This window comes from Nocardia sp. NPDC019323 (assembly GCF_044389845.1).
Classification (GTDB): Bacteria; Actinomycetota; Actinomycetes; order Mycobacteriales; family Mycobacteriaceae; genus Nocardia; species Nocardia implantans.
Window position 1 is genome coordinate 544,705 of the sequence record NZ_JBIRYN010000001.1, and the last position, 56,047, is coordinate 600,751.

The 56,047-nt window shown below is 68.9% G+C and carries 55 protein-coding genes and 1 pseudogene; 24 read left to right on the forward strand and 32 right to left on the reverse strand.

The features are described from left to right. Positions 1-129: 129 nt before the first annotated feature. From ACH49X_RS02495 to ACH49X_RS02505, 3 genes are all read right to left on the reverse strand, one after another. On the reverse strand, positions 130-1,695 hold the full coding sequence (locus tag ACH49X_RS02495; RefSeq protein ID WP_357209246.1) for an FAD-dependent oxidoreductase: 1,566 nt from the start codon (positions 1,693-1,695) through the stop codon (positions 130-132). Positions 1,696-1,781: 86 nt separating this feature from the next. Then, positions 1,782-2,195, reverse strand: coding sequence for a VOC family protein (locus ACH49X_RS02500; RefSeq protein WP_195080268.1), 414 nt, complete (start codon positions 2,193-2,195; stop codon positions 1,782-1,784). Beyond that, on the reverse strand, positions 2,192-2,950 hold the full coding sequence (locus tag ACH49X_RS02505) for an SDR family NAD(P)-dependent oxidoreductase (RefSeq protein WP_195080269.1): 759 nt from the start codon (positions 2,948-2,950) through the stop codon (positions 2,192-2,194). Before ACH49X_RS02505 ends, ACH49X_RS02500 begins: the two co-directional genes overlap by 4 nt. 133 nt (positions 2,951-3,083) lie before the next feature. Between ACH49X_RS02505 and ACH49X_RS02510 the strand changes: the two genes are divergently transcribed. From ACH49X_RS02510 to ACH49X_RS02535, 6 genes are read left to right on the forward strand one after another with little or no spacing between them, the layout of a single operon-like run. Further along, positions 3,084-3,884, forward strand: coding sequence for an enoyl-CoA hydratase-related protein (locus ACH49X_RS02510; RefSeq protein ID WP_195080270.1), 801 nt, complete (start codon positions 3,084-3,086; stop codon positions 3,882-3,884). Continuing rightward, positions 3,881-5,047, forward strand: a complete 1,167-nt coding sequence (locus tag ACH49X_RS02515) for an acyl-CoA dehydrogenase family protein (RefSeq protein ID WP_357111579.1) — start codon at positions 3,881-3,883, stop codon at positions 5,045-5,047. Before ACH49X_RS02510 ends, ACH49X_RS02515 begins: the two co-directional genes overlap by 4 nt. Continuing rightward, entirely contained in the window at positions 5,044-6,129 is a 1,086-nt protein-coding gene (locus ACH49X_RS02520; protein WP_357209244.1) for an acyl-CoA dehydrogenase family protein, read from the forward strand. The genes ACH49X_RS02515 and ACH49X_RS02520 overlap by 4 nt, the downstream gene beginning before the upstream one ends. After that, positions 6,126-7,385, forward strand: a complete 1,260-nt coding sequence (locus ACH49X_RS02525; RefSeq protein WP_357111515.1) for a CaiB/BaiF CoA-transferase family protein — start codon at positions 6,126-6,128, stop codon at positions 7,383-7,385. The genes ACH49X_RS02520 and ACH49X_RS02525 overlap by 4 nt, the downstream gene beginning before the upstream one ends. Then, positions 7,382-8,110 (forward strand): GntR family transcriptional regulator, encoded by a 729-nt coding sequence (locus ACH49X_RS02530; protein WP_195080273.1) that lies wholly within the window; start codon positions 7,382-7,384, stop codon positions 8,108-8,110. Before ACH49X_RS02525 ends, ACH49X_RS02530 begins: the two co-directional genes overlap by 4 nt. A gap of 4 nt (positions 8,111-8,114) precedes the next feature. Further along, positions 8,115-9,083 (forward strand): alpha/beta hydrolase, encoded by a 969-nt coding sequence (locus ACH49X_RS02535; protein WP_357209243.1) that lies wholly within the window; start codon positions 8,115-8,117, stop codon positions 9,081-9,083. A gap of 67 nt (positions 9,084-9,150) precedes the next feature. On the opposite strand, the gene ACH49X_RS02540 is transcribed toward ACH49X_RS02535, so the two are convergent. From ACH49X_RS02540 to ACH49X_RS02560, 5 genes are read right to left on the reverse strand one after another with little or no spacing between them, the layout of a single operon-like run. Beyond that, entirely contained in the window at positions 9,151-10,434 is a 1,284-nt protein-coding gene (locus ACH49X_RS02540; RefSeq protein ID WP_195080274.1) for an NAD(P)/FAD-dependent oxidoreductase, read from the reverse strand. Positions 10,435-10,437: 3 nt separating this feature from the next. After that, positions 10,438-10,758 carry a 2Fe-2S iron-sulfur cluster-binding protein gene (locus ACH49X_RS02545; protein WP_195080275.1) on the reverse strand — a complete coding sequence of 107 codons (321 nt, stop codon included), beginning with the start codon at positions 10,756-10,758 and terminating at the stop codon, positions 10,438-10,440. Between the two features lie 8 nt (positions 10,759-10,766). Beyond that, positions 10,767-11,996 (reverse strand): cytochrome P450, encoded by a 1,230-nt coding sequence (locus ACH49X_RS02550; RefSeq protein ID WP_357111508.1) that lies wholly within the window; start codon positions 11,994-11,996, stop codon positions 10,767-10,769. Between the two features lie 29 nt (positions 11,997-12,025). Next, positions 12,026-12,931 (reverse strand): SDR family NAD(P)-dependent oxidoreductase, encoded by a 906-nt coding sequence (locus ACH49X_RS02555; RefSeq protein WP_195080277.1) that lies wholly within the window; start codon positions 12,929-12,931, stop codon positions 12,026-12,028. Between the two features lie 36 nt (positions 12,932-12,967). Beyond that, positions 12,968-13,915 carry an SMP-30/gluconolactonase/LRE family protein gene (locus tag ACH49X_RS02560; protein ID WP_357111504.1) on the reverse strand — a complete coding sequence of 316 codons (948 nt, stop codon included), beginning with the start codon at positions 13,913-13,915 and terminating at the stop codon, positions 12,968-12,970. 294 nt (positions 13,916-14,209) lie between these two features. Here ACH49X_RS02560 and ACH49X_RS02565 point away from each other — a divergent pair, with 294 nt between their 5' ends. Then, positions 14,210-14,461, forward strand: coding sequence for a nuclear transport factor 2 family protein (locus ACH49X_RS02565; protein ID WP_357209242.1), 252 nt, complete (start codon positions 14,210-14,212; stop codon positions 14,459-14,461). Between the two features lie 170 nt (positions 14,462-14,631). Here ACH49X_RS02565 and ACH49X_RS02570 read toward each other — a convergent pair whose 3' ends face one another. Next, positions 14,632-16,092: an FAD-binding protein gene (locus ACH49X_RS02570; protein WP_357209240.1), complete on the reverse strand. Its 1,461-nt coding sequence runs from the start codon at positions 16,090-16,092 to the stop codon at positions 14,632-14,634. Positions 16,093-16,230: 138 nt separating this feature from the next. On the opposite strand from ACH49X_RS02570, the gene ACH49X_RS02575 reads away from it, so the two are divergent. Next, positions 16,231-16,608, forward strand: coding sequence for a nuclear transport factor 2 family protein (locus tag ACH49X_RS02575; RefSeq protein WP_357111497.1), 378 nt, complete (start codon positions 16,231-16,233; stop codon positions 16,606-16,608). A 9-nt stretch (positions 16,609-16,617) separates the two neighbouring features. On the opposite strand, the gene ACH49X_RS02580 is transcribed toward ACH49X_RS02575, so the two are convergent. Both ACH49X_RS02580 and ACH49X_RS02585 read right to left on the reverse strand, forming a co-directional pair. Further along, entirely contained in the window at positions 16,618-17,151 is a 534-nt protein-coding gene (locus ACH49X_RS02580; protein WP_357209238.1) for a VOC family protein, read from the reverse strand. A gap of 41 nt (positions 17,152-17,192) precedes the next feature. Then, positions 17,193-17,993: an SDR family NAD(P)-dependent oxidoreductase gene (locus ACH49X_RS02585; RefSeq protein WP_357209237.1), complete on the reverse strand. Its 801-nt coding sequence runs from the start codon at positions 17,991-17,993 to the stop codon at positions 17,193-17,195. A gap of 432 nt (positions 17,994-18,425) precedes the next feature. Here ACH49X_RS02585 and ACH49X_RS02590 point away from each other — a divergent pair, with 432 nt between their 5' ends. Then, positions 18,426-18,677: a hypothetical protein gene (locus ACH49X_RS02590; RefSeq protein ID WP_357209235.1), complete on the forward strand. Its 252-nt coding sequence runs from the start codon at positions 18,426-18,428 to the stop codon at positions 18,675-18,677. 433 nt (positions 18,678-19,110) lie between these two features. On the opposite strand, the gene ACH49X_RS02595 is transcribed toward ACH49X_RS02590, so the two are convergent. Genes ACH49X_RS02595 through ACH49X_RS02625 form a run of 7 tightly spaced genes read right to left on the reverse strand, consistent with a single transcriptional unit; the run spans position 19,111 to position 27,900 of the window. Further along, on the reverse strand, positions 19,111-20,100 hold the full coding sequence (locus ACH49X_RS02595; protein WP_357209272.1) for a LacI family DNA-binding transcriptional regulator: 990 nt from the start codon (positions 20,098-20,100) through the stop codon (positions 19,111-19,113). Positions 20,101-20,152: 52 nt separating this feature from the next. Further along, entirely contained in the window at positions 20,153-21,403 is a 1,251-nt protein-coding gene (locus ACH49X_RS02600; RefSeq protein WP_357209234.1) for an alpha-hydroxy acid oxidase, read from the reverse strand. Beyond that, a complete protein-coding gene (locus ACH49X_RS02605; protein ID WP_357209233.1) occupies positions 21,403-22,854 on the reverse strand; it encodes a rhamnulokinase family protein in 1,452 nt (483 codons plus the stop codon). Before ACH49X_RS02605 ends, ACH49X_RS02600 begins: the two co-directional genes overlap by 1 nt. Next, on the reverse strand, positions 22,851-24,887 hold the full coding sequence (locus ACH49X_RS02610; RefSeq protein WP_357209231.1) for a bifunctional aldolase/short-chain dehydrogenase: 2,037 nt from the start codon (positions 24,885-24,887) through the stop codon (positions 22,851-22,853). The genes ACH49X_RS02605 and ACH49X_RS02610 overlap by 4 nt, the downstream gene beginning before the upstream one ends. Before the next feature lie 36 nt (positions 24,888-24,923). After that, a complete protein-coding gene (gene rhaI, locus ACH49X_RS02615) occupies positions 24,924-26,123 on the reverse strand; it encodes an L-rhamnose isomerase (RefSeq protein ID WP_357209229.1) in 1,200 nt (399 codons plus the stop codon). A gap of 1 nt (position 26,124) precedes the next feature. Further along, entirely contained in the window at positions 26,125-27,495 is a 1,371-nt protein-coding gene (locus ACH49X_RS02620) for an MFS transporter (protein WP_323124408.1), read from the reverse strand. Positions 27,496-27,546: 51 nt separating this feature from the next. Beyond that, on the reverse strand, positions 27,547-27,900 hold the full coding sequence (locus tag ACH49X_RS02625; RefSeq protein ID WP_357209227.1) for an L-rhamnose mutarotase: 354 nt from the start codon (positions 27,898-27,900) through the stop codon (positions 27,547-27,549). 419 nt (positions 27,901-28,319) lie between these two features. On the opposite strand from ACH49X_RS02625, the pseudogene ACH49X_RS02630 reads away from it, so the two are divergent. Then, positions 28,320-28,639: pseudogene (locus ACH49X_RS02630) on the forward strand (Mur ligase family protein); the annotation flags it as partial. Positions 28,640-29,022: 383 nt separating this feature from the next. Then, complete coding sequence (locus ACH49X_RS02635) at positions 29,023-29,397, forward strand: MerR family transcriptional regulator (protein WP_323124014.1); 375 nt, start codon at positions 29,023-29,025, stop codon at positions 29,395-29,397. A 54-nt stretch (positions 29,398-29,451) separates the two neighbouring features. On the opposite strand, the gene ACH49X_RS02640 is transcribed toward ACH49X_RS02635, so the two are convergent. From ACH49X_RS02640 to ACH49X_RS02650, 3 genes are all read right to left on the reverse strand, one after another. After that, positions 29,452-30,366, reverse strand: coding sequence for a serine hydrolase (locus ACH49X_RS02640; RefSeq protein ID WP_357110426.1), 915 nt, complete (start codon positions 30,364-30,366; stop codon positions 29,452-29,454). 343 nt (positions 30,367-30,709) lie between these two features. Beyond that, positions 30,710-30,886, reverse strand: a complete 177-nt coding sequence (locus tag ACH49X_RS02645; RefSeq protein WP_195082380.1) for a hypothetical protein — start codon at positions 30,884-30,886, stop codon at positions 30,710-30,712. A gap of 48 nt (positions 30,887-30,934) precedes the next feature. Next, complete coding sequence (locus tag ACH49X_RS02650) at positions 30,935-31,909, reverse strand: WYL domain-containing protein (protein WP_357206666.1); 975 nt, start codon at positions 31,907-31,909, stop codon at positions 30,935-30,937. A 92-nt stretch (positions 31,910-32,001) separates the two neighbouring features. Between ACH49X_RS02650 and ACH49X_RS02655 the strand changes: the two genes are divergently transcribed. The 6 genes from ACH49X_RS02655 (at position 32,002) to ACH49X_RS02680 (ending at position 36,113) form a co-directional block, all read left to right on the forward strand. Beyond that, positions 32,002-32,424 carry a VOC family protein gene (locus tag ACH49X_RS02655; protein WP_195082378.1) on the forward strand — a complete coding sequence of 141 codons (423 nt, stop codon included), beginning with the start codon at positions 32,002-32,004 and terminating at the stop codon, positions 32,422-32,424. Positions 32,425-32,521: 97 nt separating this feature from the next. Continuing rightward, a complete protein-coding gene (locus ACH49X_RS02660) occupies positions 32,522-33,196 on the forward strand; it encodes a hypothetical protein (RefSeq protein WP_195082377.1) in 675 nt (224 codons plus the stop codon). Positions 33,197-33,399: 203 nt separating this feature from the next. Next, a complete protein-coding gene (locus ACH49X_RS02665; protein WP_357206668.1) occupies positions 33,400-33,546 on the forward strand; it encodes a hypothetical protein in 147 nt (48 codons plus the stop codon). Between the two features lie 39 nt (positions 33,547-33,585). After that, a complete protein-coding gene (locus ACH49X_RS02670; protein ID WP_357206670.1) occupies positions 33,586-34,563 on the forward strand; it encodes an NAD-dependent epimerase/dehydratase family protein in 978 nt (325 codons plus the stop codon). A gap of 127 nt (positions 34,564-34,690) precedes the next feature. Beyond that, entirely contained in the window at positions 34,691-35,020 is a 330-nt protein-coding gene (locus tag ACH49X_RS02675; RefSeq protein WP_357206672.1) for a hypothetical protein, read from the forward strand. A 226-nt stretch (positions 35,021-35,246) separates the two neighbouring features. Next, positions 35,247-36,113 (forward strand): TIGR03619 family F420-dependent LLM class oxidoreductase, encoded by an 867-nt coding sequence (locus ACH49X_RS02680; RefSeq protein WP_397068675.1) that lies wholly within the window; start codon positions 35,247-35,249, stop codon positions 36,111-36,113. 107 nt (positions 36,114-36,220) lie between these two features. Here the strand turns inward: ACH49X_RS02680 and ACH49X_RS02685 are convergent, their stop codons facing one another. Continuing rightward, the gene (locus ACH49X_RS02685) at positions 36,221-36,694 is read right to left on the reverse strand and encodes an RICIN domain-containing protein (protein ID WP_357206676.1); all 474 of its coding nucleotides are present in this window, start codon (positions 36,692-36,694) and stop codon (positions 36,221-36,223) included. A gap of 215 nt (positions 36,695-36,909) precedes the next feature. Here ACH49X_RS02685 and ACH49X_RS02690 point away from each other — a divergent pair, with 215 nt between their 5' ends. The 3 genes from ACH49X_RS02690 (at position 36,910) to ACH49X_RS02700 (ending at position 40,675) form a co-directional block, all read left to right on the forward strand. After that, positions 36,910-37,266, forward strand: coding sequence for a hypothetical protein (locus tag ACH49X_RS02690; RefSeq protein WP_195082371.1), 357 nt, complete (start codon positions 36,910-36,912; stop codon positions 37,264-37,266). Positions 37,267-37,427: 161 nt separating this feature from the next. Further along, positions 37,428-38,885 (forward strand): NAD(P)/FAD-dependent oxidoreductase, encoded by a 1,458-nt coding sequence (locus ACH49X_RS02695; RefSeq protein WP_195082370.1) that lies wholly within the window; start codon positions 37,428-37,430, stop codon positions 38,883-38,885. 47 nt (positions 38,886-38,932) lie between these two features. After that, entirely contained in the window at positions 38,933-40,675 is a 1,743-nt protein-coding gene (locus ACH49X_RS02700) for an FAD-dependent oxidoreductase (RefSeq protein ID WP_195082369.1), read from the forward strand. Positions 40,676-40,796: 121 nt separating this feature from the next. Here ACH49X_RS02700 and ACH49X_RS02705 read toward each other — a convergent pair whose 3' ends face one another. Both ACH49X_RS02705 and hpnE read right to left on the reverse strand, forming a co-directional pair. Beyond that, a complete protein-coding gene (locus tag ACH49X_RS02705; RefSeq protein ID WP_323124411.1) occupies positions 40,797-41,735 on the reverse strand; it encodes a DUF1206 domain-containing protein in 939 nt (312 codons plus the stop codon). A gap of 55 nt (positions 41,736-41,790) precedes the next feature. Then, complete coding sequence (gene hpnE / locus ACH49X_RS02710; RefSeq protein WP_357206678.1) at positions 41,791-43,212, reverse strand: hydroxysqualene dehydroxylase HpnE; 1,422 nt, start codon at positions 43,210-43,212, stop codon at positions 41,791-41,793. A 210-nt stretch (positions 43,213-43,422) separates the two neighbouring features. Here hpnE and ACH49X_RS02715 point away from each other — a divergent pair, with 210 nt between their 5' ends. After that, positions 43,423-44,955 (forward strand): acyl-CoA synthetase, encoded by a 1,533-nt coding sequence (locus tag ACH49X_RS02715; RefSeq protein ID WP_357206820.1) that lies wholly within the window; start codon positions 43,423-43,425, stop codon positions 44,953-44,955. Positions 44,956-44,967: 12 nt separating this feature from the next. Here the strand turns inward: ACH49X_RS02715 and ACH49X_RS02720 are convergent, their stop codons facing one another. Next, on the reverse strand, positions 44,968-45,909 hold the full coding sequence (locus ACH49X_RS02720) for an alpha/beta hydrolase (RefSeq protein ID WP_357206680.1): 942 nt from the start codon (positions 45,907-45,909) through the stop codon (positions 44,968-44,970). Between the two features lie 184 nt (positions 45,910-46,093). After that, entirely contained in the window at positions 46,094-46,954 is an 861-nt protein-coding gene (locus tag ACH49X_RS02725) for a TetR family transcriptional regulator (RefSeq protein ID WP_357110396.1), read from the reverse strand. 159 nt (positions 46,955-47,113) lie between these two features. Here ACH49X_RS02725 and ACH49X_RS02730 point away from each other — a divergent pair, with 159 nt between their 5' ends. Then, the gene (locus tag ACH49X_RS02730; protein WP_195082365.1) at positions 47,114-48,328 is read left to right on the forward strand and encodes an acyl-CoA dehydrogenase family protein; all 1,215 of its coding nucleotides are present in this window, start codon (positions 47,114-47,116) and stop codon (positions 48,326-48,328) included. A gap of 132 nt (positions 48,329-48,460) precedes the next feature. Here the strand turns inward: ACH49X_RS02730 and ACH49X_RS02735 are convergent, their stop codons facing one another. Together ACH49X_RS02735 and ACH49X_RS02740 are read right to left on the reverse strand one after the other, a co-directional pair. Continuing rightward, complete coding sequence (locus ACH49X_RS02735; RefSeq protein WP_067802064.1) at positions 48,461-48,706, reverse strand: CsbD family protein; 246 nt, start codon at positions 48,704-48,706, stop codon at positions 48,461-48,463. A 122-nt stretch (positions 48,707-48,828) separates the two neighbouring features. Further along, positions 48,829-49,752, reverse strand: a complete 924-nt coding sequence (locus tag ACH49X_RS02740) for a hypothetical protein (protein WP_195082364.1) — start codon at positions 49,750-49,752, stop codon at positions 48,829-48,831. 426 nt (positions 49,753-50,178) lie between these two features. On the opposite strand from ACH49X_RS02740, the gene ACH49X_RS02745 reads away from it, so the two are divergent. After that, positions 50,179-51,597, forward strand: a complete 1,419-nt coding sequence (locus tag ACH49X_RS02745) for a hypothetical protein (protein ID WP_357206682.1) — start codon at positions 50,179-50,181, stop codon at positions 51,595-51,597. Beyond that, positions 51,598-52,245: a DUF5134 domain-containing protein gene (locus ACH49X_RS02750; RefSeq protein ID WP_357206684.1), complete on the forward strand. Its 648-nt coding sequence runs from the start codon at positions 51,598-51,600 to the stop codon at positions 52,243-52,245. It begins immediately after the preceding gene. 12 nt (positions 52,246-52,257) lie between these two features. Here the strand turns inward: ACH49X_RS02750 and ACH49X_RS02755 are convergent, their stop codons facing one another. The 4 genes from ACH49X_RS02755 to ACH49X_RS02770 all read right to left on the reverse strand — a co-directional run bounded on the left by ACH49X_RS02755 (position 52,258) and on the right by ACH49X_RS02770 (position 56,009). After that, positions 52,258-53,475, reverse strand: a complete 1,218-nt coding sequence (locus ACH49X_RS02755) for an NADH:flavin oxidoreductase (protein WP_357110383.1) — start codon at positions 53,473-53,475, stop codon at positions 52,258-52,260. Then, positions 53,472-54,053 (reverse strand): TetR/AcrR family transcriptional regulator, encoded by a 582-nt coding sequence (locus ACH49X_RS02760; protein ID WP_195082360.1) that lies wholly within the window; start codon positions 54,051-54,053, stop codon positions 53,472-53,474. The genes ACH49X_RS02755 and ACH49X_RS02760 overlap by 4 nt, the downstream gene beginning before the upstream one ends. Before the next feature lie 234 nt (positions 54,054-54,287). Further along, complete coding sequence (locus tag ACH49X_RS02765; protein WP_195082359.1) at positions 54,288-55,295, reverse strand: triacylglycerol lipase; 1,008 nt, start codon at positions 55,293-55,295, stop codon at positions 54,288-54,290. A 60-nt stretch (positions 55,296-55,355) separates the two neighbouring features. Continuing rightward, the gene (locus ACH49X_RS02770) at positions 55,356-56,009 is read right to left on the reverse strand and encodes a PadR family transcriptional regulator (RefSeq protein WP_195082358.1); all 654 of its coding nucleotides are present in this window, start codon (positions 56,007-56,009) and stop codon (positions 55,356-55,358) included. Positions 56,010-56,047: the final 38 nt, after the last annotated feature.

The following is a 56,047-nucleotide window of genomic DNA, read 5'->3' on the forward strand; positions in this document are numbered from 1 at the left end:
ATGGGGGGGGGGCCCCCCCCCGCCCCCCCCCCCGGCCCGGGGGGCGGGGGGGGGGGGGGGGCGGGGGGGGGGGGGGCGGGCGGCGGGGGGGGGGGGGGGGGGGGGGCCCCCCCCCCGCCCCGCGGCCGGTCAGGATGCGGCGGCGTCAGCTCCGCTGAGCCGACCGGCCATGTCGGCCACGGCGCGGTAGGCCATCACCATGCCGGAGCCCAGCGGCACGCCGGGGCCTGGATAGACCGGCCCCGCTACCGAGGCCGCGGAGTTGCCCGCGGCGTAGAGGCCGGCAATCACCGAGCCGTCGCCCCGCTCGACCGCGCCTTCGGGGCCGATCACCGCGCCGCCCTTGGTGCCGAGATCGCCGAGGACCAGCCGGACCGCGTGGAAACGGGAGCCGTCGAGCGGGCGCAGGCACGGCTGCGCCGAGGTCGCACCCACGAAGAAGCGGCCGAACGGGTCCTCGCCGCGGTCGAAGTCCGCGTCCCGGCCGCGCTCGGCGAACTCGTTGAACCGGCGCACCGTCGCGACCAGTCGCTGGGGATCGACGCCGATCGCGCCGGCGAGTTCGGCGATGTCGCCTGCGGTGTGCCACAACCCGGCCGCCGAGAGTTCCTCGCGGTCGGGCGAGGGGACGCAGATGGCGGGCAGATCGTCACCGGATCGGTCGTCGAAAACGAACCAGAACGCGTCGCCGTGGCCGAGCCGCATCCGTTCGCGCATCGCGCGGCCCATCCGGTCGTAAGGAAGCATTTCGTTCGCGAAGCGCTGCCCGGTGCCGTCGACGAAGATTCCGGCCCGCACGCCGAGCGTGAACGCGGCATGGCCGTTGGGGAACAGGGTGGCCGGACACCACCACGACTGGTCCAGAAGGTCCAGTTCGGCGCCCGCCGACTGCGCCAAGGCGACGGCGTCGCCGGAGCCGGTGTCGGGGTGCGACGAACTCCAGTCGGCGGTCGGCATGTCCTGCCACTTCGCGCGCAGTTCCGCCGAACGCTCGAAACCGCCCGCGGCAAGCAATACTCCCGCGCGCGCCCGGATGCGGGTCTGCGTGCCGTCCGGTCCGGTGACGACGACGCCGGTGACCCGCCCCTCCTCGTCCTGCACCAGGCCGGTGGCCGGGGTGGACAGTTTCAGCTCGGCGCGACCCGAGGCGTCCAGAGCGAGGATCATCCGGGCGATCCAGGCCTGGCCGCCGTCGAGCATCGACCGGTCCATTTCGATCCCGAACTGGTCGACCGGCACGACCGGCCGGATGTCGCCCAGCCGGTCACCGACCTCCTCCGCCGAGATCGGGCGGGCGAAGATGCTGCGCCCGTTGGCGCTTCGTCCCGGCGCGTCGAAATAGTCCGGGAAAGGCCGGTGCTCGAGTGGGATGCCGATCGTGTTCTCCAGGAAGTCGGCGACGACCGGACCGGTCTCCAGGTAGGCACGCTGCACCTCGGGGCGGGTGCGGTCACCGACGAGCGCGGAGAAGTAGGCGAGTCCCTTCTCGACGGAATCGTCGACACCGTCCCGCTTCAGCACGTGATTGCCGGGCAACCAGACGCTGCCACCGGAATAGGCCGACGTGCCGCCGAAACGATCCGTCTTCTCGATCACGCAGGTCGACAGACCCCGGTGGGTCGCTGCCAGCGCTCCCGCCAGGGCCGCGCCACCCGAGCCCACCACTACAACGTCAAAGGTACTGCCCCAGCTCATCGTCGACTGCACTCCATCTCTCCGGTCCGGGTGTGAACGGCGTCACGCTAGACCTCGCGCGGCACCGTCACGCCCGGTCATCCCGCTCAGCGGTCGTTCGGCTGCGCGGTGGAGCTCACGACCTCGATCAAATAGCCGTCGGGGTCACGCACCTTGCCGATGGTGCGGCCGCCGAACCGGGCCAGCGTGGTCGCGGGCATTTCCCCGGTGCCGCCGTGCGCGCAAGCAGTGTCCAGCAGCCCGGCCACGTCCTCGGTGTTCAGGACCAATTTCACGAGCATGGTGCCGTGGTCGGGTGCCGCGGGAGCGCCATGCGGTGCGATGAGTTCCACTCCGGCCGTTCCGGCCCGCAGGATCACCGCGTCGAAGGTGTCGGTGGTGAAGGACCGCTCTTCGGAGAATCCGCATCCTGCGGTGTAGAACTTGGCCGACCGCGCCAGGTCGGTGACGCGGATCGCGGTGAGCGAGAGACTCACTCCCGGCGTCGGGGTCCCGCTCATCGGGTCTGCGACCCGCCGTTGAAGTCGAGCGTCTGTCCGGTCATTCCCCCGGCTTCGTTCGAGGCCAGGTACGCGCAGAACGCGCCGACCTCGATCGGGTCGCCCAAGCGCCCGATCGGGATACCGGCGATCAGCCGCTCGATCTGTTCCGGCGGCATCTTGTGCACCAGGTTGGCCTGCAGGCCGAGAGCGACGATATTGGCGGTCACGCCGTACTGCCCGGTTTCGGCGGCGAGATGACGGATGAAGCCTTCGATGCCGCTCTTGCCGGTGGCGTACATGGAGACATTGATGTTCTGGCCGGTGCGCGCCGACCCCGACGAGATCTGCACGACACGGCCCCAGCCGTTGTCGCACATGCCGTCGATGACCGCCTTGATGCAGTTCATCGCGCCGTAGATGTTGAGGTCGATCGACGGCGGCCACTGCTCGGGCGTCAGCTCCCGGAACGGCTTGCTGACCCGATCCTCGGCTACGCCGGCGTTGTTCACCAGGATGTTCACGTGGCCCCCCAGCTCGGCCTCGGCCGAGCGAACCGCGTCGACCGTCGCCTGGTAGTCCGTGACGTCGAACGCCCTGGCGATGGCCTTGTTGCCCTCGGCGACGATGTCCGTCGCCACCCGCTCCGCGCGATCGGCGAACAAATCGTTCACCACGACTGTCGCCCCTTGACGCGCCAGCACCGTCGCGATGCCCTCCCCCACGCTCTGGCCCGCACCGGTGACCAGGGCGATTCGCCCATTCAATTCGAACACGAGTTCACCTTTCGTCGATTCGTCACCAGATCGCAGGGGTGACGTCCTGCCTCTGCACACTCTCCGAGCCGGACGTCAGGATTGTCAATCATCATTGGATTTTATTTTGGATCCAATCTGCTACCGTGGCCCCATGACGCCTGACAATCCGGTCGGCGCCCCGTCCGAGCCGCCGGTCCTGACCGACTTCACGGACGGTGTCGCGCAATTGACACTCAACAATCCGCGCCGCAAGAACGCGATCACCTTGGAGATGGCCGCGCTGATCGGTGACTTCTGCACCCGGGTGGAGACCGACCCCGGCATCGGCGCGGTGGTGGTGCGCGCGGCGGGCTCCTACTTCTGCAGCGGCGCCGACACCCGCGACCTGGCGACATCCTCGGCCGACCCCGCCTCCCCCGAAGCGGTGAGCCGCACGTCAGCGGTCTACGGCGCCTTCGTCCGGGTCGGCATGCTGCCCGTTCCCACCATCTCACGAGTGGTCGGCGGCGCGGTCGGCGCCGGACTCAACCTCGCCATGGCCACCGACCTCTTGGTGGTCACGCCCGAGGCGCGGCTGGAGAGCGGATTCCTCGCTCGCGGCATCCACCCCGGCGGCGGGCACCTGGCACTGCTCGGCCGTGCCGTCGGCTGGTCGAGCACCATCGCGCTTGCCGCCTGCGGTCTGTCGCTGACCGGTACCGACGCGGTCGCCCGCGGCCTGGCACACCTGGCCGCCGCGGAGTCCGACCTCGACGCGCGCATCGCGGAGCTCACCGCCCCGGCCGCCGCCGATCCCGAACTCACCCGCCGCATCATGAACAGCGCCCGGCTCGAACTGGGCCCGCCCGCGGTGAGCTGGTCGTCGGCCCTCGAGATCGAGCGCGGTGTGCAGATGTGGTCGATGTCGCGCAAGGGCGAGAGTTCCTGGTCGTCGCGGGGGCCCGGACGATGACCGCCGTGTCCACTGCGCCCGGCGGCTCCCCCGCCGCGGACGCCGAGCTGCGGCGGGTCCGCGGCGAGGTGCGCGCCTTCTTGCGCGCGGAACTCGACGCCGGTTCCTTCTCCCCCGCGCCGGACAACTGGATGAGCGGGTTCGATCCGGCGTTCAGCGCCCGGCTGGGGGCGCGCGGTTGGCTCGGCATGACGCTGCCGAAACGCTATGGCGGGCACGAGCGTCCCCTCCTCGAACGCTTCGTGGTCACCGAGGAACTTCTCGCTCACGGTGCACCGGTCGCCGCGCACTGGATCGCCGACCGGCAGATGGCGCCGAGCATCTCGGCCAACGGCACGGAGCAGCAGAAGCAGCGCTACCTGCCCGGCATCGCGGCCGGTGAGCTGTTCTTCGCCATCGGGATGAGCGAGCCCGACGCCGGCTCCGACCTCGCCGCGGTGCGCACGAAGGCGGTGGAGCGCTCCGACGGCTCGTGGACGATCAGCGGCACCAAGGTCTGGACCACCGGAGCGCACGTGGCACACGCCATGGTGTTGCTGGCCCGCACCGACGGCGGTCCTGGTGACCGGCACACCGGGCTGTCGCAGTTCGTGGTCGACCTGTCGCACGCGGATATCGAGGTACGCCCGCTGCGCAGCATCGACGGCGGCGCGCACTTCAACGAGGTCGTCTTCCACGACGCGCACGTCGGCGCCGACGCCCTGCTCGGTCGGCGCGGTGCGGGCTGGACTCAGGTGATGAGCGAGCTCGCCTTCGAACGGTCCGGCCCCGAGCGCTACCTGTCGACCATGCCGCTGCTGCACGCGTGGGCCGAGCGGCTGCGCCGCACCGGCGCCACCGAGCAGCAGCGCGTCACACTCGGTTCGCTGACCGCGCACGCCTGGGCGCTGCGCCGGATGTCACTCGCGGTCACCGCCGAACTCGCCGCGGGCCGCAAGCCCGACGTCCTCGCGGCGATGGTGAAAGATCTCGGCTCCACCTTCGAGGGCGACCTCGTGGAGGCCATTCGCGCCTGCGCCGAGACCGAGCCCCGGCGCCATGGCGGCGATGCGTTCGCCCGCCTGCTCGCCGCCGGGGTACTGCACACACCGGCGTTCACCCTGCGGGGCGGCACGAACGAGATCTTGCGCGGAATCGTCGCGCGCGGAATGGGATTGCGATGAGCTACCTCAACCTCGAGTTGATCTCGGCGGTCGCCTCGATGGCCGAGCGCGTCGGGATCGACACCACTACGCCCGCCGGGGGAACCGACGGCGCGCTGTGGGCCGCGCTCACCGAGGCAGGCTTCACCGAGATCGGGATCCCGGAGGCGCAGGGCGGCAGCGGCGGAAGCACGGCCGACGCGCTGTCGGTGCTGCACGCGGTCGCCCGGCACGGCGCTCTCACCATGCTGCTCGAGCACACCGTGCTGGCGAGCCGTCTGGTCGCCGAGTGCACCGGCAACCCGGCGAATCAGCCCGCCACCCTCGCCATCGCTCGCGAGGGCTGCACTGCACGCGACACCGGCGACGGTGTCGTGCTCGACGGCATCGTCACCGGTGTCGTCCACGGGTCCGACGCCCAACTGCTGGTCGTGTTGTTGCCCGCGTCCGGCGCGGGTGAGCGACCATCGGTCGCGATCGTGGCGGCCGACGCGGCCGGCATCAGCTCGGAGAGAGGCAGCGACCTGCTGGGTGCCGCACTCGACGACTACCGCTTCGACGGCACGCCCGTCCGGCTGTACCGATCCCCAGTGGACACAACCGAAGTCGAGGAACGCGGAGCACTCGCGTACGCGGTGGCGCTGACCGCGGCAGCGGGTGCGGTCCGCGATCGGACGCTGCGCTATGCCGCCGAGCGAGTCCAGTTCGGTCGCCCCCTCGCCAAGTTCCAGGCCATCCAGCAACGACTCGCCGGCCTCGCCGCGTCGACCGCGTTGATGGAGACGGCGACCGAGGCCGCCGCGACCGCCGACCACACGGCTCGCCGCACCGCGATCGCGGCCGCCAAGGTGGTGACCTCCGCGTCGGCCCGGGAGGTGGCCGCCGCCGGGCACCAGATCCACGGCGCCATCGGATTCACCTCCGAGCACATGCTCGGGCGCTCGACCACCGCGCTGTGGAGCTGGCGCAACCGCTACGGCTCGGAGCGGTACTGGTCGGAGGTCCTGGCCGGGCAAATCCTGGACGAGGGCGCCGATCCATGGGATCTGATCATCGGTGCGGAGTCAACCGACGCTGTTGCCGCAGAAAGGTATTCGCGATGACTATCGTCACCACCGACGAGACGGGCGTCGACGGCCGCGCCGCCTGGCGCGCCGCGGACACCGCGACCGGCGCCGGCGTATTGAGCGGGCTGCGCGTGCTGGATCTGAGCCGTGTGCTGGCCGGCCCGTACACCGCGCAGATGCTGGCCGATCAGGGCGCCGAGGTCATCAAGGTGGAGGGGCCAGGCGGTGATGAAACCCGCGGCTGGGGCCCGCCGTTCGTGGACGAGGGCGCCAGCAGCGCGTACTACGCCAGTCTCAACCACAGCAAGGAGAACATCGGTCTCGACCTGCGCACCGACGAGGGCCGCGAGATCCTCGCACACCTGCTCGCCGGCGCCGACGTCGTGATCGAGAACTTCAAGGCGGGCACCATGGCGCGCTGGGGATTCGATTTCGAGACGGTGCTGGCGCAGCGGCATCCGCGCCTGATCTACTGCCGCATCACCGGTTTCGGCGTGGACGGGCCGATGGGCGGGCTGCCCGGTTACGACGCGGTGCTGCAGTCCTTCGGCGGGCTGATGAGCATCAACGGCTACCCGGACGGGAACCCACTGCGGGTCGGAGTGCCGATCGTCGACATCGTCACGGCCAACTTCGCGGTCAACGGAATCCTGCTGGCGCTGTTCGAGCGCGAGCGCAGCGGCCGGGGGCAGTTGGTCGACCTGGCGCTGCTGGACTCGGTCATCTCCCTCCTGCATCCGCACGCGGCCAACTGGGTCGCCAGCGGCAAGGTGCCGCAGCGGACCGGGGACTTCCATCCGACGGTGGTGCCCTACCAGGTATTCCGTGCCGCCGACGGCGACTTCTTCGTCAGCGCGGCCAACGACCGACAGTTCCGTTCGCTCGCCGAGACTCTCGGGGTGCCCGAACTCGCCGACGACGCACGCTTCACCACCAACGGCCGGCGCCACGCCCACCGTGAAGAGCTCGTCGCGATCCTCGCCGAGCGGATCGCGCCGTGGTCGCGGCAGGAGCTGGCGCTGCGCCTGGAACAGGTCGGAGTGGCCGCCGCACCGGTCAACACCGTGGACGAGGCGTTGCGGGCCGCGCAGACGCGGCATCGCGGCCTGTTTCTCGAGACGGAGGACTATCGGGGCGTCGGGGTGCCGATCAAGCTGAGTCGGTCCCCGTACCGCACCCCGCGCCCTGCGGTGCCGCGTGGCGCCGACACCGCAGCCGTGCTGAGCGCCATGGGCTACAGCGCCGAGCGGATCGCGGCGCTGCGGGCGGCTGGTATCTTCGGGAATCCGTGAGCAAGCGAACCGGCAGTGCAGCGGCGGCGGAGGGCGGTCGCGACGTCGGCCGGGCCACCGGACGGGTGGTCGAGGAGATCGAGCGGCTGATCGTGAGCGGTGAACTGCTGCCGGGTCAGCCGATCCGCCAGGTCCTGATGGCTGAGCGACTCGGCGTCAGCCGACTGCCGATCCGCGAAGCCTTGCGCCACCTCACCGCCGAAGGCCTGGTCGAGCACGAGCCCAATGTCGGCTATACGGTAGCCCGTCTGCAACAGTCCGACTTCGACCAGATCTACCTCATGCGCGCCGCGCTCGAGCCCGAGGTGCTGCGGTCGCTTCCGCTGTTTCCCGAAGACGCCCTCGCCGAGGTCACCCGGGCCGCCGAACTGGTGGTCGCCGCCGCTGAGCACGGTGACGTACTCGCCATGCGGCTGCACAACCACGCCTTCCACTTCGCGATCTTCGACCGATCACCACTGAACCTGGTGGTCGCCGAAGTGCGCCGGCTGTGGACGCTGGCCATGCCGTACCACGCCGCCTATCTCTACGACCCGGCCGCCCGTGCGCGCGTGGTGGCCGAACACGACCAGATGATCGAAGCGCTCGCCCGCCACGACAACGAGCGGCTCGTCGAGTTGATGAACGAGCACCGCCGGGGTGGGGAGACGAGCACCGGGATCATGTTGCGCGCCACGCGCACAGCCGCGGATCACCCGGCAGTTCCCGCCGTTCCCCAGGAGTAGACCAGTGACCGTTCCGACCGGGCATCCGCCGTACCGTTTCGTCTGGGATCCCGATGTCGCCGTGCTCGTCGAGCGGATGGCGAGCATCGGAGCGGCCCCTCTGCGGACCGTCGGCGTCGAGGCGGCCCGCCGTTCGCTCGAGTCCATCGTCCGCCCGCCCGGCCCTGAGATGGCGGCGGTACGCGACGCGACGATCGCCGGCCCGCACGGCACGATCCCGCTGCGCGTCTACCGGCCGCACGCGGCACCGGAGACGAGCGCGCCCGCACTCGTCTGGTTCCACGGCGGCGGCATGATCATGGGCACGCTGCAGTCGTTCGACCGGCTGGCCCGTGATGTCGCCCACGCCACCGGTGCGGTGGTGTTCAACGTCGAGTACCGGCTCGCACCCGAGCACCGCTACCCCGTCGCCAACGACGAGGCGTACGCGGCCCTGTGCTGGGTGAGCGAGAACGCCGCGGCATGGGGCGTCGACGCTGCCCGCATCGGCGTGGGCGGAGACAGCGCGGGCGGCAGTCTGGCCGCGGCGACCGCGCTGCGCGGCCGGGACCTGGCCGGGCCCGCCATCGCCCAGCAGGTGCTGTTCTATCCCGGGATCGAACGGCGCACAGATAGGCCGTCGATGCGCGAGTTCGGCGATTCCCCTTTTCTCACCGCCCCGGATATCGACTGGATGAAGGGCTTGTACCTCGGTGAGGATCCGGCCGTCGACGACGCCTACGGCGTTCCGGCGCTGGCGGATTCACTCGCGGGTCTGCCGCAGGCCGTCATCGCCGTCGGCTACGGCGATCCCCTCCGCGACGCCGTCGAGGCCTACGGCGACCGGATGCGGGACGCCGGCGTACCCACCGCACAGCTGCGCTACCCGGGCGTCGGCCACGGCTTCGCCATGCAGACCGCCTCGGTCGCCCGCGCTCGGGCGGCGATGGCCGAGGTCGGCGCCTTGGTGGCGGCGCGTTTCCGGCAGGCGTAGCCGCGCGAACACACGACACGGGCCCCGGAGCCGATGCTCGGAGGCCCGGGTTCGTGCGGCTCGATGCTCAGCCGCGCCCCGGCGCCAGCAGCTTCTTGAGCGGGACCGCGTTGTCGGACAGAACTTCTGGACCTGGACGATGGCCCTTGCCGAGCGCCGACCGCAACGCCACGAAGTCGGCCGGCGAATTCAGGCACTCGGCGGCGACCAGCGCGTCGTCGGTGAAGTAGAGGGCGACCCGCCGGCGCGGGCGCTGCGGATCGACCCGCACGAGCATCGCGGTGTGGCCACCGATGAGACCCGTGATTTGCAGCTTCTGATCGCCCTGATCGGACCAGAACCACGGGGCGGCCCGATCGGGGACCGGTCGCCCCAGCAGCACCGCGGCAGCGGTATCGGCCTGTTCCACCGCGTTGTCCACCGACTCGAGCCGGTAGCGGCTGCCGGTGCTCGACACGTGGGTGGTGCAGTCGCCGACCGCCAGTGTCCACCCGTCGGAGGCCAGGCACCGCTCATCGACGACGATTCCGCCGTCGCACTCCAGCCCGAACTGCTCGGCCAGCTCGGTGCGCGCTTCGGCTCCGATACCGACCAGCACCGTCGCCGCCGGTATCTCGCGGCCGTCATCGAGCCGCACCGCCCGGACTCCGTCGCCGTCGTGCAGTATTTCCACCGGCGCCGCGCCGAGCACGACCTCGGTTCCCATCGCACGATGGGCGACGAGCAGGGCGGTGGCGGTGTCCGCGCCCACCGCGCGGGCGAGCAATCGCTCGCCCGCCTCGATCACGGTTACCTCGGCCCCGAGTGCACGCGCGGTGGCGGCGACCTCCAGGCCGACGAACCCGCCGCCGATCACCACCAGGGGGCCGGCCTGCACCCGGGCGGCGAGCGACCGGGCGTGGTCCAGATCGCGCAACACGAGCACGTCGGAGTGGTCCGCGCCCGGCAGCGTCAACCGCCGCGCCCGCGCTCCGGTCGCCAGCACCAGCCGGTCGAACCGTCGCACGAGGCGCTCGCCGTCCCGCGAGAACCGCACCTCGACTCCCGCCGAGGTCCGCTCGAGCTCCTCCACGCGCGCCCCGGTGAGCAGTTCGATCTTCTGGTTCTCGTAGTGGGCGGGACCGCGCAACAGCACCGAGTCGCTACTGGCTTCGCCTTTGAGCCATGCCTTGGACAGCGGTGGCCGCTGGTACGGAAGGTGTGGTTCGTGGGAGATCAGTGTGATCTCTCCGGTGTAGCCCTCGGTACGGAGGCGATCGGCGAGTTGTACACCGGCGTGCGAGGCCCCGACGACCACGACGCTGTGCGGCATCGACACCTCCGGGCCAAGCGTGTCCTGCGCTCCGGTCATCGGTCAGACCTGTTCGTCGGGGACGGTCACGTGCAGGTCGATTCCGTCCGACAAGGTCAGCTGGCAGGACAGGCGTGAGTTGTCCTGCCGGTCCGATGCGGTGCAGTCCAGCATGTCGTCCTCGTCCTCGGTGGGCTCCGGAAAGAACCCCAGCTCCTTTTGATCGAGGTAGACGTGGCAGGTGGCACATGACAACGTGCCACCGCACTGGCCCACGATGCCGTTCACGCCGTTGCGCACAGCGGTCGACATGACCGAGTCCCCAGCGACGCCGTCGACGACCTTCACCACGCCGTCGGGCTGGGTGTAGAACACTTTCGGCATCGCTGCTCCTACCAGCTGACCGGCAGATCGGTGATCGCCTGGGTGAGGTTGTCTTTGTCGATGACCGCCTCCCCGTCGAGCTTCAGTCCTGGCAGTCGCTTGAACAGCTCGGCCAGGCCGACCTGCATCTCCATCCGGGCCAGGGGCGCACCCAAGCAGTGGTGCAAGCCGTAGCTCAAGGTCAGGTGCGGGTTGTTGCTGCGCCGGATGTCGAAGACCTCGTCGTTCTCGACGGCCACGCCGTCGTGGTTGACCGAGGCGGGATCGACCAGCACGGCCTCGCCACGGGCGATCACCTGGCCGTCGAGTTCCACATCCTCGGTGGCGACGAAGGGAACGAGCCCGCCGCCACCGGTGATCGTGTCGCCCAGCGCCATCCGTCCGTGCCGCAGGATCTCCTCTACCGCGGTGGGGGCCATCCCGTCCGGATCCCGCAGGAAGAGCTCGAGCTGATCGGGATTGCGCAGCAGCGACAGCACACCGGCGCAGATGAAGTTCGCGGTGTTGTCGAACCCGCCGATGATCAGAACCAGGGCGATCGGCAGGATTTCGGCGTCGGTGAGGCTGTCGTCCTTGTCGCGAGCGTTGGCCAGGTCACTCAGCAGATCCTCGCGCGGGTTCTTCCTGCGCTCCTCGATGAGGGCCATCATGTACACGACCAGCTCGGTCATGTTGGCGACGACCTCTTCCTCCGGCATGTTCGCCACGGCCAGGGTGGACGAGCTCCACTTCTGGAACTTGGGCCGATCCTCCGGCGGCACGCCGAGCAAGTTGGCCAGCATCTGGATCGGCAGCGCCACCGCGTAGTCGTGCACCAGGTTGGTCGGCGCGCCCTTCGCGATCATCTCGTCGATCAGATGATCGGCGAACTCCACCGCCGAATCACGCATGGCCTTGACCCGCTTCGGCGAGATCGAGCGCTGCACCAGCTTGCGCAGCTTGGTGTGATGCGGCGGATCCTCGAACTGCAAGGTGGTCCGCAGGAAGTCCGGGAACTCCACGAAGTAAGGGGTCACGCGTTCACCGGTGCGGAACGGCTCCCGCACGAATCGGGGATCGCTCAACATCTGCCGAGCCGCGGCATTGCGGTGGATGACCCACGCGTCGCCGCCGAAAGGCATCGTCATCTTCGTCATCGGCCGGTCCGCGGCGATCGCCCGGTACCGCGCGGCCGCTTCGTCGGGATCGACCGCGCCGAAGGGGTATTCGGTGCCGGTCGCCGTCTCGGTTGTGCTCATGTGATGGCTCCTGGAAGGGACGTCGGGATTCAGGACACCGGCATCTGGGCCGGGGCGACGACCTGCGGCACAGCCTGCGGCGTGATCGCCATGATCTGCTCGAACTGCTCGGCGACGGTCTCGACGGTGAGCGAAGGGTCGTGGATGCCGACGGTATTGACCAGCGCCAACCGGTTCACGATGCCGCCAGCCACGTTGAACACCTCACCGGTGACCTGGCAGTCGGGATGCACCAGATAGGCCACCACCGGAGCCACGTGCTCCGGCAGCAGCGCCGTGCGCATGTACTCCATGATCTCCGGCGACAAGGTGTCGGCCGCTGCCTCGGCCATCCGGGTGCCCGCGCCCGGCGCGATGGCATTGACCTTGATGCCCGCGGCCAAGCCTTCGAGCGCCAAGTTGCGGGTCAGACCGAACAACGCGCCTTTGGAACCGCCGTAGTGCGACATACCCGGGTTGCCCAGCATCGCTTGCGAAATGGTGTTGACCACACGCGGGGCGTCGGCCTCGAGCAGGTGCGGCCAAGCCGCCCGGCACAACCGCATCGCGCCGAAGTAGTGCACGTCGAGATGACGCTGGTACTCCTCGTCCGGCACCTCCGTGAAGGGCGCGGTACGGACGATGCCCGCGTTGTTGACGACGGCCGAGAGCTTGCCGAACGACGAGATGGCGGCGTCGACCAGCGCGCGCGCCCCCTGCTCGGTCGAGACGTCGGCGTTGCAGGCGACGGCTTTGCCGCCGGCGGCGGTGATCTCGGCGACCACACCCGCGGCCGGGTCGTCACCCTCTACGCCGGAGCCGTCGATGCGGGCACCGAGGTCACCCACCACCACGGCGGCGCCACGCGAGGCGAGCAGCAGCGCGTTCGCCCGCCCGATGCCACGACCCGCGCCGGTCACGATGACGACGCGATCGCTGAAATCCAGTGTTGCCATTGTCTTTTCCTCGTATTCCTGGCTGTCTCGGTGTGATCAGGGGCGAGTGTCGCCGCCGCGGTGGGCCACATCGGCCACCCAGACGCTGCCCAGCGCCTCCCGGGCCGACTTCTCGAAGTCGTAGACCTCGTACCCGACCGTCATGTAGAGCCGGTCCCGGTCCGGGCCACCCAGCAGGCACGCGGAGGCGATGCCGTTCTCCAGCGGCATCGGGATCGCGTCGGTGATGCCCTGCTCGGTGAAGCGCGCGACGTAGCCGCCGCCGGGCATGGCCGCCCACACCCCGCCCTCCGCGTCGAGCCCGATGCCGTCGGGCATGAACGGGCAGGAGGCGAAGTCACGGGGGTTCGACAGCGTGCCGTCCGGAGCGCGGTCGAGCACGGTGATCTTGAACGCCATGACCTCGGCGGTGTAGACCTTGGTGCCGTCGGCGCTGACGGCGATCCCGTTCGCGCACAGCAGCGGACCCACCTTCTCCGGGGTGGAGACAGCGCCGTCCGGCTCGACCACGATCAGCGGAGAGGCGACCGGTTGCTCACCCTTGAAGATGTCGAAGCCGAGCTGGGTGATGTAGGCGCGACCGTCGGCGTCGACCACCATGTCGTTGGCGGCGGCCGAACAGTACTGCGAGATATCGGCATACACCGACAGGTCGCCGGGTCCGCCGCCACCGTGCGCCAGCACCAGCTTCTCGTGCATGGACACCACGATCAGGCGGCCGTCGGGCAGCCAGCCGAACCCGCCCAGCACGATCGGAGCATCGGTGTTCGCGGCGCGGCCGGTCGCATCCACGACGACGGTTGCGTTGCCGTCGGCGTCGAGCGTCTTGAGAGTTCCGGTGTACATGTCCGAGAACCAGAAGGCGCCCGCGTGCCACCGCGGGCACTCCGGCCAGGAGTATCCACTCGAGACCTTGCGGGCCTCGAAAGTCGAGGCGCCGGCGGCGCTGACGGCGGCAGCGACGGTGTCAACGGGATTGGTCATGGTCTGGACCTTCCGGGAAACGGTGACCGATGTCGCCGGCCCCGCCTGCGGCGGGAACCGGTGTGCGGAAGCGCGAAACTCACGCGTGAACTGGGTCACAAGGACTTGGCATGTCAGGACGATAGGGCGCGCCTCACTCACCGGACGGTGCGCTCCCATTCAGCGGGAGCCCCCACCGGACGGAGCCGGTGCGCTTCCCGGCGAGCGGAACGGGTGGCCTCCGCACGGCGGCCGGTCTGCTGCTATGAGCGGACCGCGGCGGCGAACGGCACCGCCGGGAGAGGACCTGTCACCATGCCCGACCATCGGGCCATCGTCGACGTGCTGAACCGATACGGTTACGCGCTCGACGGCCGCGACTGGACGATGCTCGAAGACGTCTTCCACCCCGACGCCTCCGGTGACTACGGCGGTTTCCGCGTCGAAGGGCGCGCCACGCTGATCCGGACCATCGCCGGATATCTCGATCCGTGCGGCCCATCCCAGCACTTGCTCGGCACCTATCGCGTCGCCGTCGACGGTGACGCGGCGGAATCCAGCTGTTAGGTCCGCGTCGTGAATTTGGGCACGGGCGAGCGCGCGAAACCGTCGACCGGCCGGACAAGCTCGACGCGCTGTCGCCCGAGATGTCGGAGCGCCGGACGCCTTGTGCTGACCGGTTCAGGGCCCGCCTCGGCCAGCGGGAAATGGCCGAGGCCATCGATTGGCTCCCGCAGCTACGGCGCGGCCCACGACGCCGCATGCCGCCCCGCGCGCCGGCCGAAGTAGGAACCGGCGCCGAGTTGGGTTCCGCTGGCGTATCCCTTGCCGTCCTGGGCCAGGCTCGGTGCGCACGCGCCGGCGGCGTAGAGGCCCGGCACGACCGCACCGTCGCCGCCGACAACCCGGCCGTCGACCGTCGTGCGCAGCCCGCCGAGGGTGAATCCGGCGTAGGACGCCGCGCCCAGCGAAAGGTCGAAGGCTGCCCACGGTCCGTGGTCCTGCGGCTCGACGTACTCCGGTTGCTTGTGGAAAGCCGGGTCCTCCCGGCGCACCGCGTGCGCGTTGTACTCGTCCAGGGTCTTCTGCAGGCTTCCCTCCGGAAGCGCGAGCGCAGCTTCCATCTCGGCGACGCTCTCCCAGCCGTCGATGAACGGCACCAACTGGAAATCGCGCTTCTCCAGATGCGCTTCGTCCAGAATCAGGTAGGCCTTCGCACCGGGCTGCTCCAGGACGAAACCCGCCGTGCGGGCGTGGTAGGAATCCTCGGCGACGAACCGCCGCCCGAGCGCGTTGACCACGATGCCGGTGAGATGGCGGGCGGGCGGATAGATCGGGGCGGTGAGGAAGCACTGGTCCATGTGTTCGGTCGCGCCGCCGACGGACATGCCCAGGCGGATGCCAAGCCCGTCGTCATAGGAGGAGCCCAGCGTGTAGGGCTTCTCGGCCAAGACCGGCGCGTATTGCCGCACCATGTCGGGATTCATGACGAAACCACCCGTCGCGACGACAACCGCACCCGCCTTGATCACTCCGCGCTGCGACAACCCTTTCCAGGCGACGCCCGTGACCGCGCCCTGTCCGTCGCACACCAGGTTCCTGGCGCCGACGGCGTAGCGTATCTCTACGCCGAGGCGCGCGAGACGCTCCACGAGCAGCCCGGTGACGAGCGCCGCGCCGCCGGTGTCACCGGCGACGGGAACCTTGTGTCCGCGTGGCGCCGGCACCGCCAGCTCGCGAAACGGCCAGACGTTCTCATTGCCGGTGTACATCAAACCCTGCGTACCGGGCTGGATCACCGCCTTCTGCGGGTAGAAGGTGCGCTCGAACTGGAAGCCCAGGTCCTCCAGCCAGTGGAAGTGCTCGACGCTGTCGGCACAGTAGGCGCGAATCTTGTCCACGTCGGGGCTGCGTGAAACTGCGGTGAGGTACTTCGCCATCTCTTCGGCCGAATCGGAGTGCCCGGTCGCCGTCTGCACGGGCGTGCCACCGCCGAGGTAGAAATGGCCTCCGGCCATCGCCGAGGTCCCGCCAGGCGCCGCCGCGCGTTCCAGGACGAGCACCCGTGCTCCTTGTGCCGCGGCCTCGGCCGCCGCGCAACCCCCGGCGATGCCCGCGCCGATCACGACGACGTCGACCTCGTCCGACCACTCCGCCACCTCGGCGGCCGCCACTACTTCAGGAATATCGGTTCGCATGCCGGGCAGAGTCGCCCGGACCGACGGCGATGCGCCAGATCGCCTCCCACCGAGCGGAACGAGCCCCCCACGCCTGGGGGCCGGTCTGCTGCCATGAGCAGGTCGAGGCGGCCGAAAGCGCCGCCGGGAAAGGACTCCATGTCATCGGTAGCGCAGATCACCGCGGTGGTGCGCGAATACGTGTCCCGCCTCACCACCGGCACGGCGGCGGAAATCGCCGCCCTCTACGCCGAGGACGCCACTGTGGAAGACCCCGTCGGCGCGGAAGTCCGGCGCGGGCGCGACGCCATCACCGCCTTCTACGGCCCGCTCGACGCCGTCGACAACAGCGCGGAGCTGCTGGTGGTCCGGGTCTCGGGGTCTTCGGCGGCCTTCCACATGCGAGTCACCACGACGACGACCGACCGGGTGATCATCGTAGAACCCATCGATGTCATGGCCTTCGACGCCGACGGACACATCACGAGCATGCGCGCCTTCTACAACGCCGCCGATATCGTCACCACAGCTCGCTGAGAGCGGGGCTCACCGCCCTGCGGCCAGCCTCGCGGCCACGCGCTCCCACATGGTCGTGTCGGTGCGCGGGCCGCCCGGGGTGTCGGCACCGTAACGCGCGACCTCGGCCGTGATGTCCAACGGAGCCGTCATCGCGGTGCCCGGCCGCAGCGCCTCCTCGACATGTTCGTCCGGAACCAGCCAGCACACCTCGAACTCGATGCCGTCGGGGTCGCGACCGTACAGCGCTTTGGTCGAGCCGTGGTCGCAGGCACCGATCTCGGCGCCCACACGCCTCAGACGATCGCGGACCGCCGCGAGTTCGGACAGTGTCGCGACCTCCCAGGCGACGTGATACAACCCCACGGAGCCTGCCGCAGGGACGGCACGGTTCCTGGATCGGAACAGCCCCAGATCGTGGTCATTCGCCGATCCCGCGCAGCGCAGGAACGCGCCACCCGGGAAGCCTCCGGGCAGACGTTCGAACCCGAGCACGCTCTCGTAGAACTCCAAGCTGCGCTCCAGATCCGCTACGTACAGAACGATGTGGTTGATTCCGCGCATATCCGTGTGACCTCCTCGCCGGCTGCTCCGCTCGATCCGGCTCACTCGGCGCGAAGCACGTTCTTCATCTGCCCGGCAACCATGTTCGTCGCCCAGCGCGGAGCGAGGCGGACGAGCCGGTCGAGCAGATTCGCGTCCTGCCCGACGAGCACCCGGAAGCTGCCCTTCTCCATGCCGGCGACGACCAGATCTGCCGTACGCTCGGGGGTACTCGCCCTGACCTTCCGGCCGCCGGAGTCGATCATCGCGACGCCTGAGTTGCCGCTCAGATTCGTGCTGACGTTGCCGGGGAAGACAGTGACGACTGTGACGTTCGTGTCCGCCAGCTCCTGGTACAGCCCCTCGCTGAACTGCTTCACCGCTGCCTTGGTGGCGCTGTAGATCGTCTGGCCCGCAAAGGGAATCAGCCCGGACAGACTCGACATGTTCACCAGGATCGCCTCGGGACGCGTCCGCAGCTCGGGCAGAAACGCCAGGCACATGTCGATGGTGCCCCACAGGTTCACCCGCACCACCCGCTCGATCTCGCCACGCTCGAGTTCTATGACGGGAGCGAAGCGATGGATGATGCCCGCGATGTTCACGAGGCCGTCGACCTCTCCGTGCTCGGCCAGCACCGCGGCGGGCAGCGCTGCGACGGCCGCCGGGTCGGTGACATCGGCAACGTGCAGCGAGAGGCGGTCCTCCGGCGCGCCGGCGAGCGCACGCGTCTCCCGCAGCCAATCCTCGTTCAGGTCGATGAGCGCGACTCGCGCTCCGCGCGCGAGCAGGCGCAGCGCCGTCTGCCTGCCGATGCCGTTGCCCGCTCCGGTGACGGCCAAAACCTTTCCGTTCAGTTGCATCGGTCCTCGTTTCTGAGTAGCACGGCGTCGCAGGCACCTCGTGCTACGGATGCCGCCTGGATTCCAGCGGTACCGGGAGGCGCCGCAGGGATCGGGACGCCGATAGACGTTCCCCGACACCAGATGCTCGACGGTTCCAGCCAGCCGCGCGGCAGTCCGCACGTCCGGAACAACTCTCGCTCCACCATGCCCGAGGAGAACGTCCTGACGGTTTCCGATGCCACAACGCCAGCGTGGCGCAACTCGGCCGCTCTCGACGCCAGCTGTCCCGCTGGTCGGGAGATGCGACGAACAGATTCATCCACCGAAGCGCCTGATCGAACTAGCACGTGACACCGGCGCTACTTTTCGTCTACTTTACTGTCTCGTGCTAGTGATACACCTCTCACTGTCGCTCGACAGTGTTCCGAACCACTTCGATGAGGAACTTCGATGAAACTTCGCCGAACGACGCTCACGGCCGCGCTCGCCGTGACCGGCGTCGTGGTGGGCATGACCACCGCGCATGCCGATTCGAACCAGCCGCCGCCCGTGTCCTATCAGGCAAAGCTGGTCGGCGAATCGGTGGTGACCACCCTCGAGAACGGCAGCTTCGCCCTGCAGGACGCCGACGTCCCAGGACGACGCGAGCGCACTTGCTGTCGGGAGCAGGTCGCGGGGCGGCTTCTGCCGATACCCAGATGATCTCCCGCTTTGCCCTGATCCCGAAGTCCGTGGGGGCCATCGGTGAGCATCAATGAACGAACTCCGGGAACGGCTCGCGTGGTCCAGAACGACGCCCCAGCGCCGAGCGCGATCTTTTGATCGAGCGTCAGCGCCGCCGTGGGGGCCTCTTCAGCGATTGCGTCCATGAGGGCTTCGCATCTCCTGTCACTATCTCGTGCTAGTTGCACGATAGCAGTCGACGGCCAGAACAGGCAGATCTCCTCATGCACCGCGTGCGCAGGCATGACACCGCGCCTTACCCGGGCCGTACGCTCACCGCCGCTCGCTCAGGAGAGAAACACCTCCGAGACACGAAGTCGGCGGATCACCGGAAGTCGTCGCACTCGCGACGCGTCGTGGCCGCTCACCTCCTGGGACAGGTGTCACCGATAATCGGAAGTCGTCGGATCGTTCAGCCGACGGTGGAGGCACGCTCGACGAGATCGGGGCGGAAACAGATATGTTCCTGCCCCTGCTGCCGATCGTTTGCCGCTGCTACCAGAAGGTCGATGGCAGAGGATCCGATGTCCGCGCGCGGCTGGCGGATCGAGGTGAGCGGGACGACGACGGACTGGGCGAAATCGATGTCGTCGTAACCGATCAGGGCCACGTCGTCGGGCACCGTGACGCCGTGCAGGGTCAGGCCCTGCAAGACGCCGATGGCGAGCAGGTCGTTGACGCAGAAGGCGGCGTCGGGGCGGTCGCCTGCGGGCATGGCGGCGAGGCGTTCACCCGCGGCGCGGCCGGCGAGCACGGTGGGGGCGGGTGTGTCGATAACGGTGAGGGTGACGCCGGGGCGCCCGGCGGCGGCGCGGTGAGCGCCGGTGCGGCGGTCCGCGATCTGGGAGAGCGTCGCGGGGCCGCCGACGACGGCGATGCGGCGGCGGCCGGTGGCGCACAGGTGCTGGACGGCCAGTTCTCCACCGGCCACATCGTCGACGGCGACCGAGGAGAAGGGGGTGCCGTGCCCGTCGCGGTCCACCAGCACGACCGGAACGCCTCGGTTGTGCAGGGCGATCAGCCGGTCCTGATCGCTCCCGGACGGGGTGATGAGCAGACCGTAAACCCTTTGTTCGTCGAAGGTTTCGAGGTAGAGCCGCTCCCGGTGGGGGTCGTCGTCGCTGGAGCCGAGCAGCACGACGAGGTCGTGTTCGGCGGCGCGCTGCTGGGCGGCGCGGGCGACGTCGGAGAAGAAGGGGTTGGCGATGTCGAGCACTACCAGGCCGACGCAGCGGGAGCGGCCAGCCTTGAGCTGACGGGCCGCGTCGTTGCGGACGAATCCGAGGCGATCGATGGCGGCCAGTACCCGTTCCACGGTGGCGGGAGCGACTTTGTCGGGGGCGTTGAGCACGTTGGAGACGGTGCCGACCGACACCGAGGCCGCAGCGGCCACTTCCCGCATGCTCACCACCGGTGACCGCGCCTCCTATGTGCCGATACTTTGCCCGAACTCCTCACCTTCGATCTTGGATGGACACCGCGCGCGGGGCAAGTCTGGTCAGCTGGGTGACGTGCCGGGGCTGCAGTTCTTCCAGGCAGGTCACGCCGAGCAGTCGCATGGTGCGCTCGATCTGCCCGGCCAGGATCTCCACCGCACGGGCGACACCGGCCTCGCCGCCCGCCATCAAGCCGTAGAGGTAGGCGCGACCGATGAGGGTGAAGCGGGCGCCGAGCGCGATGGACGCGACGACGTCCGCGCCGGACATGATGCCGGTGTCGAGGATGATCTCGATGTCGTTGCCCAGTTCGGCGGCGACCTCGGGCAGCAGGTGGAACGGCACCGGTGCCCGATCCAGCTGTCGTCCACCGTGATTGGACAGCACGATGCCGTCGACTCCGACGTCCACCACGGCGCGGGCGTCGGGGAGGGTCTGGATGCCCTTCACCACGACCTTGCCCGGCCACTGGTCCCGGATCCAGGCCAGGTCCTCGAAATTCACCGTGGGGTCGAACATGGAGTCGAGCAGTTCGGCGACGGTGCCGGACCAGCGGTCCAGGGACGCGAAGGCCAGCGGTTCGGTGGTGAGGAAGTCGATCCACCAGCGCGGCCGGGGCAGCGCGTCCAGGACAGTGGCCGGGGTGAGCGCGGGTGGGATGGACATGCCGTTGCGGGTATCGCGCAGCCGGGCGCCGGCCACCGGCACGTCCACGGTCACCAGCAAGGTGTCGAAGCCCGCGGCGGCGGCCCGCTCGACCAGAGCCATGGACCGGTCGCGGTCCTTCCACATGTAGAGCTGAAACCAGTTGCGCCCGTGCGGGTTGGCGGCTGCCACGTCCTCGATGGAGGCGGTGCCCATGGTGGAGAGCGAGAAGGGGATGCCGGCTCGCCCTGCCACACGTGCGCCCGCGTACTCCCCCTCGGTCTGCATCATGCGGGTGAAACCGGTGGGGGCGATGCCGAAGGGCAGCGAGACAGGACCGCCGAGCACGTCCCAGCCGGTGGTCACCTTGGACACGTCACGCAGGATCGCGGGGTGGAATTCGATGTCCAGGAACGCCTGCCGTGCGCGATCGAGCGAAATCTCCGCTTCGGCGGCGCCGTCGGTGTAGTCGAACGCCGCCCGCGGGGTGCGCCGCTTGGCGATACGGCGCAGGTCTTCGATGGTGAGTGCGGCGTCGAGGCGGCGCCGGGTCGCGTTCAGACGCGGCGCGCGGAACCGTAGCAGCGGTGCGAGATCGCGGGGGCGGGGTACTTGTCGCTTCATCAGCCAGCCTTCCTGACGAGTTCGGTGCGCGGCTCGTGCCGCTGCGGCGGGAACGCGGTGGCCACCTCGGCCCGCAGCGCGTCCACGTCGCCGTGCAGCAATCCGTGTGCGCGGGCTTGGACCAGTATGTTGCCGAGTGAGGTCGCCTCCACCGGGCCTGCGAGCACCGGTAGGCCGGAGTGGTCGGCCAGCAGCTGACACAGCAGCCGGTTGCGCGCGCCACCGCCGACCAGGTGGATAGTGCGCACGGGGACGCCGCTGAGTTCGGCGGCGGTGCGCACGCCGGTGGCGAAAGCGGCGGCAAGACTCTCCACGATCGCTCGCACGGTCGCGACCGGCCCTTCCGGCACCCGCAAATCGCGCTGCGCGTACCACTCCGCGATGCGCTGGGGGATGTCGCCGGGTACGAGGAACACAGGATCGTCTACGTCGAATACTGCTGCGGGCGCGGGGCTTTCGGCGGCCGCGGCGAGCAGGCGGGCCAGATCATAGGTCGCGCCCGCGCCCTGCCAGTGCCGCATGGATTCGCTGAGCAGCCACAGCCCCATCACATTGCGCAGGAAACGGGTGCGACCGTCCAGACCCGCCTCGTTGGTGAAGTTGGCGGCCCGGCTCGCCGGGCCGATCAGCGGGCCGGACAGTTCCACGCCCACCAAACCCCAAGTGCCGCAGGAAATGTAGGCCGCAGACTCCGGCGCCATCGGGACAGCGGCGACCGCGGACGCGGTGTCGTGCGAGGCGACGGTACTCAGGGTGAGTCGGCGGTCCAGCCCGAACGCCGACGCGACACCGGGCAGTACCGGGCCAAGCGGGGTGCCGGGATCAGCCAGCGCCGGGAAGAGGCTCGGCAGCCTCAGCCGCGCCCGCAGGTCGGCGTCCCAGCGGCCGTCGATGCCGAGCAGGCCGGTGGTGGACGCGTTGGTCCGCTCGGTGACCCGGGTTCCGGTGAGCCAGAAGCCCAGCAGGTCCGGAATCAGCAGAGCCGAGTCGGCGGCGGCCAATGTGCCCGCGATCCGCTCGGCTACGAGCTGGTACACGGTGGTGAACGGTAGGAACTGGAGGCCGTTGCGGCCGTACAGATCCGACGGGGCGACGACGGCGTGCGCGGCGGCGACACCGTCGGCGGTACGGCCGTCGCGGTAGTGGTAGGGCAGTCCGAGCAGCCGACCGTCGCGGAACAGGCCGTAATCCACCGCCCACGAGTCGATTCCGGCGCCGAGCAACGCGGGTTCGGACCGGGCGGCCTCGGCCAGCCCGCGCCCGACCTGCCGGTACAACCCGGGCAGATCCCAGTGCAGTGCCTCGCGAACGCCGTTCCACAGCGGCAGTGGATCGTTGGCGAACCGGGCGACTTGCCGCATGGTGAGCCGACCCGGGCCGACCCGGGCGAGCATCACCCGTCCGCTGGTGGCCCCTAGATCGACCGCGGCCACCGCGCCGGTCGCGGTCATCGCAGGAACGCCGCGGCGACCCCGGCGTCGACCGGCACGTGCAGGCCGGTGGTGTGCGAGAAGTCCGCGCTGCACAACGCGAACGCGGCGTTGGCGATGTGCTCGGGCAGCACCTCCCGTTTGAGCAGGGTGCGCTGGGCGTAGAAGGCGCCCAACTCGGACTCCTCCACCCCGTAGACCGCGGCGCGCTGCGCGCCCCAGCCACCGGCGAAGATGCCCGAGCCGCGCACTACCCCGTCGGGGTTGATGCCGTTGACCTTGATGCCGTGTTCGCCGAGTTCGGCGGCAAGCAGCCGCACCTGGTGCGCTTGGCCGGCCTTGGCCGCCGAGTACGCGATGTTGTTCGGACCGGCGAAGATCGAGTTCTTGGACGAGATGTAGAGGATGTCACCACCCATACGCTGGTCGATCAGCACACGGGCCGCCGCCTTGGAAACCAGGAATGAGCCCTTGGCCATGACGTCGTGTTGCAGGTCCCAGTCCGCTTCGGTTGTCTCGAGCAGCGACTTCGACAGCGACAGTCCGGCATTGTTGACCACCAGGTCCAGGCCGCCGAACGCGAGCACCGCCGCGTCCACCGCGGCCTGGACCTGCCCCTCATCGGTGACGTCGGCACTGATGCCGACCGCCACGTCGGCCGAGCCGATCTCGGCCGCGACCTCGATGGCCTTCTCGCCGTCCCGGTCGGCGACCACCACGCAGGCGCCCTCGGCGGCGAGCCGCTGGGCGATGGCCTTGCCGATGCCGGACGCCGCGCCGGTGACCAAAGCGATCCGGGTGGCCAGCGGCTTGGGTTTCGGCCGGCGGGCCAGCTTGGCTTCTTCCAGCGCCCAGTACTCGATCCGGAACTTCTCGGCCTCGTCGATCGGCTGGTATCGAGACACCGACTCGGCACCGCGCATGACATTGATGGCATTGAGATAGAACTCGCCCGCCACCCGCGCGGTCTGCTTGTCCGCGCCATAGCTGAACATGCCGACGCCCGGGATCAGCACAATGGCCGGGTCGGCGCCGCGCATGGCCGGGGAGTCCTGGGTGGCGTGCCGCTCGTAGTAGGCGCGATACTCCGCCCGGTACGCCTCGTGCAGTTCGGTGAGCCGTTCCTTGCACCGCTCCACGGACGCGTCCGCGGGCAGGTCGAGCACCAGCGGCGCGACCTTGGTCCGCAGGAAGTGGTCCGGGCAGCTGGTGCCGAGCGCGGCCAGCCGCGGATGCTCGGCGCGGGAGAGGAATTCGAGCACCGGGGCGGTGTCGGTGAAGTGCCCCACCTGGCGTCGGTCGGTGGACGCGAGTCCACGCAGGAACGGCGCCAGCGCGGCCGCCTTGGCCCGGCGCTGCGACTCGGGCAGCGCCTCATATCCCGGCAGCACGGCCCCGAACGGCTCGGGCTTGCCGTTGACCTGCAGGAAACGCTCGATGGTCTGGATGATCTCGCGGGAATGCGCCTCCGCGTCGTCCGAGGTGTCGCCCCAGGCGGTGATGCCGTGCCCGCCGAGGATGGTGCCGATCGCCTGCGGGTTGCGCCTGCGGATCTCGGCGATGTCGAGGCCCAGTTGGAAACCGGGTCGCCGCCACGGCACCCACACCACCCGGTCGCCGAAGATCTTCTCGGTCAACGCCGGGCCGTCCACGGCGGTGGCCAGCGCGATCCCGGAGTCCGGGTGCAGGTGGTCCACGTGCGCCGCCTCCACCAAGCCGTGCATGGCGGTGTCGATGGAGGGGGCGGCGCCGCCGCGACCGTGCAGCGTGTAGTCGAACGCCGCGACCATCTCGTCTTCGCGCTCGACCCCCGGATAGACGCCGACCAGGGCACGCAACCGGTCCAGCCGCAGCACGGCCAGGCCCTGCTCGGTGAGCGTGCCGAGGTCACCGCCGGAGCCCTTGACCCACATCAGCTCGACGGGCTCGCCGGTCACCGGGTCGGTGTCGGTGCCCTTGGCGGAGGTGTTGCCGCCGGCGTAGTTGGTGTTCTTCGGGTCGGCGCCGAGCCGGTTGGACCGGGCGATGAGGTCCGCGACCGTGGGGTGGGTCATGACAGGTTCTTTCCTCGTTTCGGGTGGTCGATGTGGTCAGGCGCCCCAGGAGGCGGCGCTGCCCCCGGCGCGTTCGGCGGTAAGCCGTTCCTGCTGCCCGGAGCGGGCATAGGCGGCCATGGGGTCCTCCGGCAAGCCTCGCTCGGCGCGCCAGGCCGCCAGCCGCGGCCGGACGTCGGTGTAGAAGGCGTCCATGAACACACCGTTGGCGGTGAGCACGTCCCCCGCCTCCTGGGCGGCGGCCAGTGCGTCGAGATCGACCAGCGCGGCGCGCGCGGTCATCTCCTGCACATTGAGCACCGAGCGGATCTGGCCGGGGATCTTGTCCTCGATGTTGTGGCACTGGTCGAGCATCAGCGCGACCCCGGACGCCGGGTCGAGGCCGCCGCCGCGCAGCACTTCGAACAGGATGCGGAACAGCTGGAACGGATCGGCCGCGCCGACGATCAGGTCGTCGTCGGCGTAGAACCGAGAATTGAAGTCGAACGACCCCAGCTTCCCCAGCCGCAGCAACTGCGCCACGATGAACTCGATATTGGTGCCCGGTGCGTGATGCCCGGTGTCCAGGCACACCACCGCCCGCTCCCCGAGCGCGCTCACCTGGGTGTAGGCGGTACCCCAATCCGGTACGTCGGTCATGTACATGGCCGGCTCGAAGAACTTGTACTCCAGCACCAACCGCTGGTTCGCACCGACATGCCGGTAGATGGTGGCCAGCGATTCGGCGAGACGATCTTGGCGCCCCCGAATATCGCCCTGGCCGGGATAATTGGTGCCATCCGCCAGCCAGATCTTCAAATCCCGCGACCCGGTGGCCGCCATGATCTCCAGGCAGTCGAAGTGGTGGTCGATCGCCTTCTGCCGGATCCGCTTGTCGGTGTGGGTCAGGCTGCCGAACTTGTAGTCGTCGTCCTGGAAGGTATTGGAGTTGACCGTGCCGAGCCGGACCCCGAGATCTTCGGCATATCGCGCGAGTTCACCGTAGTCCGAGACGGTGTCCCATGGGATGTGCAGCGCGACGGTGGGTGCGAGCCCGGTGAGCCGGTGCACGGTGGCCGCGTCGGCGATCTTCTCGTGGACGGTGCGGGCCGTGCCGGGGGTCCCGAACACTTTGAACCGGGTGCCGGAGTTACCGAACGCCCAGGACGGCAACTCGATGGCGAGGGACTCCAGGACGGTGTCGACGGACACGAGCGGCGCTCCTTTTACGGGGGCAGGGAGATACGGGTCGGTCATGTCAGTGCCCTCCCACCGGGGCGCCCTCGACACCGCGACCGGTCTCGGTGCTGATCACCGTGCGCGGCCCGACTCCGCCGAGCTCGCCCACGGGGCTGCCGTAGCGCTCGACTTCGATCTCGCGCAGCGTCTTGCCCTGCGTCCGCGGCGCGAACACCGCACCGATCACCAGCGCGACGGTGAGCAGTCCGACCAGCAGCAAGCCGACGGTGGTGAGCCCGGTGGCGGCGAGCATGGTCGGGAAGAAGTAGCTGAGCAGGCCGGTGGCCGAGCGGACCACGAAGAACAGGAAACCCTGAGCGCTGGCCCGATAGGGGGTGGCGAAAAGTTCGCTGGTCCACAGGCTGTAGAACGCTTGCGCGCCGATGCCGCTGGAGATTCCCCACAGCACCGCGAACAGCAGCAAGGTCGGCATCCCGGCGTCGGTGAAGAACACCAGCACGCACCAAGCCAGCACCCCCAGCGCCGCGCCGATGAGGTAGAGCAGCCGCTGCGAGATCCGGTCGGCGTAAGCCATGAAACCGAAGTACGTGGCCGCGACGGTGCACCCCCATACCAGCACCTGCAGCAGGTTCTGCTGCACGGCACTGTGCACACCGGCGCTGTCGTAGACCCGCGGCATGAAGATGCCGGCCTGGCCTGCGACGGTGTTCCAGAATCCGTAGATGCCCATCAGCACGAGCAGGGCGGTGAGATTGATCCGGCGCGAGAACAGCCCGCGCAGCCCTTGCCCACCCGTGGTCGACCGCAGCGATGCGCTCGCACCGGAGGCCGCCTCGTCCTGCCAGATCTTCGATTCGGCCAGCCCTTGCCGGATCCACCAGACCACGGCCGCCACCACGAACAGATGCAGGAAGATCAGCCGCGAGCCGAGCAATCCCAGCGGCGCAAGCGCGGCGGCCAAGGCGAATCCCACCAGCGGCCCCACCGACCAGGCCAGCTGCGCGGTACCGACGTGGCGAGCGCGGTTGGTGGTCGGCGCCTGCTCGGCGATGTAGGTCCAGGAAGCGGGCACCCCCGCTCCGACCGCGACACCGGTGATCACGAACGCGGCCAGCAGCATCGCGAAGTTCATCGCGAACGCCGCGAGCAGTACGCCCGCCATGTAGACGAGCAGGTCGTAGGTGTAGATCGCCTTGCGGCCGAAGCGGTCGCACAGGGGCCCGCCGATCCCCGCGCCGATCGCCGCGCCGAAGGCGTTTGCGCTCAGCGCGGCCAGCAGGCCCACGGCGAAGTTGCTGATGCCGAACGCGTCCTGCCAGAAGGTCAGGCTGGTGGCGATGGCGATGATGGAGCCGGCCTCGATGTAGTTGGACATCGCGACGGAGATCGTCGCCTTCCACCCGGTGGTGGTTCGTGCGCCTACCTTCATTGGTATTCCTCGGGTCTAGCAGTGGGTTCCAAGCGGAGTGGGGACGATGGGTCAGTCGAGGTGGAAGTACTCCGCGAGGCGGTGCACGGATTCGTCCGGACGCGCGTCCGGCTGCACCCGGGAGAACGGGGACGCCTGGAAATACTCGGCCATGCTCGCCTGCCAGCGCGCGTTGACCTCGGTGGCCGCCATCGCCGCCTGTGCGCGTGCGAAGTCCTGGGTTTCCAGGTAGCCGACGACCAATCCGTCCTCTGGACGGAGGAACAGCGAGTAGTTCCGCCAACCCGCCGCCCGCAGCGCCGCCAGCATCTCCGGCCACACCCTGGCATGCGCGGCCAGATAGTCCTCGATCCGGTCCGGCCGCAAAGTCAGCAGGAAGCAGACACGCTCCATGGTGTCGGGCATAGGTTCAACCTCGATTGAAACGTTTCAAAATGTGAATGCAGTCACCGTACGGGGCATTGGTGATCCAGTCAATACTGGATCGCAGCGCCCGGAACGAACCCCGCCGACCGAGTACCCGCGAACTTAGGAGACCGAGGGCACCGCGACCCCGCCGCCTTCGCGCTCGAAGGTTTCACTACCGCGTACCGGATCAGACAGCCCATCACCCTGCGAGCCATCAAGGTCGCAGTCGGAGGCGTCATCGAGCGGCCGTGTGCTCGAGTGGCGAACGCTGCGTCGGGTCGTGGCACAACCTAGGGAGCCAACTCGAGCCTGTCGGTGTCGTCGCGGCCGGGTCCTGTGGACGCAGGGCGCAATGGACGTTCAGGAGACCGGCCCACGCGGCGACGTCGGAGGGAGTCGGCCGCTTCGGACAGGCCGCCGACGAGGCGGCGGCCTGCGGCGCGGTCGCGGCGATCAGCGACCGGCCGTGTGAGGCGCTGCCGACCTTTCTAGTCGATGACCCCCGACGTGTGCTGGGGCCGCTCGCCTCGTGGATCTACGGCCACCCTCCCGCGAACTCGACGTCTTCGGCGTCACCGGAACCAACGGCAAGACCAGCACCGCCTATCTGCTCGACGCGGGCCTGCGGGGGGCAAAGATCGAAACCGGTTTGATCAGCGGCGTCGAGATCCGCGGACCGTGGGGCGAGCGGTCGGCCGTGCGGACCACACCCGAGGCCAGCGAACTGCAACAGACCCGAGAAAATCTGTATCGCAGGGTGTAGACATTCTGGAAGGCGGGGAGTACATTCACTGTCGTTGGAGATGAGATGTCTGGTTGGCCGGGCAGGTGAACTGCACCGGAAGCAAGATCCACCATCCCCTCCGGCGGAGAAGAGAATCCGGTGCAGTCGGCCGGACCGCCGGAGGGGATGACGAACCCCCGCAGACACGTTCGGCAACCCAGGAGGTGGTTACTGAACAGCTCTTCCCAGATTCCGCGTCCCGGGCTGTTGGCGGGCGCGGTCCCCGCGGTCGGCGCTACCGCCCGACCAGCGGGAGCGATGTGAAACCCCCCTCGATCCCAGGCCCCGGCGCAACAGGCGCCGGGGCCTGCCGACGTTGAAACCCCAGAGGTGTTGTGCAGCCACCGAACGACCCCACCCGCCCCATCGACCCCGCCGACGTTTCCGGTGCCGCCGACCGGCTGGACGACGAGGACTACCCCGCCTACAGCATGGGCAGGGCCGCGGAAATCCTCGGCGTCACCCCCGCCTTCCTCCGCGGCCTCGATGCCGCCGAACTGCTGACACCGCAGCGCTCACCCGGCGGGCACCGCCGCTACTCCCGTTCCCAGTTGCGCATCGCCGCGCGGGTCCGCGCCCTCGTCGACGCCGGCACACCCCTGGAAGCGGCGTGCCGGATCGTCGTCCTGGAAAACCAACTCACCCAAGCCCGCGAACTCAACGCCGAACTCACCCGACGAAACCCGCCCGAGCCCGACCACGACAGCTGAACTCCGATCAGCCGCCGCAGCGGGCACCCAGTTCGGCCCACACCGTCTTGCCGCTCAACTGATCGGCAGTGCGCTCAGGATCGGGTTGTAGGCCCAGTTCAACATGCGTTCGGCGTCGTCCTTCGCGGCGCGGTCGCTGTCGGGTGAGCTGTGCAGGACCACACCGATCAGCGGGATCCCTGCCCTGACCGTCTCGAACAGCAGGCACGTTCCGGCGGCGTCGGTGTACCCGGTCTTGATGCCGATGGTGCCGGGATAGTCGCGTAGCAGCGAGTTCGTGGTCTGCCAGAGGTGCGCGCGGTTGTCCGGGCCCGCGGGCACGTGATAGCTCTGCGCGCTGACGACCTCTCGGAACACCGGCAGGCTCATCGCGCGCAGCCCGAGGGTCACCAGGTCCGCCGGGGTGGAGTAGGTGGAGTGGTCGGTGGGGGCGGGCAGGCCGCTGGGGTCGGTGAAATGCGTTCCCGCCAAGCCCATCTGACGCGCGGTGTCGTTCATTTTGGCGATGAAGCCTTCTTGGCCGGGCCCATAGGCCTCGGCAAGAGCATAGGCGGCGTCGCAGCCCGACGGCAGCATCATCGCGTACAGCAGCTGTCGCGCCGTGAGCACCTCGCCGGGGACCAGGCCCGCGTTGCTTCCGTCATACTCGGCGTCGTAGGCGATGACTTCCTGCGGCACGGTAATGGCCCGATCGAGGTCGCCGGCGTTGATCACGACCAGTGCCGTCATCACCTTCGTGATGCTGGCTATCGGAACCGGGGCATTCGGCTGTCGCGACCACAGCACCGTGCCGGTGATTCCGTCCGCCAGCGCTGCTCCCGACGCCTGCACCGCCTCCGGCCCGGACGTCAGCCAAGGCAACTGGATATGGGTGTCGCTCGCCGCGGGGGCAGCCGCGACGCTATGACCGGCTATCACGACCAGCGCACCGGCAACAGCGATCCGCAACAGTTCAGCAAATTTCCACATCGCCATATTGTGCCGGGAAGACGTGATGATCAATGGGATTTCACCGACGAGTTACCGCGCCCTTCGCTGCACAGCATCCCCGTGGCTACTACAAGTACCGAGCTGAACGTTTCCCGCATGCTGCCGCTCGAGCAGCGGCGCGGCCGTGCCGTTCTGGCCGACATCCGGCATCGGCGGTCAGACTCCCCGCTCGAACCCCAGCTGCTCGGTCATCCCCTAGCGCGACGCCGTCTCCAGCCAGGCACGAACCTCGCTTCTATGGACGAGCGCCACGACGGCCCGGCCGATCCGTACCCACCACCGACGAACCCGTCTCGAGCATTCGGCGCAATCAGGCCGGCGGTCACCACGGCTGTTCGCCGACCGGGATCAAGGTCGCGGTCAGCACACCGAACGGTTCGCCGCCGTCGTCGTCGGGTTCGGCGGCGACGAGCGCGAACGCACCGACGACTTCCAGCACGCGGAACACCCACCGACTGCCGGGAACCAGTCGCACTCGATCACCGATATGCACGCCCACACAGAGCAGACTATTCTCCTCACCAGCCCGGGGAATAGCCATACACGGTCATCTCCGCGTGGGCGTCCCGTTCGCCGCGTCGGTGTAGCGGCGCGCCAGGCGCGCGAAAGCGGCCGTGAGTTCGGGCGGCCCGATGACTTCGATGTCCGCGTCGAACCGGCCGAGACTGCCGGCGAGCGCGAGCCATGACCACGAGCCGAGGACGACCCGGCAACGGTCGGGACCGAGCGACTCGACCACCCCGTCATGGAGGAAGGGCGCGATGTCGGCGGCGGGGCGGTGCAGGATCACCGCCCCACGGCACGGCCAGTCGCCGGTCCCCTCCGCGCCGCGGAACTTGCCGGTCAAGAAGGTCGCCACATCACCGGCCGGGAGTGCGCGCGCAGTGAAGCGGGGGCCGGTGGGGGTGCGCGGGGCGATCCGGTCGGCTCGGAACGTCCGCCAGTCGTCCCGGTCCAGGTCCCAGGCCACGAGATACCAACGTCCCGCCCAGGTGACGAGGTGATGCGGCTGCACTCGGCGCGGCGGGCGCGCGGCGGCGTCCGGTGGGGCGGCGTAGTCGAAACGCAAGACTTCGCGGGCGGCGACGGCGGCGGCGATCACCGTGAGGACCTCTGTGCCGACCTCGGCCGCGGCCGGTGCGACGGCGGTGATGCGCAGCGTGTCCATGCGGTGACGCAGCCGCGCGGGCATGACCTGACCGACGGTGTGCAAGGCGCGCGCCGCTGCCTCTTCGAGACCGGCCCCTGCGGTGGTGGCGATCTGTAGTGCGACGGCGAGGGCGACGGCCTGCTCGTCGTCGAACAGCAGCGGAGGCAGACGCGTCCCCGTGCCGAGCCGGTATCCCCCGTCCGGGCCCTTGGTGGTGACGATGGCATAGCCGAGTTCCCGCAGCCGGCCGACATCCCGGCGCACGGTACGCGGGCTGACCTGCAGTCGTTCGGCCAACAGCGTTCCCGGCCAGTCCCGGCGCGCTTGCAGCAGCGACAGCAGCGCCAGTAGTCGAGCGGAAGTTTTCGGCATCCTCGCATCCTGCCCGAAGTAGCGGACACATCCTGGCCACTACTCCTGCGAGGGTTGCTCCCGTCAACCGATGAGCCGAATCAGGAGCAACTGTGTCCCTTGCAACCACCACCCACCTGAACTTCCGCGGCGACGCTCGCGCGGCGCTGGAGTTCTATCGGTCCGTTTTCGGCGGTCACCTCGCCGCCGTCACTTACGAAGACGCCGGGAATGTCCAGGTCGCGTCCGAGGCGGACCGGATCATGTGGGGACAGGTCGAGGCCGACAACGGTTTCCGCGTCATGGCCTACGACGTGCCCGCGCGGATGGGCTACGACCGAGGCGAGAACTCGTTCTTCGTCTCGGTGCGCGGCGCGACCGTCGAAGAGGTGTCGGGCTATTGGGACAAACTGACCGAGGGGGCGACGATCGTGGTCCCGATGGGCCCGGCGGGCTGGTCGCCCGCCTACGGGATGCTGCGTGACCGTTTCGGTGTCGTGTGGGTCCTCGACGTCGTCAGCGAATACAACGGGTAGCGCGGTGCGTCACCGGGGCGGCGGGCGCTGCCGCCCCCGTGGCACGCATCCGCGCGGAGTTGCCGTGGTGTCGGATGTCGTGGCTAATCTGCCGGGCATGGTCAACCCCGATACGGCACTGCGCCGCCTGCTGCGCGAAACCGGAAAATTGCTACAGCCGTACGGGTTCCACGGCACCGAGCCCACCTGGACACGAGTCGAAGCACGCGGTGTCGCCTCCGTCGGGCGCACCCGTGTCACCCGCACGTGGATCGACGGGCAACAGGTCCTCGGCTTCGGGTTGACCTTGCGGGCCACCCCCATCGCGTGGTGGGAGTACTGCACCTGGCGCGACGCCCGGCTGGGCCTGCCCCCCATACCGCTGGAGTCGGCCACCGGCCCCGGCCTGATCGACAGCCGGTCATTGGCCGACGAGCTGACCACGCCATGGACCCTGCGGGTCGACCCGGACCTGCCCGGCAGCCACGCGCTGCGATCCGATATCGACACCATCCGCAGCGAACTTCCCCGCCGCGTGCACGCCTACGCCCGCCGGGCGCTACGACTGCTGGAAACCGATCGCTACCTGGACGAACTGTCCGACCAACCCGATCAGGGAATCCGGACTCGCGAAGCGATCGTCGTCCTGCTCGCCGACCGAGGGCCGGGGCCGCGCCTCGACGAGGCCGTCCACCGCTTCCGGCAGTGCGCCGCGGAATCGGCCTACCCGGAAGACGCCATCGCTTACGCACGAACCCGGACAGCGGTCGGCGAAATCGTCTGCGAGAGCTGACGTTCTGGTGACTGGGGATCCCGCGATCCCGATGAGCCGTGCGGAATTCCGGCGCGGGCCTGAGTCTGGGCTGGGGCCGTCGGTGTAACCGGTCAGCGGCGTGCCGATCGGTTGTCCGGCCGCCCCGACGGAACCAGCGGAGGCGCGGGGAACACGCGGCGCACACCGCGCGTGAAAACGACGACGGTGGGTAGGCCGGGAACGTGACCGAACCCGGAAACAAGAACGCACCCGAACTGGGCGACCCAATCGATACCTCCCACCCTGACGACCTCGATCTCGAAGCCGGTGAAACCCCGGAGAACGAGGACGTCGACGAGGCGGCGGGCGCCGTCGAACCGCCCGACTGAGCACCGTTTCGCCCACGGCGGCCGGGGAATTCCGGCCGCATGGGTATCACTGTCGCCGTCACCGGGCCGACCGGCGAGATCGGCATCTCCGCCGTCACCGCACTGGAGAACGATCCGGCCGTGGACCGGATCGTCGGCATGGCTCGCCGCTCCTTCGAACCCGCCGCACACGGCTGGACCAAGACCGAGTACCGGCGCGGCGATATCCTCGACCGAGCCGCCGTCGACGCCCTGGTCGCCGACGCCGACGTGGTGGTCCACCTGGCATTCGTGATCATGGGCTCGCGGCAGGACAGCGCGCGGGTGAATCTCACCGGCACCCGCAACGTCTTCGCGGCGACGGTGGCCGCCGGCCGACCCCGCAGGCTCGTGTACACCTCCTCGGTCGCCGCCTACGGCTACCATCCCGGCAATCCCTCGCCCCTGACCGAGGACGTGCCGCCCGAGGGCTCGACAGAGCACTACTACTCCCAGCAGAAGGCCGTCTGCGAGGCCGCGCTCGCCGAGATCACCGCGGGCTCCGACCTCGAGGTGTTCGTGCTGCGGCCCTGCATAGTGGCCGGCCCGAAGGCTCCGGCCCTGCACGATCTGCCGTGGGCGAAGATCCCCGGCCCGCTGCGCGCGCTGGCCCGAGCCAATCCGCTGTTCAAGCCGCTGGTTCCCGACCCGGGCCACCCGCTGCAACTCGTCCACCACGACGACGTGGCCGCGGCCATCGCGCTGGCCGCCACCGCGGACGCGCCGCCCGGTGCCTACAACATCGCCGGTGACGGCACGCTCAGCCTGTCCGAGGTGGTGACCGCGCTGGGCGGCAGGCCGGTACGCGTCCCCGCCTCCGCCGCGACGGTCGCCTCGGCGGCCCTCACCTATCTCCCTTTCGTGCCCGCGACCCTCGAGTGGCTGCACATCGTCCGCACTCCCGTCGTCATGGACACCACCCGCGCGAAACAGCTTCTCGGCTGGAAACCGGCGCACACTTCCGCCGAAACCCTCGCGGCACTCGCCGCCAGCCGCTGAGCCCCGCGTACCATCCGCTCGGTGCGGAGCGCGACATGTGGTTACGGGCCCCGGACGCGCGCTCCCGCCCGCACGGATTCGGTCATCGGGTCGTGCGTGAATCCTTCCGCGCCGGTCCGCGACTCGTGTGGGCGCGCACGGCATCGAGATAGTCGGCGATGGCCTCCCGATTGCGCGTCAGGCAGTCGATGCGCCGGGACATGCGGGTCAGTTCGTCCTCCAGCAGGGCAAGCATCTGCGGCGTGGCCTCGTCGAACATGATGGAGCACGGCCGGTCGAGACAAGGCGGGACCTACCCGTCACGGTCGCGTTCGCCGCGCCGGATCCCGGCCTGATCGACGGCTACGCCGAGGCCGGAGCGCGGCGATTGCTCTTCGGCCTGCCGACCCTGCCGGAGTCGGAGACACTGCGTGCGCTCGACGAGCTCGCGAAGGCCGCCGACCAATACCTGAGCTGAGTCGGGAAGGCGCGACGGATGCTTCGGGTCCGATCGCCACACCGCCACGGGCGCAGCGGGATCGCCCACCGCTTCGGACTTGCCTTGACGTCGGCGACAAGGTTTACCGTTGCGATGCCGGTGTGCTGGTGAAGGTCGCGAGTACGGCGACAGCGATCACGCACCGGCTCCGCTCGGCATCCGAGATTCTCCCCCGCTGGGTCCGCACCGACGCGCATACGAAGGAATGTCCGTGAAATTCGCGATCAGCTACAGCACGCCGTTCAACGGGACCGATCCCGATCGGCTCACAAGGTTCGCCCAGCATGCCGAAGAGTGCGGTTTCGAGGCACTGTACGTGCAGGACCATATCGCCCTGTACCCGGGCGCGTCCTACGGCGCCGGACAACTGCCCGCGACGCTGCCCTACTTCGACCCGCTCGACTGCCTGAATTTCGTCGCCGCGGCCACGCGACGACTGCTGCTGGGCACCGGTGTCCTGTTGCTGCCGTACCGCCACCCCGTGGTACTCGCCAAACGCCTGGCCACCATCGATGTCTTGTCCAAGGGACGCATGCGGCTGCTCACCGTCGGAATCGGCGCCCTGCCGGGAGAGGCGCGGGCGGTGGGGGTGGACTTCCGCACCCGCGGCCGCCGCGCCGACGAGGCGATCGACGTGCTGCGACTGCTGTGGTCGGGCGGCCCCGACGGCGTCGGCTATCACGGCGAATTCTACGACTTCGACGATCTGTGCAGTTACCCGAAACCGTCGAACGTGAAGGAACTTCCGATCCATGTGGGCGGATCCAGCCGGGCTGCCGCCCGCCGCGCCGGACTGCGCGGCAACGGCTATTTCGCGGGCGGAATGCTGGCGGAGGCCGAGCGTGACCTGCAGATGGAGGCGGCACGCAGGGCGGCCGCCGAAGCGGGGCGCGATCCGGCCGCCTTGGAGTACACGCGCTGGGGCTCGGCCGATCTGTCGGTCGAGGAGGTCGGCCGACTCGAAGAACACGGTGTGACCCGGATCGTGGTCAACCCGACCGCGGCGAGCGCCGCGGAGCAGCACGACACGATGTCGGCATTCGCCGAGCGATTCGGTCTCGCGACGACGTAGTCGTCATGGGGCGACCGTCGCGGCCGCCCGGGGCATGACCGCCTCGGCGCGACGCTCCCGCCGGTCGATTCGCCCTGTCGAGTCACAGCGCCCGAACCTGGGGCGGATCACACCTTACGGAAGATCCACTTCTCCCGATCGCTTTCCTGGTTGATCATCAACTGGGGTCGATTGTTCAGAACCACCCCGATAACGAATTCGTCGTCACTGGTCGCGATCGGTGTTATCTCCGGGAAATCCGGCATGTCCCAGCCGTAATGCTCGTCGCAGCATACCAGGTGCCCATTCGTACGGATCGCCGCGAGGTGGCCACCGGTTTTCGTGTTGACGATGTCGAAATCACCCTCTTCGGGATTGGCCGGGCAGGTCCACAGCTGGGCGTTGTCGTCGGCGGCACGCTGGCGCATGGTCACGCTGTCCGCGTCGCCGTCGACCGCCAATGCCTGGCCGGTCTCGTAGTTGATGATTTGGTATGTGGTGGCAGTCTTTTCGGCCATGGTGTCGTCCTCACTGTGTGAGCGCACCGCTACCGGGCTCGACGCCGCCCGTGACGCTGCGCTGATCTCGTAGTCGTCGTCCAAGGCGAATCGCAGACAGCCAGTACAGCAGAATCGGCGCCACATCGGAGCGGATTCCCTCAGCTGTATCCCGATTGCCGTTCGCACTCCTCGGTGCGGAAGTAATTCATCCGAAAGGGGTGAGGGAAGGCCCGGCCGCGAATTCATATGCTGCACCGTGCGAACGAGATGCACGCGATCGATTCCTGCCGAGCGCACGACCTGAAGGGAGACGACCGATGACCGATACCGGCATGGGTGCCAAGCAAAAGATCGTGCCGTTGTCCTCGCTGACCGAGCAACCGCCCGCCCAGAAGAGCTCGCCCGGCTGGTACAAGCTGTACAACGACACTGACGTCTACGTTTCGGTGTACCGGCAGGAATGGAACAAGCCCAAATCGCTGTTCGTTCTCGCCCCCGGGCAGACCAGCTCGGAGTACGAGGCAGGACACGAGATCTACATTTTGTGGATCACGAATGTCGGCACCGAGTCGACGCCGATCACTTGGGATGATTCCGGCGGTTTCAGCTGTGAATACGTGTGGAGCGGGTACACGCAGGCGAACCAGGTGAACAACGTGAGTTCTTTCGGGTAGGACGAGACGCCGCCGGCCTACCGGCCGCTGCGGCCGGAGCGCGGTGCCCCTGCCCGACGGAGGAGTCGCGCCGCTGGTGAACGAAGATTTGGCCGAAAGTATGGATTTTCTGACCTCAGGTGTTTGGCATCGGTCTTTGTCCGGGTCATAGCGTTGTCACCATGAGCACACCTTCGATCGTCATCATCGGCACCGGTTTCGGGGGGCTCGGCATGGCGATGGAACTCCAGCGGGCGGGCCTGCACGATGTCACGATCCTGGAGCGGGCCGAGGACGTCGGCGGCGTCTGGCGGGAGAACACCTACCCCGGCGCGGGCTGCGACATCCCCTCGCCGCTGTACTCCTACTCCTACGCGCCGCGCACCGACTGGCCCAAGCGGTTCTCCCGGCAGCCCGACATCCTCGCCTACCTGCGCGGCATCGCCCGCGATCACGACCTGCTGTCCAAGATCCGCTTCCGCACCGAGGTCACCGAGGCGGAGTTCGACGACGCCACCGGACGGTGGACCGTGCGCACCGCCGACGGCGGCGAGCTGACCTGCGATGTGCTGATCTCCGCGGTCGGTCAGCTGTCGCGGCCCGCGCTGCCGAACATCCCCGGTGTGGAGAGCTTCCGCGGCACGGCCTTCCACTCCGCCGAGTGGGATCACGACGCCGACCTGACCGGCAAACGGGTGGCGGTCATCGGCACCGGAGCCAGCGCGGTGCAGTTCGTGCCCGCGATCGCGCCTTCGGTGGCGCATCTGACGCTGTTCCAGCGTTCGGCCGCGTGGATCATGCCGAAGCCGGACGTCGAGTACAAAGCCTGGCATCATCGCGCCTTCCGGCTGTTGCCGGTCACCCGCCTCACCGAGCGCTTCGCGTTCTGGCTGTTCTGCGAGTTCCTGGCGCTGGGGATCGTCGACGTGCCGGTCATCCGCAAACTGGTGACGCGGATCGGCCTGCGGCATCTCGAGCGCCAGGTCCCCGACCCGCGGCTGCGCGCCAAGCTCACCCCGGACTATCCGGCCGGCTGCAAGCGGGCGCTGTTCTCCAACGACTACCTGCCCGCGCTCACCCGGCCCAACGTGACGGTGGAGACCACCGCGATCACCGAGATCACCCCCGATGGCGTGCGCACCGCCGACGGCGTGCTGCACGAGGTGGACGCGATCGTCTACGGCACGGGCTTCAAGGGCACCGAATTCCTCTGGCCGATGCGGATCTCCGGCCGCGGCGGGCGCAAGCTCGCCGACGAATGGTCGCAGGGCGCCCGCGCGTACCAGGGCATCACGGTGCCCGGTTACCCGAACCTGTTCCTCGTCTACGGCCCGAACACCAACCTCGGCGTCGGTTCGATCGTCTACATGATCGAATCGCAGGCCCGCTACATCCGGCAGGCCGTCGCGCGCATCGCCGAGCGGCCCGGCCACGTGCTGGAAGTGCGACCCGAGGTCGAGGCCCGGTTCGATCGCAGGTTGCAGCAGCGCCTCGACCGCACACCGTGGAACTTCTGCTCGAGCTGGTATCGCAACGCGGCCGGGCGGATCACCAACAACTGGCCCGGCACCGTCACCAGCTACCGGTGGCACACGCGCAAGGTGGACTTCGCGGACTACGACTCGAGGCGCGTCTGTTGACGCTCGCCTCCCCTGCGGCAACAACTTCGACAAGTGGTGGAGATCAGATGACGTTCGACTACGACGTGGTGGTCGTCGGTTCCGGCTTCGGCGGCAGTGTGACCGCGCTGCGGCTGACCGAGAAGGGTTACCGGGTCGGCGTGCTGGAGGCGGGAAGACGTTTCGCCGACGACGAATTCGCCGAGACCTCGTGGGACGCGCGCAAGTACCTGTGGGCGCCGGCCCTGGGTTGCTTCGGCATCCAGCGGCTGACGCTGCTGAAGGACACCTTCATCATGGCGGGCGCCGGCGTCGGCGGCGGCTCGCTGGTCTACGCGAACACCCTCTACGAACCGCCGGACAAGTTCTACCGGGACCGCCAGTGGGCCCACATCACCGACTGGAAGGACGAGCTCGCCCCGCACTACGACCAGGCCAAGCGGATGCTCGGCGTGACGGCCAATCCCGCGACCACGCCGTCGGACCGCGTGCTGGCCGAGGTCGCGCAGGAGATGGGCGTCGGAGCCAGCTACCGCAGCACCCCTGTCGGCGTCCTGTTCGGCGGCAACGGCGCGCGGCCCGGTCAGGATGTGCCCGACCCGTTCTTCGGGGGTGTCGGCCCCGCCCGCAACACCTGCACGCACTGCGGCGAATGCATGACAGGCTGCCGCCACAACGCCAAGAACACCCTGGTCAAGAACTACCTCTACCTCGCGGAGCTGGCCGGAGCCACGGTTCATCCGCTCACCACGGTGACCGACGTGCGCCCGCTGCCCGGCGGGGGCTACGAGATCTCCACCGTCCGCACCGGACGCTGGGTCCGTAAGGCGCGCAAGAAGTTCACCGCCGAGCAGGTCGTCTTCGCCGCGGCCGCGCTCGGCACCCAGAGACTGTTGCACCGGCTGCGCGACCGCGGTTCCCTGCCCGACATCTCCCCGCGTCTGGGCGAACTCTCGCGCACCAACTCCGAGGAACTGCTCTCGATACGAAGCCGCCGCAAGGACTCCGACTTCACCAAAGGGGTGGCGATCACCTCCTCCATCCACCCGGACGACGACACCCATATCGAGCCCGTGCGCTACGGCAAGGGCAGCAACGCCATCGGCCTCATCGGCACCGCCATGATCGACCCCGACGGGCGCACATCGAAGCTGCGGCTGTGGGCGCGAACCATGCGCAAGCTCGGACGCGACGCCTTCCACCTGCAGAATCCGCGCGGCTGGTCGGAGCAGATGATCGGCTTGCTGGTGATGCAGTCGGTCGACAACTCCATCACCACCTACACCAAACGCGGTCTGTTCGGTCGCAAGATGACCACTAGACAGGGTGTGGGCGAACCGAATCCGACCTGGCTCCCGGCCGGGCACGAGGTGGCCCACCGGGTTGCCGAGAAGATCGACGGCATCCCGGGCGCGGGCTGGAGCGCCCTGTTCGACATCCCCATGACCGGGCATTTCATCGGCGGCTGCGTCATCGGCGACTCCCCGGAGACCGGAGTCGTCGATCCCTACCATCGGATGCACGGCTACCAGGGACTGCACGTCATCGACGGCTCGACCATCTCGGCCAATCTCGGGGTGAACCCTTCGCTCACGATCACGGCGCAGGCCGAGCGGGCCACCGCGCTCTGGCCGAACAAGGGTGAGCCGGATCCGCGACCGGAACCCGGCGCGCCCTACCGGCGCATCGCCCCCGTGCCGCCGCGCAACCCGGTGGTCCCGGCCGACGCCCCTGCCGCGCTCCGCTTGCCGATCGTCGAGATAAAAGGCCCCGCCGATCGAGCGGAGCCGACCGCGGACCCACGCGGCTGACTCGCGGAAACGGCGGGCCATGCCCATGGCCCGCCGTTCCAGCGCTCAGATGCCGACGTGCGCCGGGATGGACAGCGCGAACGGCGCATACCAACGACCATCGCGAGCACGAGCACAGCGATCAGACCGGGACGCCGCCATAGGTGCGCCGGTAGCGCGCTTGGAGGAATGACAGGATCCCGAACGCCATCAGTCCGAGGGCTACCGCGATGAGCAGCCACGGCCCCAACACACTGCCGGCGAAATCGTGCAGCACGGCGTCGACCCCTTTGGCGCTGGCGGGCTCGTAGTTCGCGGCTGCCACCACCGCGGCGAGTCCGATGCCGACGACGATCGCGCCGCGCGCCAGATAACCGATCCGGCCCAGCCAGATCACACTCTCCCGCGAAGCGTGCGTCATCCAACCCATGCGCAGGTCGTCGACGAAGGCGAGACGAATCCCGCGCAGGGTGATCAGGACGCCCGCGGCCACAACAGCCAAGCCGAGCAGCAGTACGACCACCTGTCCGCCGTCCCAGCCGAGGATCCGGGCGGTCACATCGCGTGCGAGAGCGTCGCTCGGCTGCGGCGTCCGGCCGTCGACGACGAACCGGAAGACGACGAAAGACGCGATGGCATAGAGGATTCCGAGCGCCAGAGCGCGCAACCGCGGCCCGTTCGACCGTGCTGCGGACGCGGCGGCGGCCTGCGTCAGCCGCCAGGCGGCGAGGGCGGCGAACCCGAGGGCCAGAATCCACAGCAGGAGATACCCCAACGGCTTGCCCGCGAGGGTGGCGAGCGCCCCACCCGCGGTCGGCTCGTGTTGGGCGGCGCCGACGGCCAGCATGAACGCGAGAATGCCGATGACGATGTACGCGATCCCGCGTGCGATGAAGCCGAAGCGCGCGGCCCCCGACAGTCCGCCGGATCTCGCGTACCCGCCGCTCCTGCGGTCGTGCCGTCGCCACCGGCCGCCATACCTGCTGCGCCAACCGCTTCCGTAACCGGTCCGCCACCGACTGCGCCGCACTCCGCCGTTGCGGCGCCATCGATATCTGTCAGCACTTCCGAACATGCTCATGGTTCTCACCTCTCCATGGACCGTATTGCCCACTGCGGGTGGAATAACCACGAACTCACCGGGAGAGCGAGAGATAATCCCGGACGGCGTCGACGGCTCGCTTAGCGCTCTCCGCCGCGGATTCCATCGTGGACGGAAGCTGGGTGCGGGTCCAATCGCCCGCGAGGAAAAGCCCGCCGATGGGCGTTTTCTGACTCAGCCGCAGCGACTCGAAGCCGGGGTGAGCGGAGAACGTGGCCTGCGGCTGGTGGATCACCTTGGTGCGCAGAACTTGCGCAGCGCGCGCCTCCGGATAGTGCTGGTGCAGCGATTCCGTTGCCCTGCGAACGAACTCGTCGTTGCGCAGATGCACGACGTCCCAGGACGCGCTGACCGCGAGCGAGTAGCAGTACCCGTCCCGATGGTCGCCGTCGTGCATACCGGTGGTGTCGAACACCCACTCGATGGTGGTGTCCCTGAGGTTCTCTGCCAGCCGCACCATGCGCAGCGGGCGGTCGAGCCAGACGTACACGCTGGAGATCGGCGCCGGCTCGATCTTGCGGACGGGATCGAAGAATTCGTGTCCGGCGAGCACGCCGCGGTCCAGCAGTGTGGTCAACGACCACGGTGGAAGTGTCAGGATCGCCGCGTCGCAATCGATCCGCCGCCCATCCGCCAACCGGAGGGCGGTCAACCGGTCATCGTCCAGCTCGACGTCGACGACCTGCGCACCGGTCGATATCTCCGCACCGCGTGCGCGCAGGAAGCGTTCGGCCGGCGCGACGAACAGTTCGTGCAGGCTCACCCGCGGCCATACCGCGTCGCCCGCGCGGAGATTTCCGGCCAGCGCGCGGCGGGCGATGAAGTGCAGGGCCTGGGCGAACGTGAAAGCCGATACGCGGTCCGGCTTCTCGTTCAGCAGGCCGATCACGAGTTGGTCCAGCGTCAGCTTTCGCAACGACTCCGGCACGCCGATTTCGCGGAACCACCGGTCGGCGGTCATGGTGTCCAGATCCGGCGACGGTTTCCACGCCGCGGTACCGATCCGCAGCCAGGTCCGCACGGCGGCGGGGCGTTCTCGCCACGGAATCGGCGGCCACACAAGCCAGGACAGGCCGGCGGTGTTCCGCAGCACGGCGGGCAACCAGCGTGGCCCACGTGCGGTGAGCAGCCGATCCGGCCCGGTCCTGATCGCGAACGGCGGTGCGTCCCAGTGCAGGTGCTCCTCGGTGCCGATGGTGCCGACGTACTCGAGCAGCGCGTCGTAACAGCCCGCGAACAGATGCTGACCGTTGTCGACCATGCCCTCGACACCGGGCACGTCGAAGGAGAACGTACGGCCACCCAGCCGCCCCCGCTTCTCCAGCAAGCTGACCTGGTGGCCCTGCTCCGCCAACCAGACCGCGGCGGCCAGCCCGGCCAACCCTGCTCCCACCACCGCGATACGGCGCGTACGCGAACCATCACCATGGAGAGACTGATACGTTACTTCAGTCATTTTCTCATAGTACGCGGCACCCCCGCCGCCCGGCCGCGATATCACCGATCGAATCGCCGGTGACGATGTTCGCGAATGAACCAGAATCGCCGTTTACTTTCAGCTATCGTCGGTGCCAGAGCAACCGCTCTGCGGGACGCCGTGGATCCGCGCGGCCCGCGCAGGCCCTTGCGGTCGGATATCGACCGCTCCGTTCCACCGAGGAGCCGCATGTACCCCGGCGCACACGTCGACCGATTCCCGGACAAACCTGCTGTTGTCGTCGCCGAGAGCGGCGAAGCGCTGACCTATCGGGAACTCGAGGAGAACTCGGTTCGACTGGCCCGGCACCTGCGCGACGCGGGGCTGCGCAACGGCGATCACGTCGCGCTACTGTCGGGAAACGACCCGAAGATCTACGAGGTCTATTGGGCGGCGTTGCGAACCGGGCTTTACATCACCGCGGTCAACCGGCATCTGTCGCCGAGCGAGATCAGCTATATCGTCGACGACTGTGGAGCCAGGGCGCTGATCGTATCGGCCGGTCTGGCCGACGCCGCCGAGCAGATCGTCCCGGAGACACCCGGGGTGGAGATCCGCCTCGCCTTCGGCGGCCACGTGCCGGGGTACAAGTCCTACGAGGAGGCCATCGCGGCGTCGTCGCCGGAGCCGCTGCCAGATCAGCCGCGCGGCGCGGACATGCTCTATTCCTCCGGCACCACCGGACGGCCCAAGGGCATCAAACAGCCGCTGCCGGACCGGCAGGTCGGCGATGCGCCCGGTGACACCTACACCGCGATCTTCGGCCCGCTCTACGGGTTCGACACCGAGACCGTCTACCTCTCCCCCGCACCGCTCTATCACGCCGCGCCGCTGCGCTTCGGAGGTGTGGTCCACGCGCTCGGCGGAACGCTTGTGATCATGGAGAAGTTCGACGCCGAACAGGCGTTGGCGGCGATCGAGCGCTACCGCGTGACCCATAGCCAATGGGTGCCGACCATGTTCGTCCGGATGCTGAAACTCGACGAGGCCGTCCGCGCCCGCTACGACGTGTCCAGCCTGCGGGTGGCCGTGCACGCGGCCGCCCCGTGCCCGGTGGACGTGAAGCGGGCGATGATCGACTGGTGGGGCCCGATCCTGTACGAGTACTACGCCTCGACGGAGGCCAACGGCGCCACTTTCATCGACAGCGAGCAATGGTTGCGCAAGCCCGGCTCGGTCGGCACGGCCGGCCTCGGCACCATCCGGGTGTGCGGCGACGACGGCGCACAACTGCCCGCAGGAGAAATCGGCACCGTCTACTTCGAACGCGACGAGGCCCCCTTCGCCTATCACAACGACCCCGCGAAGACGGCCGAGGCGGTCCACCCGGAACACCCGACCTGGACCACCACCGGGGACATCGGATACGTCGACGAGGAGGGCTACCTGTTCCTCACCGACCGCAAAGCCTTCATGATCATCTCCGGCGGTGTGAACATCTACCCGCAGGAGGTCGAGGACGCGCTCGCGCTGCATCCCAAGGTGTTCGACGTCGCGGTGATCGGCGTGCCCGACGAGGAGATGGGCGAATCGGTCAAGGCCGTCGTCCAGCCCGCTCCCGGCGCGGAGCCCGGTCCGGAGCTGGCCGCGGAGCTGCGCGATTATCTGCGCGACCGCATCGCCCACTACAAGGTGCCGCGGAGCTTCGACTTCGCCGACGATCTGCCCCGCACACCCACGGGAAAGCTGGTCAAGGGCAAACTCCGCCAGCGGTATGTGTGAGAGGTCCCGGCACTACGCGGCGTAGGCGAGCTCCGCGGTCTCGCCTACGCGCGTCATCAGGCGCGCGACAGCCTCCGCCACCAGGCCGGGCCGTTCCAGGATCACGGAGTGACCGGCGCTGTCGACGATCACGAGATCCGAGTACTCGACGGCGGCGGCCATCGCGACCGAATGCGACGGAGGTGTCATCAGGTCAGCGGCGCCGCACAGCACCAACGTGGGAATCCCCGACAGCAGCGTGAGCGCGTCGGTCCGGTCGTAGACCATGAATTCGCTCAGGTAGCTCGCCATCGTGACGATCGGCGTCTCGTTGCGCATCGCGTTGGCGAGGGCGAGTACCCGCGGACTCACCTTGCGATCACCGAATTCGGCGGTGCGGATGAGCGGGGCGAACAGGCGGCATGCCAGCAGCTTCGCGTGGTGCATCGCCCCGGGAGCCCGGCGGACGGCCGCCTGGAACGCCGACACCACCGGGTTGCGCAGCAGACGGCCGAAGCCTGCGTCGGCGAGTCCGCCCGCGGCGGTCGCCAGCAGAGCCACGCCGACGATGCGGGTGCCGATCTCGTGCGGATTCTGTTCCGCATAGGTCAGCACGGTCATGCCACCCATCGAGTGGCCCGCGAGGACGACCGGCCCGATGGGGGCGACGGCGTCGAGCACCGCGCGCAGGTCACGGCCGAGCTGGTCGAGGCGGTAGGTCCGCCGGGACGCCGTGGCGGACTCGCCGTGGCCGCGATGGTCGTAGCAGACGATCCTGGCGCCCGCGTACCGGCGCAGCAGCTCGTCGCGGACGTAGGTCCAGGACTCGCTGCGCAGGCAATGCCCGTGCAGCAGGACAACGGTGAGGTCCGCGTCCGGCGGGCCGTATTCGCGAACCGCCAGCGCCACCCCGTCTTCGGTCCAGACCGTGGCACACCGTTCCGCCGTCGCGGGGATCGAGTTGAGAATCGACATGGGATGCTCCGGTTCACTGGCGTTGACCCGTCCTACTTTCCGCCGTCCGCGCCGCCGCAGGCAGGCCCCCGAGTGCTGGGCTGCGGTCCCCAAGGGGTATGCCGATCACCACCAAGGTGGAGGTGGCCGCCGTGGCGTGCTCGCGCCGCGGGCGATGACCGCACGCGAAACCGCGAACGTACTGCTAGCGGGCCGGATCGACCCCCAGCACGCCCAACGCGAAATCGCCGTACTGCGCGGCCACTTCCTCCGGCGTCGCCGGGCCGGACTCGCGGAACCACTGCGGGATGGCGGTGCACATGGTGGCTATGGCGCGCCCCGCCGACCGGGCTTGGGGAACGGCGATGCGGCCCTCGGCGTCGGCCGCGGCGATCGCGTCGTCCAGGATGGCTTGGATGTCGCGGCGGGAACGCGCGATGCGCGCGCGTTCGCTCGGGGAAAGGCTGCGCATCTCGCTGGCGCCGATGAAACCGAGGTCGCGGCGGTGCGTGTGGAACAGGGCCAGTGCTTCCACGATCAGGCGCACCCGGTGGACGCTGTCGCGGCCTTCGGCGCGGGCGGCGCGCACTCGCCAGTGCAGTTCGTCCATGGTCAGATCGAGGATGCGGACCAGCAGGTCGTGTTTGTCGCGATAGTGGTGGTAAAGGCCGGGAACGCTGGTGCCGGCCCGCCGGGCGATGGCGCGAACGGTCGTGCCGTGATAACCGATCTCGACGAACGACGCGAGGGCGGCGGCCAACACCGGGTCGACGTCCAGCGGGGCGAATTCGCGCCAGCCACCCCGCGCGCCCGGCTCGGGATCGACCCGGTCGTAGCTGGGCCGCGGCGCGAGCGTGGCGTCCCCGAGCAGCTGAGCGACCGGCACGCCGAGCACCTCCGACAAGCGCGTGAGCCGGGCGATCGAGATCCCGGTCTTGCCCGTCTCCACGGCGCTGAGCGTCGCCGGACTCACCTCCAGCCTGCGGGCCGCTTCGCGCAGCGACAGGCCGGCGGCGCGGCGCGCGCGGCGGATCGCCTCGTGCGGCGCCATGGCCTCGTTTCGCATTTGTTCAGCATAGCTGAACAGTAGGATTGTACGGACATGCGCCTGATCTTGGCCTGAACTGCACGCTTTGACACCGCACCGCAGCCGGTGGGACAGTGTCCGGACAGAGCGATCGTTCGGTCGAGGGACGAGGCTCTGGATGTCGAGGAGGAATGCGCGATGCCGATCGATCTGACCTATTCCGACGAAGTTCGGGCGCTGACCGACCGCACCCGGGAATTCGTGCGGGAGACGGTGCTGCCGATCGAGGACGAACACCACGGCGACATCACCGCGGCCGGCGGCGACGGACTGCGCGTCACGCTGAACAAGCTGGCGCGCGAGGCCGGGGTCTTCGCGCCGCACGCCCCCGTCGAGTACGGCGGTCACGGGCTGTCGATGTCGGAGCGCGCGCCGGTGTTCGAGGAGGCGGGCTACTCGCTGTTCGGCCCGACGGCGCTCAATATCGCCGCACCGGACGAGGGCAACGTGCACATGCTCGCCCACATCGCCGATCCCGAGCAGAAGCAGCGCTACCTGGAACCGCTCGCCCGCGGCGAGGTGCGCTCGGCCTTCGCGATGACCGAGCCCGCACCCGGCGCGGGTTCCGACCCGGCGGCGCTGGCCACCCGGGCGGTTCGCGCCGACGGCGGCTGGCGGATCAACGGCCACAAGCACTTCATCACCGGCGCCGATGGAGCCGGCTTCTTCATCGTGATGGCCCGCACCTCCGGTGAACCGGGACAGCGCGGCGGGGCGACGATGTTCCTGACGCCTGCCGACACCCCTGGCCTGCGCGTCGGCAGGCATATCACCACGCTGGACCGCGCCATGATCGGCGGCCACTGCGAGGTCTTCTTCGAGGACATGTTCGTACCCGACGAAGCGGTGCTCGGCGCCGTCGACCGCGGCTTCGAATACGCCCAGGTGCGGCTGGGTCCGGCCCGCATGACGCACGTCATGCGGTGGCTGGGGGCGGCGCGCCGAGGCCACGACATCGCCGTCGAGCGAGTCGCCCAGCGCGAAGGCTTCGGCGCGCGCATCGGCGATCTGGGGATGGCGCAGAAGATGATCGCCGACAACGAGATCGACATCGCCGCCACCCGCGCGCTGCTGGTCCGTGCCTGCTGGGAGCTGGACAACGGCGAGCACGCGGGCAACGCCACCTCGATCGCGAAGACCTTCGCCGCCGAGGCGATCTTCCGCATCGTCGACCGCAGCATTCAGTTGTGCGGCGGCCTCGGCGTCTCCGACGACCTGCCGCTGGCGCGGCTGTCGCGCGAAGTACGGCCCTTCCGCATCTACGACGGACCCTCGGAGGTGCACCGTTGGGCCATCGCCAAGCGTGCGGTCAGCGCCGCACGCCGGGCAGCGGCCGACGGGTCTTCGCGCTGATCCGCACGGGCTCGCGTACGTGCGCATTGTCGAGGGGTACGCCTTGCGCGCCGCTCCCGAGGTATTACGCGGACCGCCGCCGCCAGCTCTGCTGACGGCGGCGGGTGTCTGCGGTGGGTCGAACCGGTGTGGTTACCGCCCGTGCTGATGCGCCGACTGGCGGGCCTCGTCGACGTCCGCTTCGGCCCGCGCCTTCTCGGCCGCGGCTTCCTTGCCCGCCGCCTCGCGCTGGGAATCCGCCTTGTCCTGCTGCGCGCGACCTTCGTCCTTCAGGTCTTCGTGCCCGGTGACGGTACCGGCGGCTTCCTTCACCTTGCCCTTGACGTCTTCGACGACGCCCTCGACGCCCTCACGAGCACCGCTTCCATGTTCAGCCACAACAACCTCCCGGATATCGGAACAAGCTGACATCTGGCGCATACCCGAGACAGCGGCCTCGAATCCGCCCGCGACGAAGTTCGGTGCGCACGCGAATCACGACCCACGGCGGGGGCGCCGGGTCAACGCAGCGGAGTGGTCTCGCTCGGCCCTTGGCGATACCGCGTCATGGTGAGCCGCTGCTCCCGGTCGTTGTACTCCGGAATCGGCAGCGGGAACCAGTAGCTGCCGTCGAGCCAGGCCTGCCCGAGCAGCGGCACCGGCTTCTGCAGGATGTTGACGCCCTTGCCGTGCGGCGGGCTGGCGAATGTCCCGACCGGCGCGCCGTCGATGAAGAATTCCACGTGCTGTTCGGTGAGCCGGACCGCGTAGGCGTGATCGTCCGACAGCAGTGCCGGGTCGAGGGGCGTGATCTGTGGCACCAGCTCACCGCCCCGCTTGACCATCAGGAAGAACCCGCGGGGCAGATCCTGCCCGAGGACGTTGAAGACCGGCCGGGTGAGTTCGCTGGCGTCGCCGAGGAATCCGTGCGAGCCGTTGTACATGAACCACGCGATCTCGAGTCCGAGCGGATCGATGGAACGGTTGGAGACGCCCCACCCCGCGGTGCCGTTGTGACCGGTCAGATCCGGAGCGCCCTTGATGTCGATGGTCATCGTCTGGCCGGGTTCGAACACCGGCTTCGACAAGACCTCGGAGTTGTTGTAGGGGAACAGGCCGTCCCGCGTAGGCGGATTGACGAAGGTGACTCCCTCGGGACCGTAACTGGTGGACGAGTAGCCGACGTTGGTGTTGCACCAGTCCCCGACCGGGGCGGTCGCGAAATTCTCGTCCATCGCCTTGGTCGGACGTGGTTCTCCGGTGCCGATGTATCCGGCGAACGCGTTGATGTTCAGCACCGCGCAGTTGGGTAGTCCGTCATCGGCACCCGGAATCTGGATGTTCGGATCGGCGACGGCCCCCGCCGTCCCCATCACCGTGCAGAGCGCCACGCTGGCTGCTCCCACCGCCGTCTTCAGCGCCTTCCGGCCGTGTCCATTGCTCACTGATCTTCTCCCGTAGCCGAGTAGATGAGAAGTTGCAATGGAAACATTATCAACCTTTCATCATTTCGTTTTGTCATCATGCTCACGCCGCCGCACCCGTTTGAGTTCGGAAACTGCTGTCTCGCAGGACATTCCACGACACTCGCCGCTTCATCGATGATTGGAAGCCGCGCACCTTCCCCCGCGGCGGCGAGATTGATAAGATAAATGTCCAAACATCTCATTGCCACAGCGTTCGTGGCTTGCGGAAGCGAGTAGTCCGATGCCGTGCTGTCTCCTTGCCGGTTACCTCGCCGCCGGTGCGCATCGCCTCTGGCGTCGGCTGCGCGGGCGATCCGAGCAGCCCATCGAATTCCCGCCCACCGCGTACCGCGCGGGTCCCGCGGACGTCCCCGCTTCCGGCGCCGCCGGGTACGAGGCGGCGGCATGACCAGCGCACCGGCAGCGGGCACCGCGCCTCCCGTCGTCGAGTCCGATCAGGACGATCTGGCGTTCCAGCGCTTCGTGCTCGACCTCGCCCTGCAACCGCTCGACCGATTCGACGGCTTCGACCGCATCGAGCAGATCGGCGGCAGCGCACTGCGATACCAGCTGAACTTCATCGGCTACGCGCTCGCGATGGCGCAATACACGAGGACGCCCGCGTTCACCGGGTACCTCGCCGAGGCGCAACGCAACGCAATCCTCAAGATGTGCGACAAGCGCGTCTGGGGATATTGGGCGACCGAGAGCCTCATCGGCTACGGCCGCAGGGAGACCGACCCCATCCGGCACGCCAATGTCATGTACTCCGGGTACTTCGGCGTCATGATCGGGCTCTACGAGACCCTCAACGCCGACCCCGGCTTCGACCGGCCCGGCGGGCTGACGCTGCGATGGAGCCCGAAGCTGGTGCACGAGTACGACTTCGCGCGCCTCAGCGCGGCGATTCGCCGTAATATGCTCGCGCGCGAGAACTGTCCGCAATACGCCTGCGAACCGCACCTGATCTATCCGATCTGCAATGTCTTCGCCTTCAACACGCTGGTGATGCACGATCGCCTGCACGGCACCGCGCTCACCGGCGACCTGGTCGACCGGATCCGGCACAGCTACCTGCACGACGGATGGCGCCTGCGCAACGGGCGGTTCATCCCGGGCCGGCTCGGCCCATCGATCACCATCAGCAGGCCCGTGCTCGGCTACGACGCCGGCATGGTGGCCTGGCTCAACGCGATGATGCCCGACCTCGCCCGCGACACCTGGACCACGCTGCGCGATCGTTTCATCGACTTCGACGGGCAGCGGGTGCGCCTGCGCGGCAGCTCGCGCACCCGTGTCGACCTCGGCAACTACAACGTGATCAACGGTGACGGGATGACGCGGATCTTCGTCGCCACGGCCGCCGCCGAAATGGGCGAATCCGACCTCGCCGCCGCCCTGGTGCGCTCCATGCACGAGCGGTATCGGGTCGACGAGCGCAACGGCGCCCGGCGCTTCGCGGGAGTCTCGACGGTGACCAACGCCCACCACGCACTCACCCGGTTCAACCGGCCCGACGGACTGCGCGACCTGGTGCTCGGAGCGGTGCCGCCCGAGTGGCGGACCGGACCGATCCTCGGCACAGCGCCCTATCCGGATGTCCTGGTCGCCAAGGCGGTGACCGACGGCAGCTCCCTGGAACTGGTGCTACGGCCTGGTCACGGAGCCGGGCGGGTGCGGCTGGGGCTGCGACGGCTGATCCCCCACCGCACCTACCGCGTCACCGGCGCGACCGAGCCCAGCGTGGTCGCCGACGAGGCGGGCGAGGGCATCATCGAGGTCGACCTGGGCGGGCGGCACGACGTGCGCGTCACGCCGGCGTAGGTGCACCACACCGGCCTGCCGCCCGCGGCGACCTGGGGGATGATCGTCCTGTGCTGCTGCGGCGCGGCCGTCGCCGCCGTCGGTCTGCTCCGTCCGCGCCGGGCGCCGGGACGACTCGCCCGTTACGGTGAGCGCGGCTCGGAGCTGTTCCACGCGGTCATGCTCGCCGCCATGGCGGCGATGTGGAGCGCCGTCGGCGCGAATCTCTCCGTGCTCGAGTGGCGGCTGCTCTTCGGCGCTCTCGCGATCGCCTCGCCGTTGTGGCTGGTCGTCGTCGCGGCGCGCGAGCGGTCCGCCGAGCGCGCCGACCGGATCGGCGCCGCCGTCTACCACGGTGTCGCCGCGCTCGCGATGGTCTACGCGACGCTCGGCACGCACGCTTCCCCGCCGGAGCACGTCCATCACGCGACCGCGCACGCGCCGGGTCTGCCCTACCCGGTGATCGGCTGGATCCTCGCCGCCATGTTCTTGCTCGACGCGCTGGTCGTCGTCGCCGTCGTGGTACGCCCGCCTGGCGAAGCCCCGCCGACGCGGCACGAGATCGCCGTCACGGTGTTCCCGCATCTGGTTATGGACATCGCGACGGCGGTGATGCTCGTCGCCGCGCTCGATCCCGCGGAACTCGCCGCAGCCTCCGCCGGACGCTGAGCCTGCGGCCGCCTATGGCTGCGTGTCGGAGCCACTCGACAGGGTCAGCTCGACGGGTTCGCGCGGTTGGCCGGGGCGGAACACGCAGCGAGTGCAGGTGTAGATCGTGGGCATGCATTCGTTGCAGTGCACGCACGCAGACCGCGTCGACGCATCCGATCGGATGCGGCGCAACAGGTTCGGTTCCCGCAGCAGCGCACGACCCATGGCGACGAATTCGAAGCCTTCCGCCCTCGCCAGCCGCATGGTGTCCAGGTTGGTGATGCCGCCCAGCAGAATGAGCGGCATCGACAATTCCCGCCGGAAGTGCCGCGCACGCTCGAGCAGATACGCCTCCCGGTACGGATACTCCTTCAGGAAGGCCTTGCCGACCATACGGAAGCCCCACCGGGCCGGCACGGGGAGAACGTCGGCGAAGGATTTGCGCGGGGCGTCACCGTGGAACAGCAACATCGGGTTGAGCAGTGAGCTGCCCGCCGTCAGTTCCAACGCGTCCAGCGTGCCGTCGGCTTCCAGCCATGCGGCGACCTGCAGCGATTCGGGCACGGTGAGCCCGCCCCGCACTCCGTCCTCCATGTTCAGTTTCGCGGTCACCGCGAGCCTGCCGCCAACGGCTTTCCGAACAGCTGCGGCGATCTCACGGGCCAGCCGCGCGCGGTTGACCAAGCTGCCGCCGTACCGGTCCGTGCGGCGGTTCAGCTTGGGACTCAGGAACGAGCTGACCAGGTAGTTGTGCCCGAAATGGATTTCCACCGCATCGAAACCGGCCTCCTCGGCCAGCTTCGCCGCGTCGGCATGCGCGGCCACGAGTGCACGGATCCCGTCCTCGTCCGGGCTTCGCATCATGCGCATCGACAGCGGGCTGAGCATCCGGCTCGGCGCCAGGGCCGGAGCCCGGTTGGACGCCGCGTTGGCCACCGGACCGGCGTGCCCGATCTGCGCGCTCGCCGCCGCGCCCTCGCCATGAACGGCGTCGGTGAGCCTTCGCAGCCCCGGCACCGCTTCCGGACGCAGCCAGATCTGGTGCCGGTCGGTCCGGCCCCCAGGAGCGACCGCGCAATACGCCACGGTCGTCATCCCGACCCCACCGGCGGCGACCTCGCGATGGAACTCGATCAAGTCGTCGGTCACCAGGGCGTCCGGCGTGCGGCCCTCGAATGTCGCGGCCTTGATCACCCTGTTGCGCAAAGTGATCGGCCCGAGCCGGGCCGGTGTGAATACGTCGTTCATCGTTTCTCTCCTGTCGGCGCGGTCAATCCGGCCACCACGAATTCCCGGAGGGTGGCCACCGCCTCCTGCGACATCTCTCGGTGCTCCGCACTGCCGAATCGCATGATGAGCAGGTCGAACGCCAACATCCACCGGCGCATGCTCTCGCGCTCGCTCAGCCCCGGCAGCAGGCGCACCCAGGCATCGATGCGGAACCACGGCTGCCGCCACTCGGTCACCTGCCTGCCGAGGACGAACTGCGCCAGCAGTCTCAGATGCATCCGGCCCACCGGATCGGCGGCCAGCTCGACGAACGGCTCGATCACCGCGTCGACCACCTCGCCGATGGAGCCGTGCCCGTCGGCGACAGCGGCCAGCCGGTCTTCCCATACCGGGCCCAGCCGCTCCTCGAGCAGCGCCGCGACCAAGGCGTCCTTCGATCCGAAGTGGTAGTGCACCGCCGCGGGATTCGCTCCGGCCTGCGCGCAGATGCCCCGCACGGACACCTCGTCGTAGCGGCCTTCGAGCAGTAGACGCTCGGCGGCGGTCAGCAGACGATCACGGGTGGTGGCTGCGGCTTCGGAAACCGGCTTCGGCATGCGGCCAGTCAAGCACGTTTCCATCGTTGATTCAATCAATGATTGAAAATCCCGAGCCCAGGGATCAGCAGCGCCAAGGATGGGCTCGACACCCCGAGATCGGCGACGAAGCCGATGGACGAGACGGGATCGGACGGTGGCCGCCTCAGCGGATCGCGTTTCACTACCGGACGCGCCGGCCGATCACCGACCCGACCGACCAGGCGAGCAGCCGGTGCACCGGGTTCAGCGACTTCAGGAATGCCCCGCGATGATCACCTCGGGGATACCGGTGCCGAGCGGAACCGGCCGGCACACCGGCGCCGGGCTGCCCGGATCCAGCACCGTGAGCAGCAACTGCTGCACGAACGGGTCGTAGACCATGTGGAAGTGCCCGGTGAGATCGGCCGGGCAAAGGTCTTGCAGCGCGATGTTGCGGGCGCCCGGCCCGCGCAGCGCGATGTTCTCGAACGGCTGGATCATCTCGTCGACGCGACTGCCGACGGTCACGTACCGCACGCCGGGCACCGTGTCGCCGCCCGCGTTGAGATCGAGCATGATCGGCGACCCTTCGGCCTGCTGCACGGCGGCGAGCGAGGTCACCTGGGCGAACGCCTGCAGTGCGCCGGGGATCGCCTCGGCGACCGGCACCAGCCCGTACATCACACCGCCGTAGCTGGGCGACGCGAGGCCGACCCATTGCTCGACCTTGGGCGCGCCGCCCAGCTTGTTGACGTAGTAGCGAGTCACGTTGGCGCCCTGCGAGAACCCGACCAGATCGACCTTGCCCGCGTGGGTGGCCGCCAGGACCTGATCGACGAACGCGCCGACCTGGTAGGCGCTGAGCACCAAATCCTCGGTGCCATAGCTGTGCGCGCCCGGTTTGCCCCCGTAGTTCAGCGCGAACACGCAGAATCCGGCCGCTGTCAGCTGCGGCGCGATCCCCGACCAATCGGAATACGCCGAGGAGTCGGTCCCGTGCGCGAGCACCACGGGACGGGGATGGCCGGCACTGGGCACGCAGTCGAAATCGTTGGTGCCGCTCGGGACCGCATCCGGATGACTCTTCTGATACCACGCGGCGGCCAGATGATCCGATTGCGGCGGAGCGGCGTCGGTCGGCACCTCGGGCGGGCGGAAGCCGAGCGGCTCGGCCGACGCCACGCCCGGACCGAGCGCGGCCGCACCGGCCAGCACGAAGGCCAGCACGGCGGCACGCAAGTGTGAAACGCCCCAAGTTCCCGCTCGGCTCCACTGTCGCATCTCACAATGATCCCCCTGATCGACTCGAAATGCGCGCGGTATCGGGGTGTTTCGCCTCCCCTACTTCTCGGGGGTCTCGTCCTCGGCGAGGATGCGGTAGAGGGACTTGCGGGTCTCGGTGAGCAACTCGGCCGCCCGCGCCGCCTGCTGCGGGGTACCGGCCGCGGCGACCTGGGCCACCGCCCCCATCAGCTGGCCGACGAGCGCGCGCAGGTCCATTGCCTGAGCGCCGACATCCTGCTGCACGTCCGCCCACGGATCGCCCAGCTCGTCGCGGTGCGCGGCGACGTACTCGGCGCCGGACTCGGTGAGCTTCGCGGTCTTCCGCCCGGCGACCTTCTCGATGAGGACCAAGCCCTCGTCCTCCAGTTGCGCCAGCGCGGGGTAGATCGATCCGGGGCTCGGCCGCCAGATGTCGTTGCTGCGCTCGCGGATCTGCTGAATGAGTTCGTAGCCGTGCATGGGCTGCTCGGTGAGTAGCAACAACACGGCGGCACGGACGTCTCCACGCCTGCCCCGGCCGCCGCGGCCGCGGCCGCGGCCGAAATGCGGCCCGAAGCCGGGCCCGAAACCGGGACCGAACCCCGGCCCGAACTCGGGTCCGAAACCGTGGCGCCCGCCGCGACGGAAGCGCCGCCCGTGTTCGAAGCCCTCGTGACCGGGCAGTGGGCCCCGGCCGCGACGGCCGAATTCTCGATGTTCTCGGTGTTGCATGTCAGCCTCCCAAGGCTCTCGTGGTCGTATCATGCTAT

Excerpts from the sequence above, each read along its gene's own strand:
- ACH49X_RS02575 (WP_357111497.1), top strand. The coding sequence starts at position 16,231 with ATGTCATCGGTAGCGCAGATCACCGCGGTGGTGCGCGAATACGTGTCC.
- ACH49X_RS02540 (WP_195080274.1), bottom strand. The coding sequence starts at position 10,434 with ATGACCGGAGCGCAGGACACGCTTGGCCCGGAGGTGTCGATGCCGCAC.
- ACH49X_RS02705 (WP_323124411.1), bottom strand. The coding sequence starts at position 41,735 with ATGAGCATGTTCGGAAGTGCTGACAGATATCGATGGCGCCGCAACGGC.
- ACH49X_RS02590 (WP_357209235.1), top strand. The coding sequence starts at position 18,426 with ATGAAACTTCGCCGAACGACGCTCACGGCCGCGCTCGCCGTGACCGGC.
- ACH49X_RS02690 (WP_195082371.1), top strand. The coding sequence starts at position 36,910 with ATGACCGATACCGGCATGGGTGCCAAGCAAAAGATCGTGCCGTTGTCC.
- ACH49X_RS02545 (WP_195080275.1), bottom strand. The coding sequence starts at position 10,758 with ATGCCGAAAGTGTTCTACACCCAGCCCGACGGCGTGGTGAAGGTCGTC.
- ACH49X_RS02725 (WP_357110396.1), bottom strand. The coding sequence starts at position 46,954 with ATGCGAAACGAGGCCATGGCGCCGCACGAGGCGATCCGCCGCGCGCGC.
- ACH49X_RS02620 (WP_323124408.1), bottom strand. The coding sequence starts at position 27,495 with ATGAAGGTAGGCGCACGAACCACCACCGGGTGGAAGGCGACGATCTCC.
- ACH49X_RS02580 (WP_357209238.1), bottom strand. The coding sequence starts at position 17,151 with ATGCGCGGAATCAACCACATCGTTCTGTACGTAGCGGATCTGGAGCGC.
- ACH49X_RS02760 (WP_195082360.1), bottom strand. The coding sequence starts at position 54,053 with ATGCCGAAGCCGGTTTCCGAAGCCGCAGCCACCACCCGTGATCGTCTG.
- ACH49X_RS02525 (WP_357111515.1), top strand. The coding sequence starts at position 6,126 with ATGACTATCGTCACCACCGACGAGACGGGCGTCGACGGCCGCGCCGCC.
- ACH49X_RS02770 (WP_195082358.1), bottom strand. The coding sequence starts at position 56,009 with ATGCAACACCGAGAACATCGAGAATTCGGCCGTCGCGGCCGGGGCCCA.
- ACH49X_RS02560 (WP_357111504.1), bottom strand. The coding sequence starts at position 13,915 with ATGACCAATCCCGTTGACACCGTCGCTGCCGCCGTCAGCGCCGCCGGC.
- ACH49X_RS02570 (WP_357209240.1), bottom strand. The coding sequence starts at position 16,092 with ATGCGAACCGATATTCCTGAAGTAGTGGCGGCCGCCGAGGTGGCGGAG.
- rhaI (WP_357209229.1), bottom strand. The coding sequence starts at position 26,123 with ATGACCGACCCGTATCTCCCTGCCCCCGTAAAAGGAGCGCCGCTCGTG.
- ACH49X_RS02715 (WP_357206820.1), top strand. The coding sequence starts at position 43,423 with ATGTACCCCGGCGCACACGTCGACCGATTCCCGGACAAACCTGCTGTT.
- ACH49X_RS02565 (WP_357209242.1), top strand. The coding sequence starts at position 14,210 with ATGCCCGACCATCGGGCCATCGTCGACGTGCTGAACCGATACGGTTAC.
- ACH49X_RS02610 (WP_357209231.1), bottom strand. The coding sequence starts at position 24,887 with ATGACCCACCCCACGGTCGCGGACCTCATCGCCCGGTCCAACCGGCTC.
- ACH49X_RS02730 (WP_195082365.1), top strand. The coding sequence starts at position 47,114 with ATGCCGATCGATCTGACCTATTCCGACGAAGTTCGGGCGCTGACCGAC.
- ACH49X_RS02550 (WP_357111508.1), bottom strand. The coding sequence starts at position 11,996 with ATGAGCACAACCGAGACGGCGACCGGCACCGAATACCCCTTCGGCGCG.
- ACH49X_RS02510 (WP_195080270.1), top strand. The coding sequence starts at position 3,084 with ATGACGCCTGACAATCCGGTCGGCGCCCCGTCCGAGCCGCCGGTCCTG.
- ACH49X_RS02515 (WP_357111579.1), top strand. The coding sequence starts at position 3,881 with ATGACCGCCGTGTCCACTGCGCCCGGCGGCTCCCCCGCCGCGGACGCC.
- ACH49X_RS02640 (WP_357110426.1), bottom strand. The coding sequence starts at position 30,366 with ATGTGGAAATTTGCTGAACTGTTGCGGATCGCTGTTGCCGGTGCGCTG.
- ACH49X_RS02695 (WP_195082370.1), top strand. The coding sequence starts at position 37,428 with ATGAGCACACCTTCGATCGTCATCATCGGCACCGGTTTCGGGGGGCTC.
- ACH49X_RS02520 (WP_357209244.1), top strand. The coding sequence starts at position 5,044 with ATGAGCTACCTCAACCTCGAGTTGATCTCGGCGGTCGCCTCGATGGCC.
- ACH49X_RS02700 (WP_195082369.1), top strand. The coding sequence starts at position 38,933 with ATGACGTTCGACTACGACGTGGTGGTCGTCGGTTCCGGCTTCGGCGGC.
- ACH49X_RS02595 (WP_357209272.1), bottom strand. The coding sequence starts at position 20,100 with ATGCGGGAAGTGGCCGCTGCGGCCTCGGTGTCGGTCGGCACCGTCTCC.
- ACH49X_RS02720 (WP_357206680.1), bottom strand. The coding sequence starts at position 45,909 with ATGTCGATTCTCAACTCGATCCCCGCGACGGCGGAACGGTGTGCCACG.
- ACH49X_RS02680 (WP_397068675.1), top strand. The coding sequence starts at position 35,247 with ATGTCCGTGAAATTCGCGATCAGCTACAGCACGCCGTTCAACGGGACC.
- ACH49X_RS02765 (WP_195082359.1), bottom strand. The coding sequence starts at position 55,295 with ATGCGACAGTGGAGCCGAGCGGGAACTTGGGGCGTTTCACACTTGCGT.
- ACH49X_RS02670 (WP_357206670.1), top strand. The coding sequence starts at position 33,586 with ATGGGTATCACTGTCGCCGTCACCGGGCCGACCGGCGAGATCGGCATC.
- ACH49X_RS02745 (WP_357206682.1), top strand. The coding sequence starts at position 50,179 with ATGACCAGCGCACCGGCAGCGGGCACCGCGCCTCCCGTCGTCGAGTCC.
- ACH49X_RS02495 (WP_357209246.1), bottom strand. The coding sequence starts at position 1,695 with ATGAGCTGGGGCAGTACCTTTGACGTTGTAGTGGTGGGCTCGGGTGGC.
- hpnE (WP_357206678.1), bottom strand. The coding sequence starts at position 43,212 with ATGACTGAAGTAACGTATCAGTCTCTCCATGGTGATGGTTCGCGTACG.
- ACH49X_RS02660 (WP_195082377.1), top strand. The coding sequence starts at position 32,522 with ATGGTCAACCCCGATACGGCACTGCGCCGCCTGCTGCGCGAAACCGGA.
- ACH49X_RS02605 (WP_357209233.1), bottom strand. The coding sequence starts at position 22,854 with ATGACCGCGACCGGCGCGGTGGCCGCGGTCGATCTAGGGGCCACCAGC.
- ACH49X_RS02650 (WP_357206666.1), bottom strand. The coding sequence starts at position 31,909 with ATGCCGAAAACTTCCGCTCGACTACTGGCGCTGCTGTCGCTGCTGCAA.
- ACH49X_RS02585 (WP_357209237.1), bottom strand. The coding sequence starts at position 17,993 with ATGCAACTGAACGGAAAGGTTTTGGCCGTCACCGGAGCGGGCAACGGC.
- ACH49X_RS02755 (WP_357110383.1), bottom strand. The coding sequence starts at position 53,475 with ATGAACGACGTATTCACACCGGCCCGGCTCGGGCCGATCACTTTGCGC.
- ACH49X_RS02555 (WP_195080277.1), bottom strand. The coding sequence starts at position 12,931 with ATGGCAACACTGGATTTCAGCGATCGCGTCGTCATCGTGACCGGCGCG.
- ACH49X_RS02600 (WP_357209234.1), bottom strand. The coding sequence starts at position 21,403 with ATGAAGCGACAAGTACCCCGCCCCCGCGATCTCGCACCGCTGCTACGG.
- ACH49X_RS02500 (WP_195080268.1), bottom strand. The coding sequence starts at position 2,195 with ATGAGCGGGACCCCGACGCCGGGAGTGAGTCTCTCGCTCACCGCGATC.
- ACH49X_RS02625 (WP_357209227.1), bottom strand. The coding sequence starts at position 27,900 with ATGCCCGACACCATGGAGCGTGTCTGCTTCCTGCTGACTTTGCGGCCG.